Raw genomic sequence first — 56919 nt, forward strand, 5'->3', positions numbered from 1 at the left:
ATCGCCGGCTACTACGCCGAAGCGGGGCTCGCCCGCACCGGCGACTGACTTCCGCCCGTCGCTTCGGCGACGTGCGACTTTGCACACGATACGAAGAGGGTCCCCATGGTCCAGCGACAGCTTCCCAACCCCGCCGAGCTGCTCGAGCTCATGAAATTCAAGAAGCCCGAACTCGACGGTCGCAAGCGCCGGCTCGAGTCGGCTCTCACCATCGCCGATCTGCGGAGGATCGCGAAGCGGCGCACCCCGAAGGCGGCGTTCGATTACACCGATGGTGCGGCGGAGGGGGAGTTGTCGCTGTCGCGGGCGCGGCAGGCGTTCGAGGACATCGAGTTCCATCCCGGGATCCTGCGTCCGGCTCCGGAGGTGGACACGACGGTGGACATCCTTGGCGGTCCGAGCGCGTTGCCGTTCGGGATCGCGCCGACCGGGTTCACCCGGCTGATGCAGACCGAAGGGGAGATCGCGGGGGCGTCCGCGGCCGGGGCGGCGGGGATCCCGTTCACCCTGTCCACCCTGGGGACCACGTCGATCGAGGATGTGAGGGCCGCCAACCCGGGCGGGCGGAACTGGTTCCAGCTGTATGTGATGCGCGACCGGGAGATCTCCTACGAGCTCGCCCGCCGGGCCGCGGCGGCCGGGTTCGACACGCTGCAGTTCACCGTGGACACCCCCGTCGCCGGTGCCCGGCTGCGGGACAAGCGCAACGGGTTCTCCATCCCCCCGCAGCTCACCCTGGGCACCATCGTCAACGCGATCCCGCGCCCGTGGTGGTGGTACGACTTCCTCACCACCCCGAAACTCGAGTTCGCATCGCTGCAGGCCACCGGCGGCACCGTCGGGGAACTGCTCAACGCCGCCATGGACCCCACCATCAGCTACGACGACCTCGCCATCATCCGCGACCTGTGGCCGGGGAAGATCGTCGTCAAGGGCGTCCAGAACGTCGAAGACTCCGTCCGGCTCGTCGACGCCGGCGTGGACGGCATCATCCTGTCCAACCACGGGGGGCGGCAACTGGACCGCGCCCCCATCCCGTTCCACCTCCTCCCCACCGTCGTCCGCGAGGTCGGGAAGGACGCCACGGTGATGATCGACACCGGCATCATGAACGGCGCCGACATCGTCGCCTCCATCGCCCTCGGCGCCAAGTTCACCCTCATCGGCCGCGCCTACCTCTACGGCCTCATGGCCGGCGGCCGCCAGGGCGTCGACCGCACCATCACCATCCTCCGCACCGAGATCGAACGCACCATGAAACTCCTCGGCGTCTCCACCCTCGCCGAACTCCAACCCAGCCACGTCACCCAACTCACCCGACTCATGCCGCTCGCTCCACCGGCGGCCGCCCCGACGCGCACGCCGCGGGCGACCAAGGCGTCAGCAGCGAAGGTCGGAGCGGCCCGAAACGCGAAGGCGAACCCCGCGCCGCCGAACATCGAGGTGAACGGGGCGTGAGGCCCCGTCGTCAGTGCCCGGCGCGCTCGGGGAGAGTCGGGATCAGCGCGTCGAGGAAGTCGGCCGTGTCTTCCCAGCCCTCGACGGCATGGCACGTCACGCCCATCGCGAGGACGGGGTAGTCGTTGCCGTCGGGGTCGAGGCGATCGCCGACGAACAGCATGTCGTCGAGGGAGATGCCCGTCTGCTCTGCGAGCTGTCGCATGCCGTAGGCCTTGTCGATGCCCCGGTGGGTGATGTCGACGGACGTCGATCCGCCGGAGCGGACCTCGAGGTCGGGGATCAGGACGGCGACGGCGGCGCGGAGCGTGTTCTTCTTCTCACCGGTCGGATCCCACGCGGTCTTGGCCGCGAGCGGAGCACGCTGCCCGAGGGCGGAGAACGTGATCTGCGACCCGCGATCCTCGAGGATGTCGCCCCAGGTCTCGGCTTCCCAGAGCCCGAGCCGGCGCGCTTCGCCCTCGACGGCGGCCAGCGCCCGCGACTTCTGGTCGTCGGTCAGGGAGTGCGCGTAGACCGTCACCACACCGTCGGGTGTGAGCCGGTAGTACTGCGTGCCGCATGTCGGCAGCAGGTGCAGGTGCGAGAGCGCGTCGGCCGAGGCATCCGGCAGCCGGTCGACGACCTGTGCGGTGAACTGGGCCAGCTGGCCGCCCGAGATGATGGCGACTTCGACCCGCTCAGCGAGAGCGACCAGGAGGTCGGCGATGCGGGGATCGATCGCACTCTTCGAGGGCGCGAGGGTGTCGTCGAGATCGAAGGCGACGAGGAGTGGGGTTCCGTCGGTCATGTTCGGGTGTCTCCTCGATGATCCTATGGAAGAGGCTCCGCCTTCCGGCGGAGCCTCTGTGGTCGGGGTGACAGGATTTGAACCTGCGGCCTCGTCGTCCCGAACGACGCGCGCTACCAAGCTGCGCCACACCCCGTTTTGCAACCCTCCGAGTCTAACCGATCGCGGAGGGTGCTTCGAACCGTCGCCTCCGCGGGGCGCTGAGGAGTGTCGCGCCCAGCGTCAGCAGCGCGATCCCCGCACCGGCGATCGTCCGCACGACGTGACCGGGAAGCCCTGTCTTCGCCAGGGGAGGCGCGGCGGGAGGGCCGGGCTGCTCGGGTGCGGGTGGTTCGGCAGGGGGAGCCACCGCGGGCGCCGTCGGCGTGGGGCTCGGGCTCGGCTCCGGGGGAGGGGCGTCCAGAACGGTCGAGGTCTCCGCGGCGATTCCGCACACGCCGAGGTGCACGAGGGCACCCTCAGCGTCGACCGCGCGTTCCTGCCAGTAATAGACGCCGGGCTCGTCGACCGGGGGCGAGGTCACCGTGATCTCGCCGGGCACGGTGACGCGTTGGGTCGGAGCGGACCACACCAGGCGATCCTCGACACAGGTGTCGGCGGCGGCCACGCCGGCGGCCGCCCGGTAGAGCGCCGAGGAGACGTCGAGCCCTGCTGGCGGCAGTGGAGCAGCGATGATCACGGTGTCGCTGATCGTGCCGCCCGCCTCGACTGTGGTCTGGGCGCGGGACGAGACGCCGGGCACCATCGTGACCTGCTCGACGACACCGAACCGCTCGGTCCATTCGTACCCCGCGGGGAGCCGGAGGGTGCTCGGGTCGGACTGCGCATCGGCCCGTATCGTCCAGACGGCGGTGTAGTAGCCGGGAGCATCCATCGTCCACGCCGAAGTCACGCGGTGGGCGGCATCGGGACCGACGGCCGGATCCGTCGTGAGCTGCAGGGCTCCGACCGCAACCGCGTGCGCGGGCACGCCGCTCGCGGGGGACGGCTGATCTTCCGTGCGGTAGACGACGGCCGATGCCGTCAGCGGAAGGAACCTCCCGCGATCATCGCGCGGCCACTCCCCTCGATCGACGACCACGGTCACATCGTCGACGAAAGCTCCGCCGCTCGCGTACGCGGACCGAACCTGCGTGGCGATGACCGGCACGAACACGGCCGCCCGGGGCGCGGCATCCTTCCCCGCGATGTCGAACGCGACACCTCCGCCCGGCCCCGCGGTGTCCTGACCGCCCGGGGTCGTGAAATGCCTCACCGCGGCGGCGACGCCGACCGTGAACCTCCCGGTGCCGGACACGGACTGCGCTCGACCGGGGAGACCGGCGGCAGTCTCGATCTCGTACGCCACACCGGGTTTCGCGCCGCTGAGGGTCGAGGTCCCCGACAGGACGAAGGTGGCCCCGGTGAGCGCCAGCGTGCCGGTCGCGCCCGCCGCCGCGGTCTGCGCGGTGACGGTACCCGCTCGATGGTCGGCGGCGTCTGTCGTGAAGACGAGGCTCCCGCTCGGGCGCGGGGGGACGGCGACGCGACGCGCCTCGTCGTAGTAGGCGACCGCGCGGCGCTGGATCTCGGCGTTGTGCGCGGGCGCAAGTGCGGAGAACGTCCAGTTGACCGCGCCGGCGAGGGAGTCGCCCCGGTAGCCGTAGCCTCCGAGTGCGGCATCCCAATCGGCGATCGCCTTGACCGCCCACGAGACCGCAGCAGCCTGAACAGGATCACCCGTCTGGCCGTACTTGGTGACGAGGAGGTTGATCCCGGCGAGCTGCGGGGCGCTGAGACCCGCCACAGAGGTGCGGATGCCTCGGTCCGTCGTCGGGCCGGTCGGTGCCGGCGCGCCGGGCAGGATGCAGTACGTGTGAGTGCCGCCGACGAGCATCGAGCCGTGCCAGCCGTATGCCGACGTGGGCGCCCAGGTGCCGAAGCCCGTTCCCCGCGCGGCCGCGTGCGCAGGCGCGGCCGGCGCCAGCAGGGACCCGAGCAGGACCACCGCCGCGAAGAGCAGCACTGTCCGTTTCGCGTGGCGGTGGCGCGCAGGGGCGAGATCCATGTCGGCTCCTTCGGTGGGGACGACACGATCCTGTGCGACGCCGCTGGCGCGCTCGGCCCCGGACGCCCGGCCGGTGCATCTGCACCACGACCGCCTGCCTGGGGAGGAGGCGCGTCAGGAGACGGCGGTGAGCGTGATGAGCGACGCCTCGGGCCGGCACGCGAAGCGCACCGGCGCGTAGATCGAATGCCCCAGGCCCGCGCTGACGTTCAGAGGCACGGTCCGTCCTCCGCGGGTCCACTCGCTGAGCCCGCGCGCCTGACGGAGCGGGATGTCGCAGTTCGCGACGAGCGCGGACGGCGAACCGGGGATGCGCACCTGGCCGCCATGCGTGTGTCCGGCGAAGATCGCCTCCGCACCCAGGCCCGTGAAGGCGTCGAGCACTCGGCGGTACGGGGCGTGCGTGACGCCGATCGTGAGGGCGGCGGAGTCGTCACCGCGCAGGTTCTCGAGCGCGTCCGGGAGGTCGTCGAGACGGTCCCATCTGCGATGGGCGTCGCTGACCCCGAACGCGTCGATGCGCAGTCCGCCCGCCAGCAGGGAGCCGACCGTGTTGTTGAGGTCCACCCAGCCCAGCTCGTCCGCGAGGTATCCGTCGAGCGCCTGGGTGTCGAGAGGCTCGGACGAGGGCCCCTTCTTCGCCTTGGAGGGTCCCGTGAAGTACTTGAAAGGGTTACGCGGCGACGGCGCAGCGTGGTCGTTCGACCCGTGGACGAAGACTCCGGGCACCCCCCGCAGCGGGTCGAACGCGGTCCGCAGACCGCGGAGACCGTCGGCGTGTCCCATGTTGTCGCCCGTGTTCACGACGAGGTCAGGCCTGAGCTCAGCGAGCCCGGCGATCCACTCCTGCTTGCGATGCTGCCACGGCGCCATGTGGGCGTCCGACAGATGGAGAATCCGCAACGGCGACGAGCCGGACGGCAGGATGGGCACTTCGTGATGGCGCACCGTGAAGAGGTATCGCTCGATCCCGATACCCCACACAGCGGCCGACATGCCGACCGCCCCCACCACGCCGAGCGTCGTGAGGGCGGTCCGAGTGAACCCGGCTGTCACTAGTCGTCGTTTCCGCCACCGCCGCCACCGCAGTCGCGCGCGGTGTAGTTCACGGTGATGGTGGTGTTGCGGTTGACGACGGTTCCCGCCGCGGGGTTCGTCGTCGAGGCTCTGCCCTGTCCGTCGCCGTTCTCATCGGCCGTGCACGCTCCCGGCTGCGCGTTGCCGAATCCGGCCTGCCGGAGCTCGGCGATCGCCCTGTCGAGCGCGCGCCCGGATACGTCGGGAACCTTCAGTCCCTGGCCGTTGCTCGGACTGATCGTGACGGTCGAACCGCCGGCGACCTTGCCGGCGCCCGGGCTCTGGGCCGCGACCAGGTTCGCGCCGAGGTCGGAGTCGACCGGAGCGCCGACGACGACCGAGAATCCGGCGCCCTGGAGCTGTCGCGTCGCCTCGTCCACCAACTTGCCGACGACGTTCGGCAGATCCGTGAGGACGAACTTGGTGAGTTCGCGGTCCGCTTCCGCGAAGCGATCTCCACCGTAGGCCGCGTCCGCGCGGGCCTGCACGGCCCTGGTGATGTCGTACCGGATGTTGGACAGCTTGCGACCCTTGTACCAGGTGTTGAAGACGTCGCCGCCGCCGTCGGCGTTGCCGACCCACGTTGCGGTCGCGACCTTCGTGCTCGACTCCACGAGCCAGGTCTGGATCTCCTCGTGGGTGCCCGTCTTGCCGATGAGCGGCGTGCCGTCGTAGGGGTTGCCCTGCGCGCCTGTGCCGCCGTTCATGACTCCCTGCAGCGCGTAGGCAGCCGTCGCAGCGACGTTGGGCTCCAGCACCTGCGTGCACGTGCGCTCGGGACGCGGAAGGTCGTTGCCGTCGGAATCGGTCACGCGATCGATCACCTGGGGCTGGCAGTACATGCCGTTGTTCGCAACGGTGGCGTACGCGCTCGCCATCGCGAGCGGCGAGACGGCGTTGGTGCCGATGACGGAGTTGAGGTTGGTCATCGACACCTCCTGACCGTCGGCGCGCGTGACGCCCATGCGCGTCGCGACCTTCTTGATGTCGCAGAGGTCGAGCTTCTCGGCCATGGCGAAGAAGCCGGTGTTCGTCGACTGGGCGGTGAAGCGCATCGGCGTCGAGACCATGCCGCCCTGGCCGCCGAAGTTCTTGACGATGACGTTGCCCTCGTTGTACCAGTCGCCCTCGCACGAGTTGGTCATCTTCTTGAAGACGCGCGTCGTGCCGTTGAGGGTCTCGTTCACCGAGTGGCCCTTCTCCAGCCAGTCGATGAGCGTGAAGAGCTTGAACGTCGATCCGGCCGGGAAGCCCCCCGACTTGCCGAACTTCTCGTCGCCCGCGAACACCAGCGAGGAGAAGTTGGGGTCGGACGCCAGCGAGGCGTCCTCGCTGAACTTCGTGTTCTGCGCGATCGCGAGGATGCGGCCGGTGGTGGCTTCGACGCTGACCGAGGTGGAGCCGAAACGTCCCTTGGACGGCACGGTCCGGCCGGTGGGCATGTCGATGGAGGTCGGCGCGTACTCGGCCATGGCGTCGACGGCGGCCTGCTGGATGCGCGCATCGAGCGTCGTGTAGACGTTGAGACCGCCGCGCTGGAGGGTGAGCTGACGCTCCTCCGCGGTCTTGCCGAACGCGGGGTCGTTGAGGATGACGTACTTGACGTACTGACAGAAGTACGCCGATGCGCCCGCGGCGGCGCAGCCGACTCGGGCCGGGGTGATCTTCGGCGTGATGGGCCAGACCGCCGCCTCGACGTACTGCTCGTGGGTGATCTTCTCGTCGTCCAGCATGCGGCTCAGCACATACAGCTGGCGCACCTTGGTGGACGTGTAGCCGTCGGCCGCGGCGAGGCGCTGTTCCTCGGTGATCTCGCCGGACTCGACCAGCCTGTCGAGCACCCCCAGCTTGGCGCCTTCGTCGATGACGCCGTCGGGGGCTTTGTTGAAGGACGTTCCGTCGGCGGCGAAGATCGAGCCGGCCGTCTTGTCGATGCGGAAGTTGTTCGGGTTCTGCACCATGCCCGCGAGCGTGGCCGCCTGGGCGACCGTCAGCTTCGCCGCAGTCGTGCCGAAGTAGTAGCGGGCGGCCGACTCGATCCCGTACGTCGTGCCGCCGAAGTTCGCGATGTTGAAGTAGCCGAGGAGGATCTCCTCCTTCGAGTACTTCTGCTCGAGGGCGATGGCGTAGCGCATCTCCTGGAGCTTGCGCACGTAGCCTTCGTCGTCCTCGGCCGTGGTCGCCGCGACCCAGCAGTCGAGGAGGGCCTGCTCGCGCGTCACCTGGACGACCTCGCCGTTCTCGTCCTCCGCCTCGTGCGCCTCGGCGTTCTGCTCGCACTTCTGGATGAGGACGTTCTTGACGTACTGCTGGCTGATCGTCGAGCCGCCCTGAGTCTCGCCGCCGCCCTGCGCGTTGGAGAGGATGGCGCGCGTCGTGCCGATCAGGTCGACGCCTCCGTGCTGGAAGTAGCGCGGATCCTCGCTGGAGAGGATGGCGTCGTACATGACGGGGGACACCTGGTCGTACGTCACCGGGGTGCGGTCCTGCTCGAGGAACTTCGTGAGCAGCACCGGCTTGCGAGTCTCGGGGTCGGTCGCGTAGAAGTTGCTCGGAAGCATGAGCTTGTCGATCTCGAGGACGCTCGGGAGATTGTCGAACATCGTGATCGCGCTCGTCGCCGCAGCACCGGACAGCGCGATGGCGGGGGTCACCGTTGCGGCGACGAGAACACCCGCGACTGCGCTGAGGCCGACGAGGCCGGTGATCCCACCGAGCACACCGCTAGCCGTTCGATTGGTATCAGGCATAGGGTTGATCGTAAGGGAACTACCTGGGCGATTCCCTGACGGACGTGCGCCCACTGGGCCGTTTCCCAGCCTTCACCAGCCCGATTCCGCTCGCCGACTCGAGGAGCCGCGATGACGACGTGGGAGTATCTCACCACGCCCCTTCTGATCCACAACACCGCCGCGATCCTCAACAACTGGGGCAAGCAGGGATGGGAGCTCGTGCAGGTCGTGCCCGGCCCCGAAGGTGGGCTCGTGGCCTACTTCAAGCGCCCGAGCGGCGGGGGCCAGGCGAACGCCGGGCTGGATGCCGCGGCCCAGGCCGCCCAGCAGTTCCAGGAGGGCTGAGCCGATGACCGTCTCGCACAAGCTCGCCGAACTCGGGATCGCTCTTCCCGATGTCGTCCCCCCGGTCGCCGCCTACGTGCCCGCCAAGGCGCACGGCGACCTCGTCTTCACGGCGGGGCAGCTCCCGATGGTGTCGGGTGCGCTTCCGGCCACGGGCAAGGTCGGCGAGGGCGAGGGGCTCGTCCCACCCGCCGACGCGAAGGGCTACGCGCGCCAGTGCGCGCTGAATGCGATCGCCGCGGCCGCTGCGGCCGTCGGCGGCGTCGACCGCCTCTCCGGCGTCGTGAAGGTCGTCGGGTTCGTGGCATCCGTCCCCGAGTTCACCGGTCAGCCCGGCGTCATCAACGGCGCGAGCGAGGTGCTCGGCGAGATCTTCGGCGACGACGGCCGCCATGCCCGCTCGGCGGTGGGCGTCCCGGTGCTGCCGCTCGACGCTCCGGTCGAGGTCGAGGTCATCTTCTCCGTGGCGTGAGCGAGCGGATGCCGCGCCCGCCGGGCCGCGGCATCCGCTCGTCTGTCACTTGACCTGCGCCGAGATGACGCTCATGACCGCCGTGTCGGCGAGCGTCGTGGTGTCGCCGACCTCGCGGCCCTCGGCGACGTCGCGCAGCAGGCGCCGCATGATCTTGCCCGAGCGGGTCTTGGGCAGCTCGCCCACGATGTAGACGTCGCGAGGACGCGCGATCGGGCCGATCTGCTCGCCCACCCAGCCTCGCAGCGTCTGCGCGAGGCCCTCGGCCGAGTGCGCATCGAGGTAGGACTGCTTGATGATCACGAAGGCGACGACGGCCTGGCCGGTCGTCTCGTCGGATGCCCCGACGACGGCTGCTTCCGCGACCGCCTCGTTGCCGACGAGGGCCGACTCGATCTCGGTGGTCGACAGTCGATGGCCCGACACGTTCATGACGTCGTCGACGCGGCCGAGCAGCCACACGTCGCCGTCGTCGTCCAGCCGGGCGCCGTCCCCGGCGAAGTAGTAGCCCTGCTTCCGGAACTTCTCCCAGTACGTCTCGACGAACCGCTCCGGGTCGCCCCAGATGCCCCGCAGCATGCTCGGCCAGGGTTCGGTGACCACGAGCAGCCCCCCGTTGCCGTTGCCGACGTGCGTGCCGTCCTCGTCGACGACGTCGATCGCGACGCCGGGCAGCGGCACCTGCGCCGAGCCGGGCTTCGTCTCGGTCACTCCCGGAAGTGCGGAGATCATGATCGCGCCGGTCTCGGTCTGCCACCACGTGTCGACGATCGGGGCCGTCTTGCCGCCGATGATCTTGCGGTACCACATCCAGGCCTCGGGGTTGATGGGCTCGCCCACAGAGCCGAGCAGGCGCAGCGACGACAGGTCGAACTGCTTCGGGATGGCGCGGCCGAGCTTCATGAAGGAGCGGATGGCGGTCGGCGCGGTGTAGAGGATCGTGACCCCGTACTTCTGCACGATCTCCCACCAGCGCCCCGGGTGCGGGGCATCCGGCGTGCCCTCGTAGATCACCTGCGTGGCGCCGTTGGCGAGCGGCCCGTACGTGACGTAGCTGTGGCCGGTGATCCAGCCGATGTCGGCCGTGCACCAGTACACGTCGGTCTCGGGGTGGATGTCGTGGACGACCCGGTTCGTGAACGCGGCCTGGGTGAGGTAGCCGCCGGAGGTGTGCAGGATGCCTTTCGGCTTTCCCGTCGTGCCCGACGTGTAGAGGATGAACAGCGGGTTCTCGGCGGGGAACGGCTTCGCCGTGTGATCGGCGGATGCCTCGGGCACGACGTCGTGCCACCACAGGTCCCGCTCCTCGTTCCATTCGACCTCGTTGCCGCCGCGCCGGACGACGAGGACGTGCTCGACCGTCTCCTGGGCGCCGGACCCGCGATCGGCCAGAGCCAGGTCGACGGCGGGCTTGAGCGGCGACACCTTCCCCTTGCGGTAGCCGCCGTCGGCGGTGATGACCAGCCGCGCGCCGGCGTCGTCGATGCGGGCGCGCAGGCTGTCGGCCGAGAATCCGCCGAACACGACGGAGTGGATCGCGCCGATGCGTGCGACGGCGAGCATCGCGGCGACGGCCTCGGGGATCATCGGCATGTAGATCGCGACGCGGTCGCCGTGGCCGATGCCGAGACCCTCGAGCACGTTCGCGAGCCGCTTCACCTCGTCCGTGAGCTCGGCATAGGTCACTCGACGCTCGTCGCCCGGCTCGCCCTCCCACAGCAGCGCGACCCGGTCGCCGTTGCCCGCCTCGACGTGCCGGTCGAGGCAGTTGTACGCGACGTTGATCTCGCCGTCGGCGAACCACTCGGCGAAGGGCGGGTTCGACCAGTCGAGCACCCGGGTGAACGGCGTGTGCCAGTGCAGGTCGCGCGCTTGATCCGCCCAGAAGCCTTCGCGATCGGCTTCCGCACGCTGGTACAGCTCGCTGGTCGCGACGGCGGCGGCGGCGAAGTCGTCCGAGGGTGCGAATCGCCGGTCCTCGTTCAGCAGGTGGTCGATCTGGCTGCTCATTGAGCACGCTCCTTTGCGGCTTGCGGATGCCGGGTCCCCGGCGAGTCTGTCGAGAAATGTAGTTCCGGCGCCGATGGGCCACCACCCCCGTTAGTAGGTGACCGGCAATTGTTGGCCTCGACCGATATATGAGTGAGAAGGCTCTCATGAACTGTTTTGCGAGGACCCCTTCCTCGCATATGCTGTCCAGCGGCCGAACATCGATTCTGGCATTGCGGCACCCCTATCACCCCCCGAAGCGGGGTGTCGCGCGCGGCGGCATCCCATTCCCCCCATGGGATGCCGCCCCTGTTTTCCCCGGCGCGATCCGGTGACCTTCCTCCCCAGGGGCCGCGCTCCGAGCGCGCTCCACCGGTCTCCGCCCGCAGCGCGTCCGGCGGGCGCCTGGCTCCTAGCGTCGAGCCATGACCGAGCCGTTCGTCGCCCTCCCTCGTGGGCCTCTCCCTCGCTCGCGCGACACGGGAGCAGGCGAGCCGACCTCGTTCGACATCGGGGCCGGCGCGGCAGCGCCTTTCGCTGGCGTCGTCGACGACCGGGTCGGCGCCGCGGGCCGGTGGAAGCCGAGCGTTCCCTCCCGCACGGCGGTGAGGCCGAGGCATCCGTCGCTCGAGCCGCTGCGGGCGTACCTCGATGCCGCCGATGTGACGGACATCTTCGTGAACGGATCCGCAGGGCTGTTCGTCGACCGCGGCGAGGGACCGATGCGCGCGCCCGAGTGGCAGGCCGACGAAGAAGAGGTGCGCGACCTCGCGGTCGCCCTCATCGGTCTCGGCGGCCGTCACCTCGACGACGCCAGTCCGACCGTGGACGTGCGGCTCGACGGAGGCGTTCGCGTCCATGCCGTCCTCCCGCCGCTCGCTGCCGACGGCACGGCGATCTCGATCCGGGTTCCGCGGCTCGACCGTCCCAGCCTCGACGACCTGCACGCGTCGGGGATGCTCGACGACGACGCGCGAGCCGGCCTCGCCGCGGCGATCGCCCGCCGCGAGAACCTCCTGGTGACCGGCGCGGCGGGCGCCGGCAAGACCACGCTGCTGGCGAGCCTGCTCAGCGCCGCACCCCCGCACGAGCGCATCGTCACCATCGAGGACGTCGCGGAGCTCGCCGTCGACCACCCCCACCACATCCGGCTCGAGGCCCGCCAGGCGAACCTGGAGGGCGCGGGCGGCATCGGTCTCGCTCGGCTCGTGCGCGAGGCCCTCCGCATGCGGCCGGACCGACTGGTGGTGGGCGAGTGCCGGGGCGACGAGGTGCGCGAGCTCCTCTCGGCGCTGAACACCGGGCACGACGGCGGCGCCGGCACGGTCCACGCGAATGGACTTCACGACGTCCCAGCCCGGCTGGAGGCGCTCGGGGCGCTGGCGGGCCTCGACGACCATGCCGTGGCGAGGCAGGTCGCCAGCGTCATCGGGCTCGTGCTGCACGTCGAGCGCCGCAGCGACGGAGGCAGGCGCCTCGCCGGCGTGGGCCGGCCCGTCGTCGACCCGTCGGGACGCCTCTCGATCGAGGAGGCCGGGTGGCCGCGGTGCTGAGTGCCCGGGCCGTGCCCGAGACCGTCCTTCGGCTCGCGGTCCTCCTGCAGGCCGGCCTCGCCCCCGTTCGGGCGTGGCAGCACCTCGCCGACGCGGGCGACGACGCGGCGGGTCGCATCTCGCGCGCGGTGGGGGACGGGATGCCGCTGGCCGACGCCGTCGGCTCGTGCGGTCCGTCGCCTGCCCCACCGTCGCGGCGCACGCGCGCAGCCCGGGCCGAGGAGTCGGCGGTGTGGGCCGAGGTGGCGGCCGCCTGGCGGGTGGCGACCACCGTCGGCGCCCCGCTCGCCGAGAGCCTGCGCGGGGTGGCCGCGGCACTCCGCGATGCGCAGGAGGCGGCCGACGACGTGCGGGTCGCGCTGGCCGAACCCGCCGGAACGGCGCGGCTCATGGCATGGCTGCCGCTCGTCGCGCTCGGCCTCGGCGCGGCACTCGGGTTCGACACATTCGGCGTGCTGCTGGCCCAGCCGCTCGGCGTCGCATGCCTCGCCGCCGGCGCGGCGCTCATCTTCGCCGCGCGACGCTGGACGACGGGGCTGGTGCGCCGGGCGCGCGCCGAGAGCGGCATCCCCGGTCTCGGGGCCGAGCTGCTCGCGATCGCCCTGAGCAGCGGGGTCTCCATCGAGCGCGCGACCGCCGTCGTCGCGCAGGCGGGGGCCGCGCCGGAGGAGTCGGTCGCGCCCGTCCTGCGCCTCTCCCGCTCGGCGGGCGTCCCCGCCGTCGAGCTGCTGCGGGCCTCCGCGGCGCTGGCGCGGCACCGTGCACGCGTCGACGGGCGACTTCGCGCGGCGCAGCTGTCGTCGCGGCTGCTGCTGCCGCTCGGCACGTGCACCCTCCCGGCCTTCCTCCTCCTCGGCGTCGCGCCGATGCTGCTGAGCGTCATGTCCACGATGCCCACCGGGTTCTGACCAAGACCCGGCCCGACCGTGCCCACCACACCGATCCGACAGGAGCAACCATGTCCCTACCCCTCCTCACCGCACGGCGCGCCGCCAAGCTGTTCGCCGACACGCACGCCGACGACACCGGTGCCGCCACCGCCGAGTACGCGATCGCGACGATGGCGGCCGTCGCCTTCGCGGGACTGCTCGTCGTCATCATGCGCAGCGACGAGGTGCGCGGCATCCTGACCGACCTCGTCCGGCGCGCGCTCACGGTCGCGTGACCGGGCGCCGGCTCGGCGACGACCGCGGCTCGGTCGTCGCCGAGTTCGCGGTCGCGCTCCCCGCGATCGCCGTCGTGATCGTGCTCGGCGTCGGCATGCTGAGCGCCGGCGCCCGCCAGGTTCGCCTGCAGGACGCCGTCGCCGACGCCGCTCGACTCGCGGCACGGGGCGAGTCCGACGTGCGGGTGCACGCCGCCGTCGCCGCGGTCGGCGGCGGCGCGCAGGCGGACGTGCATCCGCGAGGCGACCTCGTCTGCGTCACCGGGTCGGTGAGCGCGGGCCTCCCGATCACCCTCACCGCCACGAGCTGCGCGCTCGCCGGAGGGGTCTGATGCCGGGCACGGCGGTGGTCGCGGGGATCGCCGGTGCGGCGGCCGCTCTCACGATCGGCCTCGCCGCCGTCGCGTCCGCCGCGGTGTTCTCCCAGCGACTCGCGGGCGCCGCCGACGCCGCGGCGCTCGCCGCCGCCGACACGGCGTCGGGCGCGGTCGCCGGGATCCCCTGCGAGCGTGCGGCGGACATCGCGGAGGTCTCGGGACTGACGCTCGAGGCGTGCGAGCTCGACGGGCTCATCGCGACCGTGACCGTCTCGGGGCGCTTCGGAGCGCTCGTGGGTTCGGCGTCGGCACGCGCGGGACCGCCGTCATGAGCGAGGGCTCACAGCGCCCACTCCGGGAACTGGCGTGTATGGTTTGCGTCGAAGAAAGGACGCCCCCGTTGGCAGAAGGCAAGAAGCTCGTCATCGTCGAGTCACCGACGAAGATGAGGTCGATCCAGGGCTATCTCGGCGACGGCTACGAGGTGCTGAGCTCGGTCGGGCACATCCGCGATCTGGCGGACAAGAAGGACATCCCGGCCGACAAGAAGCAGGCGTACGGCAAGTACTCCATCGACATCGACAACGGCTTCGACCCCTATTACGTCGAGAGCGACCGCGGCAAGAAGACCGTTGCGGAGCTCAAGCGCGCGTTGAAGGGGGCCGACGAGCTCCTGCTCGCCACCGATGAGGACCGCGAGGGCGAAGCCATCGCGTGGCACCTTCTCCAGACCCTCAAGCCCAAGGTCCCGGTCAAGCGCATGGTGTTCCACGAGATCACCAAGGACGCGATCCGCGCGGCCGTCGACAACACCCGCGAGCTCGATCTCGCCCTGGTCGACGCGCAGGAGACCCGCCGCATCCTCGACCGCCTGTACGGCTGGGACGTCAGCCCCGTGCTGTGGTTCAAGGTGCAGCAGGGCACGTCGGCCGGCCGTGTCCAGTCCGCCGCGACCCGCATGGTCGTCGAGCGCGAACGCGAGCGCATGGCGTTCGTGTCCGCCTCCTACTGGGACATCGAGACGCTCGCCGTCAAGGGCTCCGAATCCTTCGCCGCCCGCCTCGCGCGGGTCGACGGCGCTTCGCTCGCGCGGGGCACCGACTTCGACGACCGCGGCGAGCTCAAGAAGGCCGTGCTCGTGCTCAGCGAGGACGAGGCGCGCGAACTCGCCGCCGCGATCGAGGCGGCGGCCGAGGCATCCGTCACCGGCGTCGAGGCGAAGCCCGGCACCCGCAGCCCCCGAGCACCCTTCACCACGTCGACCCTGCAGCAGGAAGCGGGCCGCAAGCTCTCGATGAGTGCGAAGCACGCGATGAGCGTCGCGCAGCGCCTCTACGAGAAGGGCTTCATCACCTATATGCGCACCGACTCGACGGCGCTCAGCACGCAGGCCGTGCAGGCCGCGCGCGAGCAGGCCGTCGCCATGTACGGCGAGAAGGCCGTGCCGCTGAACCCCCGGGTATACGCAAGCAAGAGCAAGAACGCACAGGAGGCGCACGAGGCGATCCGGCCGTCGGGCGACACCTTCCGCACGCCCGCGTCGGTCGCCGGCGAGCTCGACCGCGACGAGCAGCGCCTGTACGACCTCATCTGGAAGCGCACCATGGCGAGCCAGATGTCCGACGCGAAGTACGAGACCACCACGGTCACCCTGAGCGCCGGGGCGGGCGGGCGTCGCGCCGAGTTCACGGCGTCCGGCACCGTCTACACGTTCAAGGGATTCCTCGAGGCGTACGAGGAGGGCAAGGACGAGAAGCGCGGCGACGCCGACAAGGCCGACGACCAGTCGCTGCCCGCCCTCGCGGTCGGCGATGTGCTGCGGCTCAAGGACGTCGAGCCCAAGGGGCACGCCACCAGCCCCAAGCCCCGCTACACCGAGGCGAGCCTGGTGAAGGCGCTCGAGGAGAAGGGCATCGGGCGCCCGTCGACGTTCGCGAGCATCATCGACGTCATCCTGAACCGCGGATACGTGAGCAAGCGGGGGCAGGCGCTCATCCCGAGCTGGCTCGCGTTCAGCGTCGTGCGGCTGCTGGAAGAGCACTTCGCCGACCTCGTCGACTACGACTTCACCGCCGCCCTCGAGGACGACCTCGACGCGATCGCGCGTGGCGAGCAGAAGCGCGAGGACTGGCTGAAGGAGTTCTACTTCGGCTCGGACGAGCAGGTGGGCCTCCGCAACATCGTCGACAACCTCGGAGAGATCGACGCCCGGGCGCTCAACTCGACGCCCATCGGCGACGTCGCCACTCTGCGCTTCGGGAAGTACGGCCCCTACCTCGAGGTGCCCAACGCCGAGCAGCCGGAGGGCGAGCCCCGGCGCGTCAACATCCCCGAGGAGCTCGCGCCCGACGAGCTGACGCCCGCGAAGGCGCGCGAACTCATCGACGCTCCCGTGGCCGGCGACCGCGTGCTCGGCGAGAATCCCGTCAACGGCAAGCTCGTCGTCGTGAAGGACGGACGCTTCGGCCCGTACGTGCAGGAGAACGACCCGCCCGCGGCCGAGGAGATCGATGAGGAAACCGGCGAGATCGTCGAGGCCCCCGAGCCCGCGCCGAAGAAGCGCGGCGCGAAGAAGGAGGCCGCGCCCAAGCCCCGCACCGCGTCGCTCTTCAAGTCGATGTCCGTAGACACGATCGACCTCGACACCGCGCTGCGTCTGCTCGACCTGCCGCGCGTCGTGGGCGTCGACCCCGAGTCCGGCTCCGAGATCACCGCGCAGAACGGCCGGTACGGCCCCTACCTCAAGAAGGGCACCGACTCGCGCACCCTGCAGAGCGAGCAGCAGCTCTTCGACATCACTCTCGACGAGGCGCTCGCCGTCTACGCACAGCCCAAGTACGGCGCCCGCGGCGCGAGCAGTGCGCTCAAGGAGTTCGAGAACGACCCGGTCAGCGAGAAGCCGATCAAGGTGAAGGACGGCCGGTTCGGACCGTACGTCACCGACGGCGTGACGAACGTGACGATCCCGCGGGGCCAGACCCCCGATGACATCACGTACGAGATCGCCGTCCAGATGCTCGCCGAAAAGCGCGCGAAGGGCCCCGCCCCCAAGCGGACCACGCGCAAGGCGCCCGCGAAGAAGGCCCCGGCCAAGAAGTGACCCGGGCTCACGGGCACCCCGGACTGTTCATCACGTTCGAGGGCGGCGACGGCGCAGGCAAGACGACGCAGGCCGCTCTGCTCGAGCGATGGCTGACGGATGCCGGCCACGACGTCGTCCGCACGCGCGAGCCCGGGGGCACCGAGGTCGGCAGGCTCGTCCGTGACATCGTGCTTCACCACCGCGGCGAAGTGGCGCCGCGCGCCGAGGCGCTCCTGTACGCCGCGGACCGTGCGCACCACGTCGAGACGGTCGTGCGGCCAGCGCTGGGGCGCGGCGACGTCGTGATCCAGGATCGCTACCTCGACTCGTCGGTGGCCTATCAAGGCGCCGGCCGCGTGCTCGGTCGTGATGAGGTGCGCGACCTCTCGCTGTGGGCGACCGGCGGGCTCCTGCCCGACCTCACCGTGCTGCTGGACCTCGACCCGTCGGTGGCCCGAGGCCGCCTCGACGCCGAGGACAAGCCGTTCGACCGGCTCGAGGCGGAGCGGGAGACGTTCCACGTCCGCGTCCGCGAGGAGTTCCTCGCGCTCGCCGCCGCCGAGCCGGACCGGTTCCTCGTGCTCGACGCGACGCGTCCGGCCGACGACCTCGCGGGCGAAGTGCGCGGCCGGGTCCGCACGGTCCTCCGCTGACGGCCGGCGGAGGTTCGGTCGGTGGCCGCGACTAGGCTGGCAGGCATGGATTCCACGGGGGGCGCGGGCGCGCCGAGCGCCCTCGCCGACCTCCCATGGGGGGCCGTCTGGGGGCAGCGCGACGCGGTCGCGACGCTGCAGGACGCGGCATCCGATCCCGCAGCGCTCACCCACGCGTGGCTCATCACCGGCCCGCCCGGGTCGGGCAGATCGACGCTCGCGTACGCCTTCGCCGCCGCGCTCATCGCCGAGCCGGGAGATGAGGCCGCGATGCGGCAGGTGCTCGCCGGCACCCACCCCGACCTCACGGCGCTGCGCACCGAGGGCGTCATCATCTCGATCAAGGACGCCCGGGCCCTCGTCGAGCGCTCGTACTTCTCGCCGTCGCTCGGCCGGTACCGCGTCATCGTGATGGAAGACGCCGACCGCATGGCCGAGCGCACCTCGAACGTGCTCCTCAAGGCGCTCGAAGAGCCGCCCGAGCGCACGGTGTGGGTGCTGTGCGCGCCGAGCGACGCCGACCTTCTGCCCACGATCCGCTCGCGCGTGCGCACCCTGCGGCTGCGCGAGCCCGATGTCGCCGACGTCGCGCGGCTCATCGTCGAGCGCACCGGCGCCGACCCCGCGACGGCCGAGCAGTCCGCGCGCCACGCGCAGCGCCACATCGGCATGGCCCAGCGCCTCGCGACCGACGCCGCCGCGCGCGCCCGCCGCGACGACACGCTCCGCGCCGTGCTGCGCGTGAGGGGTGTGGGCGACGCCGTCGACGTCGCCGGCCGCATCGTGCAGGCGGCGACCGACGACGCCAAGGCGCTCACCGCCGAGCGCGACGAAGCCGAGCGCAGCACACTGCTCCGCACCCTCGGCATCGCCGAGGGCGCCGCCGTGCCACCGGCCGTGCGCTCGCAGCTGTCGGCGCTCGAAGACGACCAGAAGCGCCGCGCGACGCGCAGCCTGCGCGACGGCATCGACCGGGTGCTCACCGATCTCGAGTCGATGTTCCGCGACGTGCTCATGCTGCAGTTCGGCCGCGACGCCGAGCTCATCAACACCGAGCTCGAACCCGATCTGCGCGCGCTGGCGGCGGCGTGGTCGGTGGATCGCACACTCACCGTCGTCGACCGCATCGGCGTGACGCGCGAGAACGTCGAGCTCAACGCCGCCCCCACCCTCGCCCTCGAGAGCATGCTCGTGACCGTCGCGAGCGGAAGGACCCCGTGAACACTCCTCGTCGTGCCCGACGCGTCGTCGCCGCCCTGGCCGGCCTGGTCGCGGCATCCCTCGCCCTGAGCGGATGCCTGTACGCGATGATCCCCGAAGACACGCCCCGCTCGACCGAGAGCCTCGCCCCGGACACCGACGGGGTATCGGCCGAGCTGCTGCCCTTCTACGAGCAGGAGCTGGACTGGGCGGACTGCGGCGACGGCTTCGACTGCACGACGGTCACGGCCCCGCTCGACTGGGCGGAGCCCGAAGCGGGCGAGATCGAGCTCTCCGTCATCCGCAGCCGCGCCACGAGCGGCGAGGCGATCGGGTCGCTGCTCACGAACCCGGGCGGTCCCGGGGCGAGTGGAGTCGGGCTGGTCCGCGACTCGCTCAAGTACGCCGTCGGCGGGCCGCTCATCGCGCAGTACGACGTGATCGGGTTCGATCCTCGCGGGGTGGGGGAGTCGACCGCGGTGCGCTGCTTCGACGCGGCCGACATGGACGCTTATCTGTTCGACATCCCCGAGAACGAGCGGGGGTCGGATGCCTGGCTCGACGAGCTCGCAGGCCGCCACGCGGAATTCGCCGAGGCGTGCGACGCCAACAGCGACGGCATCCTCGAGCACATCACCACCGAGAACGCGGCCCGCGACCTCGATCTGCTCCGCGCGGTGCTCGGCGACGCCGAGCTGAACTACCTCGGCTACTCCTACGGCACGTTCCTCGGCGCGACGTACGCCAAGCTCTACCCCGACAAGGTCGGACGCCTCGTCCTCGACGGCGCGGTCGACCCGGCCATCTCGAGCTTCGAGCTCGACATCGTGCAGGGCGTCGGCTTCGAGTCCGCCCTGCGCGCGTACATGGCGCACTGTCTCGAGGGCAGCGACTGCCCCTTCCGCGGCTCGGTCGACGACGCGATGGCCGATCTCGGCACGCTCCTGGCCGCGGTCGACCGCGATCCGCTGCCGGCCGCCGACGGACGCGAGATGGGCGCCGATGCGCTCATGACCGGCATCGTGTCGGCGCTCTACTCGCAGGAGAGCTGGGACTATCTGACGATGGCGCTCGACGGTGCGCTCCAGGGCGACCCCGAGACGGCCTTCATCCTCGCCGACTTCTACTTCAACCGCGAGGGCGGCGTCTACCTCGACAACCAGACCGAGGCCTTCCGCACGTACAACTGCATGGACTATCCCGCAGGCGCCACAGCGGAAGAGACGGAGGCGGGTCTCGCGCGGCTGGCCGAAGAGGCGCCGACCGTCGCGCCGTACTGGATCGGCGCGAACCCCTGCGCCGACTGGCCCTTCCCGCCGACGGGAGTGCGTGAGCCGATCGCGGCCGAGGGAGCGGCCCCGATCGTGGTCGTCGGCACCACCAACGATCCGGCCACGCCCTACGAATGGTCGGTGTCGCTGGCGGAGCAGCTGTCGTCGGGCGTGCTCGTCACGCGCGAGGGTGAGGGGCACACGGGCTACAACAAGGGCAACGCCTGCGTCGACGACGCCGTCGAGAAGTACCTGCTCGAGGGCGTGGTACCGCAGGACGGGCTGACGTGCTGATGAGCGGATGCCGCGGGGGCGGCATCCGCTCGGCTAACGCCGCAGCACCCGTCGCGCGAGGGCGTTGCCGAGGAACTGCACGCCCTGCACGATGACGATGATCACGATGACCGCGGCCCACGTGACCCACGGGTTGAACTGCTTGAATCCGTACACGATCGCGAAGTCGCCGAGGCCGCCCGCCGCGACGGCGCCCGCCATCGCGGTCATGTCGACCAGCGCCACCACGATGAACGTGTAGCCGAGGATGAGGGGGCCGAGCGACTCGCGCGGGATGAGACGGAAGAGGATCCTCGAGCGGCTCGCTCCCGCGGCGCGTGCCGCCTCGATCACACCGGGGCGCACGGTGAGCAGGTTCTGCTCGACGATGCGGCTGATCGCGAAGAGCGACGCGATCGAGATCACGAAGACGCCGAAGTTCGTGCCGATCCCCGGCACGCCCACGCCGCGCGCGAGCGGCTGGAGCGCGGTGAGCAGGATCACGAACGGGATCGGCCGCACCGTGTTGACGATGACGTTGAGCGTGCCGAACACGGCGCGGTTCGGGAACAGGCTTCCGGCGCGGGTCGCGTAGAGGGCGACCCCGAGGACCAGGCCGCCGAGCCCGCCGAACACGAGGCTGAACGTCACCATGTAGAGCGTCTCGGCGGTCGCCGTCCAGAGCTCGGGCAGGAGGTCGACGAGCCTATCCACGGATGTCCTCCTCGATCAGGGGCGCGAAGGCCGAGGCGGTCTCGATCGCCCGGTCGACGGCGTCCGCGTCTCCGGTCAGCGACAGGGTGAGGTGGCCGAACACGCGCCCGCGGATGTCGTTGATGCCTCCGTGGATCAGCTCGAAGCGCACACCGTGCGCAGAGAGCGCCGCGAAGACGTCGGCCTGCGTGACGTCGCCGTCGCGCACGGTGAACGTCACGATGCGACCGGGGTGACGGTCGCGGAGCGTGCGGAGCTGATCGCCGGCGGGCACGTCCTCGATGATGCTCGCCACGAACCGGCGGGTGGCGGCGTGATCCGGGGCAGACAGGACGTCGAAAACCTCGCCGCTCTCGATGATGCGTCCGCCCTCCATGACGATGACGCGGTCCGCCAGGGTGCGGATGACGTCCATCTCGTGCGTGATGACGAGGATCGTGATGCCGAGCTCGCGGTTGACCCGCCGCAGCAGCCCGAGGACCTCCTGCGTGGTGTCGGGGTCGAGCGCGCTCGTCGCCTCGTCGGCGAGCAGGATGCGCGGGTTCGTGGCGAGGGCGCGGGCGATGCCGACGCGCTGCTTCTGGCCGCCGGAGAGCTGTTCGGGATAGCTGCGCGCTTTGTCGGCGAGCCCCACGAATCGGAGGAGCTCGTCGACCCGGGAGGTGATCTCCGAGCGTGAGCGGCCCGCGATCTCGAGCGGATACGCGACGTTCTTGGCGACGGTGCGCGATTCGAACAGGTTGAACTGCTGGAAGATCATGCCGATGTCGCCGCGCAGCTCCCGCAGCTCGCGTTCGCGGAGGCGCGTGATGTCACGGCCGTCGATCTCGACGGTCCCGCTCGTGGGCGTCTCGAGGGCGTTGACCAGGCGCAGCACGGTGCTCTTGCCGGCCCCGGAGTAGCCGATGATCCCGCACACCTCCCCGGCGGCGATCTCGAGGTCGACGTCGTCGACGGCGGTGACGGGCGGTGCGTCCTTGGCCGGGGGCGGGAAGGTCTTGGTGACGCTGCGGAGGCGGATGAGGCTCATGGTGGTTCCTGAAGACGTGCCGATGCGGCCCGCTCGCAGGGAGTGGGCCGCATCGGCGACGGGGTCACTGGGTGGCGCGGATGTCTTCCTCGACGTCGGTGAGCGACGCGGCGAGGTCCTCGGCGGCGGTGTCCACGAACACCGCGGTGCCGCCGGACGCCTCCTGCACGCCGTCGAGCACCTCCTGGGTGTTCTGGTAGATCTCGACGAGCTTGAGGTACGTCGGGTTGTCGGCGTCCTCGGCGCGCGCGGCGAAGATGTTGATGTAGGGCAGGGCGTTCGGGTCGGACGGGTCGTCGACCGCGATCGCGTCCTCGAAGCTGAGGCCGGCGTCCTCGACGAAGTCGTTGTTGATGATCGCGGCCGCGACATCGGGCAGCGACGTCGCGGTGAGCGCGGCATCCAGCGCCTCGACCTTGACCTTCGACGACGGCTCGACGTCGGCGACGGTGGAGAAGATCGATCCGCCGTCCTTCAGCTCGATGAGGCCGGCCGACTGCAGCACGAGCAGGCCGCGGGCCTGGTTGCTCTCGTCGTTCGGCACGGCCACCGTGGCGCCCTCGGGGATGTCCTCGACCGACTCGTACTGCGAGGAGTACAGGCCGAGCGGGTAGATCGCCGTGGCGCCGATGGGCTGCAGGTCGTCGGAGCTCGCCACGTTGTAGGTGGCCAGGTAGATGACGTGCTGGAACTGGTTCAGGTCGAGCTCGTCGGCCGAGAGGGCGGGGTTGGGCTGCGTGTACTCGCTGAAGTCCACCAGCTCGATCTCGATGCCCTCGGCCGCTGCCGCCTCCTTATAGGTCTCCCAATACGGGTCGCCGGCGCCCACGACGCCGATGCGGACGACCTCGCCGGAGCCGGCGTCGCCCGACGCGCCGGGATCGGCGCTCGCGCCGGCGCAGCCTGCGAGGAGGAGGGCGAGGGGGAGGGCCGCTGCGGCGGTGATCGTGATCTTCTTGGACATGTGTGCTCCTGTACGTCAGATCCGCGACTGACTGACGGCGAACACGATCACCTCGACCGCGCTCGCTTCGTCGCGGTACCCGTCGACGGTACGTCGCGGCTCGACGGGGTCCGAATCGTTTCGTAACACGTCGACACCGGGCGGTCGGGGGCGTGTTCGCGAGCACTCCCGCGACCCTGTAAGATCGTTGATCGTGCATCGCGCAAGCGAAGCGCGCCACCTTAGCTCAGTCGGCAGAGCGATTCACTCGTAATGAATAGGTCAAGGGTTCGATTCCCTTAGGTGGCTCGACCGAGAAGGCCCGCTTCTGGCGGGCCTCTTTCGTACCCGCCGACATTCGAAGAGGACCGATGGACTCCACGCTCGACGCCATCGCCGAGATCTTCTCGTGGGTCGGCTTCGGGCTGGGCGCCCTCGTGGCCGGGATCGCGCTCGTGATGTACCTCTTCGACGGCACGTGGCTGCCGACGCGCGGGGTCCTCGAAGACGCGGAGCACGGCCGGATCGTGCGCTGGTTCGACGAGGACGGCGGCGTGAACGAGGCGCACCTCTCGCACGAGCAGGAGAAGGCGCTCGCGGGCAAGACGATGGCCGACATCTTCTACCGCCGCGGAGGACGGGGGCGGATGCGGCTCACCCAGGGCTCACCCGCGGTCCGGGCGGTCGCCTTCCTCGCCCTGGGGCTCGTCGCGCTCGGCGCCGTCGCTCTGGTGACCTCGCTCGTGCTGCTCTTCGCCCGGGGCTGAACCGGGCACATCCGGCGTGCGGTTCCACCGGACCCGCACCGATCTCAGCCGAGCGCGAGCATCCCGCCCGCGACCAGAGCGAGCACGAGGCCGAGCCACTGAACCGCGGCCACCCGCTCCCGCAGCACGACCGCCGCGAGCAGTATCGTGCCGGCGGGGTACAGCGCCGTGAGGGCGGACACGACCGAGAGGTCGCCCTCGCGCAGCGCGACGAGCATGAGCGCGTTGGCGGCGGCATCGACGACGCCGCAGGCGGCGGCGAACCACCACGCCGTCGACAGCGACGGCGACGGCGACGCACCCGCCGCGGACGACGCCGCCGCCGCGTGCTCGAGGTCGGCGTGTCCGGTCGGGGTGGCGCCGATCGTCGATCCGGCAGGAATGAGGACGGATGCTGCGCCCTGTCCGCCTCGCACCGCGACGACGGCCAGCACCGCCAGGACGACGAGGGTCACCGCCACGGTCGTGCCCCTGCTCATGACGAGCGGCACCATGCCGCTGTCTTCGGAGGTCTGGTCGACGACGATGAGGAAGCCGCCGATCGCGACTCCGGCGCCGACCGCCATGAGCAGTCCGCGGGCGCTCGGGCGCACCGCCTTCTGGCCCGGGATGAACCCCACGAGCACGACGGCGACGAGGGCGACCCCGAGGCCGGCGTAGGCGATCGGCGAGAGTGTCTCGCCGTCGATCAGCAGCCCCCACAGCATGGGCGCGATCGCGGAGACCACGGCGGTCAGCGGCGACAGGATGCTCATCGGCCCGATGGCGAGGCAGGCGTACAGCAGGGCGACGGCGATGACCCCGAAGATTCCGGCCAGCACGCCCCACGCCATGTCTGCGGGCGCCCAGACGCCGCCGAGCACAGGCTGTGCGACGGCAAGCGCCGCCAGCCCGGACAGAGCCGCGACGGCGGTGACGACGAGGGAGCGCAGGCGCTTGGCCGCGAGGCCGCCCAGGAAGTCTGCGGCCCCGTAGATGAGCGCCCCGGCGAGCGCGAGAGCGGCGGAGATCACGGGTTTCAGCCTAGAGATGTCGCGCAGCACCAATTTCGCTAGATAAACTAGCGATATGGCGACCACCTCTGACCGCACGCACCGTCGACCGACGAGGTGGCTGCGTATCGGCCTCCCATCTCTGCTGGTCCTGATCTGGCTCGTGGTGGGCTCGATCGGCGGCCCGTACTTCGGCAAGGTCGACGAGGTGTCGTCGAACGACCGCTCGTCGTTCCTGCCCGAGAGCGCCGACGCGACGCAGGTGAACGAGCGGCTTCCCGAGTTCCTCGGAGATGACAGCATCCCTGCCGTCGTCGTCGTGACCGGCGAGGGCGACCTCACCGACGAGCAGCTCGCCGATGTGCAGACGCTCGCCGACGACATCGCCGCGATCGACGGCGTGCTCGAGGGCGTGTCCCCGCCGATCGTGTCCGACGACGGCGAGGCCGCGCAGATCTTCGTGCCGATCGACGCCTCGGGCGAGGTGGGTGAGATCGTCGAAGAGGTCCGCGCACTCGTCGAGGATGATCTGCCCAACGGGATGCAGGGCTGGGTCACCGGGCCCGCCGGCTTCACCGCCGACCTCGTCGAGGGCTTCCTCGGCATCGACGGCCTGCTCCTCGCGGTCGCGCTGATCGCGGTCTTCATCATCCTGGTGATCGTCTACCGCTCGCCGCTGCTCCCGGTGCTCGTGCTCCTCACCTCGACCTTCGCGCTGTGCGTGGCCCTCCTCACGGTCTGGTGGCTCGCCAAGGCCGGCATCGTCGTGCTCAACGGCCAGGTCCAGGGCATCCTGTTCATCCTCGTGATCGGCGCGGCGACCGACTACGCCCTGCTCTACGTCGCGCGATTCCGAGAGGCGGTGGCCGAGGGCAGACAGCGGTGGGATGCCACGATCGCGGCGTGGCGTGGGTCGTTCGAGCCGATCCTCGCTTCGGGCGGCACGGTGATCGCGGGCCTGCTGTGCCTGCTGCTGTCCGACCTCGCCACCAACCGCGCGCTGGGCCCCATCGCGTCGATCGGCATCGCGTTCTCGGTGCTGTCGGCCCTGACGTTCCTGCCGGGCCTCCTGGCGCTGTTCGGCCGCTCCGCCTTCTGGCCGTTCATCCCGAAGAAGCCCATCGCGTCGATCCCCGACGACCTCACGCAGCCGGTCAAGGGGTTCTGGCCGCGCCAGGCGCGCTTCGTCGCGCGGCATGCGCGCGCGGTGTGGATCGTGAGCACGATCGTGCTGCTGGTGGGGGCGTTCGGCATCACGCAGCTCAAGGCCGACGGAGTGCCCTCCAGCGACCTCGTGCTCGGGGCATCCGAGGCGCGTGACGGACAGGACGTTCTCGCCCAGCACTTCCCCGCCGGGTCGGGCAGCCCCGTGTACGTCATCGTCCCCGAGGAGGATCTCGGAGGGACGGTGGAGGTGCTCGAAGCGTCCGACGGCATCGAGTCCGTCGCAGTGGCGTCCGAGGACTCGCCGACCGGGCAGGCGGCCGTCGAGCTCGAGGACGGCGAGCCCGTGTTCACCGCCGTCGGGCCGCCCGGAACCCCCGCGCCCGAGCCGACGGTGGCAGACGGCGATGTCCTCGTCATCGGCACGCTGACGGATGCCGCGGACTCCGTCGCCGCGGAGGACACCGTGCGCGAGCTGCGCAGCGACCTCGACGACGCGCTCGGCGCCGGGACGGCCATCGTCGGAGGCGAGACGGCGACCGACATCGACTCGAACGACACGTCGATCCGCGACCGGACGGTCATCATCCCGGTGATCCTCGCCGTGATCCTCCTGATCCTCATGCTGCTGCTGCGGTCGGTGCTCGCGCCGGTCCTGCTGATCGCGACGGTGATCCTCTCGTTCGCCACCGCGCTCGGCGTGAGCGCACTGGTCTTCAACGGGCTGTTCGCTTTCCCGGGCGCCGATCCCGCCGTGCCGCTGTACGGCTTCGTGTTCCTGGTGGCGCTCGGCGTCGACTACAACATCTTCCTGATGTCGCGCGTACGCGAGGAGTCGCTCGTGCACGGCACGAGGCCCGGAATCCTGCGAGGCCTGGTCGCGACGGGCGGGGTGATCACGTCGGCCGGCCTGGTGCTCGCCGCGACGTTCGCCGCCCTCGGCGTGATCCCGATCCTCTTCCTCGCGCAGATCGCCTTCATCGTGGCGTTCGGCGTGCTGCTCGACACGTTCGTCGTGAGGTCCCTCCTCGTCCCCGCCCTGTCGTACGACATCGGGCGCGCGATCTGGTGGCCGTCGAAGCTGTGGCGTCGCGGTCCCGAGGCGGCCGGCGCCGCGGCATCCGTCCACGGCGAATCGGGCACTGACTCCGCCTCGAAGCCCGCGGCCGCCCCCGACACGCCGGACGCCGAGGCCGAGGCGGCTCACCCAGGCGGAGTTGCGGCCCATTCCGACGCCGTCCTGCCCGCCGAGACGGATCCCGACGTGGTCGCCGCCGACGGACACCCGCTGACCCGCGAGGAGTACCGGCGTACGCTCGAACCATGAGCAAGGCACTGTTCATCGTCGACGTCCAGAACGACTTCACCGAGGGAGGAGCCCTCGGGGTGGAGGGCGGTGACGCCGTCGCCGAGCGCATCACCCGTCACCTCGAGGCGCACGCCGACGAGTACGCCGTGATCGTCGCCTCGCGCGACTGGCACGACTCCCACAACGACAACGGCGGGCACTTCCACGCCGAGCCCGACTTCGTCGACACCTGGCCGGTCCACTGCGTGAGCGGCACCGACGGCGCGGAGTACGATCCCGGGCTCGACACGGGCGCGGTCACCCATCACGTCAAGAAGGGTCAGGGCAAGCCGGCCTACTCCCTGTTCGAGGGCGTCACCGACGATGGCGAGACGGTAGCGCATCTCCTCGAGGAGCACGGCGTGGTCGACGTCGACGTCGCCGGCATCGCGACCGACTACTGCGTGCGCGCCTCCGCACTCGACGCGATCGAGCACGGGCGGCACGTGCGCATCCTCACGGACCTCGTCGCCGGGGTCGCCGCCGAGACGAGTGAGGCCGCGCTCGCCGAGCTCGCCCACGCCGGAGCCGAGCTCGCCGAGTCCGGTGTCTGACGCCCACGTCCGCCGTGTCCTCGCGACCGACGGAGAGCGCCTGCGCGCGCTCCGGCTGGAGGCGCTGACCGACCCGGCCGCGGGGATCGCGTTCCTCGAGACCTATGACGAAGCCGCCGCGCGCGGCCGGGACTTCTGGGATGCGCGTGCCATCGGGGCGGCGCTGTCGGGCTCGTCGGCGCAGTTCATCGCCGAGGTCGGTGCCGCATGGGTCGGCACGGTCACGATCCTCGTCCCCGAGCCCGGGACGCCAGACTACTTCGGCCGCGTCCGCGAGGAGGGCACGGCGCTAGCCGTCGCGGTGTACGTCAGCCCCGGCCACCGGGGCCGTGGGATCCTCGAGGAGCTCGTCGCGGCGGGCTCGGAGTGGGCGCGCCACCAGGGCTGCGACCGGCTGCTCCTCGACGTGCATCAGGAGAACGGCCGCGCGCAGGCCGCCTACCGCCGGCTCGGATTCACGCCCACCGGAGGCACGATCGACGGCCAGAACGGCCGCGAGCTCGAGATGTCGCGGGCATTGCCGGGTGGCTGAGCCGACCGCCGCGGGGGATGCTGGGTTCAAGAGATAGCGGTAACCGAAAACTTCGAAAACCATTGCGTTAATCCCCGGCAGCCTGCTTGACTGGCGCCGACTCAGCCTCCGTGATGCTTCCGGGAGCGGAGAGTCTCCGCTGTGACCGAGAGGACGGGCGATGGCGCCTACGACCAGATTGAGGACGGCCGCCGCCGCGGCAGCATGCCTGCTGACCGCGGCGACACTGACATTCGTTCCGGGGAGCGCCTTCGGCGCGCCGGTCCCGGGGAACGAGTCGGACGTCGGGGTGTACACGAACGGGCAGACCGACTCGATGGACATCGGCGACCCCGTCTACGCGAACCTCGCGGAGGTGGAGCAGAAGCTCGTGCCCGGCGTCGACTGGACGGCGGACAGCATGCACGGCGCCATCTTCGAGAAGGACCGGGCGGCGGGCGGCACCGACTACTACCTGGACCGCATCCTCGGCGTGACCGGAACCGCCGAGAACGGCGTGCTCCAGACGCGCGGGCGCTCGCTCTACATGCGGGGCGGCAGCAACTGGAACGTGATGGGGTTCGCCGGATCGGCCTTCGCCGGCGGTCCGAACAACCTCGGCTCGTTCTACACCGTGGCGGTGCCCGGGCAGACGGTCGCCGAGGTCGGAGCCCAGCGCTTCAACGCTCCCAGCCACGCCAAGTCCCGTTACACGATCGGCGCGACCGGGGTCGTGGCGGATCTCAAGAAGTTCATCACGTACGACAACGTGGCCGTCACGACGATCGCCTTCCAGAACCCGGGCGGCGCCGACCAGACGTTCACGGTGCGCGCCGCTTCGGGTCTCGCGACCGCCGCGGGCGCCGAGGCGGACGAGCTCACGGACACCCGCACCATCACGAGCGGATCCAACAACGGCCTCATCGACACGCCGTGGTCGAGTGTCGACATCACGCTGAAGGCCGACGGCTTCACCCGTTCGGGCGCGAACCTCGACCGTCAGGTCACCGTTCCCGCCGGGGGCACCGTCGAGATCTCCGTCGTCGGCGCGCTCACCAGCGATGGGATGCCCGCCGGGCTCGAGGAGGCGCGCGCGTACGCCGAGAGGACGCCGGCGGATGCCTTCCGCACCGCGGTGACGGAGTTCAACGAGCGCTGGGCTCAGGACATCCCCTACATCGACGTGCCGAACGCCGCGATCGAGAAGGCCATCGTCTACCGGTGGTGGGGCGAGCGTTACAACTCGCTCGACACCAACGAGCCGGGCTACGTCTACCAGTACCCGACCACCATCGAGGGCGTGAACCTGTACCAGAACTCGGTCGTGCTCACGCAGCCGATGCATCTGCAGGACACCAAGTGGATCCGCAACCCGTACCTCGCGTACGGCCAGATCCTCAACGTCGGCGAGCTGTCGGGCTCCTCGGCGTTCCTCGACAGCCCCGGGCACACGAGCTGGAACAACCACTACTCCCAGTACCTGGGAACCGCCGGCCTCGAGGCCTACAACGTCCACGGCGGCGGGCCGGAGATCGCCGAGCGCTTCGCGACGTACTTCGAAGGCGACGGCATCGGTCAGCTCGAGCACTACGACGGCAACGACGACGGCCTGATCGCCTATGACACCAACTACATGCCGGGCAACGACTCGGACGCGATCACGTTCGGCTACCCCCGCATCAACGCCGGAGCCCCCGGCGCCCGCACGATCGAGCGCCCCGAGTCTGCGTACGTGTGGGGCGCGTTCGACGCCGCGGCGCAGCTGTACGCGCAGGCGGGCGACGACACCCGCGGCGCGAGCGCGAAGGCGCAGGCCGACGAGATCCAGCAGGCGATCCTCGACCGCCTGTGGAGCGAGGAGATGCGCATGTTCCTCGCGGGGACCTCGCACGGCGCCGAAGCGGCGGCCTCGTCGGGCTCGGGCACCAACCCGCTAAGCGCGGCGGAGCGCGACCTCATCCCCGCGAAGGAGTCGAACCTCTACGACATCTACTCCGAGGGGCTGATCCCGCAGGAGGATGCCGAGACCTACGTCGACGGTTTCCGGTTCCTCCGGTACGGCGACAACTTCCCGATCTTCCCGTTCTACACCGCCAACCAGTACGACCGTGCGAAGTTCGGCGTGGGCGGATCCAACAACTTCTCCAACATCAACTTCACCGTGCAGTACCGCGCGGTGCGGGCGGCCTTGCGGCACTACGACCCGGAGCAGAAGTACATCACGCCGGAGTACGCCGCCCGGCTGCTCGACTGGATGGCGTGGAGCATCTACCCGGCCGGCAACGCGCGCATCGCGAACCAGGCGGAGTACTACTCCAACTGGAACCCGACAGCCAAGACCTACAACCGCAACAACCCGAACCACGTGATGCTCGGCAACATGAACTACATCTACGTGGAGGACATGGGCGGCATCCGGCCGCGGTCCGACGATCTCATCGAGCTGTGGCCGATCGACCTCGGTTACGACAGCTTCATGGTCAACAACCTCCGCTACCACGGCCAGGACCTGACCATCGTGTGGGACGAGGACGGCTCGGAGTACGGACTCGGTGCGGGGTACAGCCTCTTCATCGACGGTGAGCGCAAGGCGACCGCCGACGGGCTGGGCCGCTTCGTGTACGACCCCGCCGCGCACGAGGTGACCGATGCGGACGCCGGTCTCGACGTCGAGGTCGCGGGCGCCGAAGGCGCCGACGTGCCCTCCGCCGTCGACACGCCCATCGAGGACGATCGGGTGGTCTCGTACCTCAAGACCGCGGGCATCGACCTCGAGGAGGACGCCGCGAACCTCGCGCGCGACGCCGAGCTCTCGTCGTCGGCGACGCAGCAGGGGGCGCGCTCGACGCCGTGGCGCAACTTCCACACGCCCGGATGGGGCACCGGCCAGATGAACTTCACGCCGGGCGCGATCAAGGAGACCGAGCGGCCGGTGTCGCTGGATGCCGTCACCGACGGCACCACCGTGAACGAGCCGTATTGGGGCAACCACGGGACGGCGGGCACCGGCGGTTACGTCGAGCTCGACCTCGGCGCGGCGAAGGAGTTCGACAACGTCAAGGTGTGGTTCGTGAGCGACCGCCAGGCGGGCGGGTACCGCGAGCCGCGCGGCTACTCGATCCAGGTCCAGAACGCGGGCGGGGAGTGGGAGACCATCCCCGACACGTTCAAGGCGCCCAAGATCCCCGGCCCGAAGTTCAACGAGGCGCTGTTCGAAGCCGTCACCGCGAGCAAGGTCCGCGTCGCGTTCACGAACACCCCGTCGTACTTCACCGCGATCTCCGAGATCCAGGTGTTCGATTCGGGTCGCGAGGTTCCCGAGGTGGTGAACGACGCCCCGATCGTGACGGCGGTCGCCGATCGCACCAGCGACGGCAACATCTCCACGACGCTCGTGGGCACCGTGAATGACGACGGCATCCCCGAGTCGGGAACGCTGACGCACACATGGTCGACCGTGAGCGCTCCGAGCGGAGCCGAGGTGATCTTCGCCGACCCCAAGGCCCTGCGCACCACCGTCACCGGCACGGTTGCGGGGACGTACGTGTTCCGGCTCACGGCCACGGACGGCGAGAAGTCGACTCAGCAGGACGTCCAGGTCGCGCTGACCGAGAAGGTGACGTCCGAGGAGTACGGCAAGATCGCCACGATCACCACGAGCGGGAGCGCGAGCTGGGAGAACCCCAGCCGCGTGAACGAGGCGACCACGCCGGCGAGCTCCGCGCCCGGAGCCGGCAACGGCTGGGGCACGTGGGGCCAGGCGAACAACGGCACCACGGCTGCCACGGCGGCGTGGATCCGCTACCAGTTCGACGCCCCTCGCCGTATCGGGTCGACCCAGATCTACTGGTACGACGACAACGGCGGAACCCGGATGCCGCGGCCCGACACCTATGTGATCGAGCACTCCACCGACGGAACCACGTGGGCGCCCGTCACGTTGAAGGGCTCGTCGACCTACGCGGGTGCCCTCGTGCGGAACGCCTACAACACGCTCGAGTTCGAGCCCGTCGAGGCGAGCCAGCTGCGCATCCGCATCACGGGAGTGCAGGGATCCGGTGCGGGCACGGGTGTGCTCCGTTGGCGGGTCTTCGGCGAGACGGTCGCATCGGTGGACGCCCCCGTGGTCATCCGCACCGTCGTCGGCGAGATCCCCGAGCTGCCGGAGACCCTCGACGTGGTCTACGCCAGCGGATCGCGGGGGAGCCTGCCGTTCGACTGGCAGGAGATCACCCCCGAGCAGGTGGCCGAGACCAACGTGGAGCCGTTCACCGTGTACGGCACGAACACCGCGTACGGCCTGATCGCCCAGGCGCAGATCTACGTGCGACCCGAGAACTCGCAGGGCGGCATCTCGATCCAGGGCGCTCAGCAGTTCGAGCAGACGGTGGATGTCGGCGAGCTGCCGTGGCTGCCCGAACGGGTCGCCGTGTCGTACAACGACGGGTCGCGCGACAACCAGGCGATCGGGGTGGAGTGGGACTTCGATGAGGACATCGTCGACGTGCCGGGCGTCTACACGATCCGCGGTGACCTCGTGCTCCCTGCCTACGTGAGCACGGCCGGCACCACGACCACCACGCTGACCCTGACCGTCGGAGACGGCGTCTCGCCGGGGCCGCAGATCTCGGCGGCGGCGGAGACCCGGTGCGTCGCGGGCAAGATCCAGCTGCTCACCAAGGTGGTCAACGAGCACAGCGGTGCGGTCACCGTGAAGGTGACGTCGGCCCACGGGACGAAGGAGATTGCGAGTCTCGCCGCCGGCAAGTCCACGACCGTCTCGTTCGCGGTGAGGAGCGCCGCGATCACCGCCGGATCGGTGTCGGTCACCGGCACTGCGGCCGACGGCACCGCTCGCACTGTGGAGGCAGCCTTCGCGGCCCGCTCCTGCGGCTGAACCGACCCGGGTGAGGGCGGCGTCCTGTCCACGCCGCCCTCACCTGTTGGCGCTTGCGATGCAGAACGTGCGGTGGGCCCCGTGGGGCTCGAACCCACGACCCGCGGATTAAAAGTCCGATGCTCTACCGACTGAGCTAGAGGCCCTCAGCCTCCCAGCCTACTTGCCGCGCAGCATCCGTCGACGCGCTCGGACGGGTTCAGCCGTCCTTCTTCCCTTTGCCGTTCCCGTTGTTGTTGCCGGGGCCCTTGTTGCCGTTGCCGCCGCCGTTGTCGTTGCCCGGCCCGCTGTTGTCGGTTTCGTCGTCGGCCGGAGCCGGTTCCTCCTCTTCCGCCGGGGCTTCGCTGGGCGCCTCCGACGGCTCGACCGAGGGCTCGATGACCGAGGGTGTCGTGGGGTCGGGCGTGGGGCTGCCGGCGAGCGAGAGCGACCAGGCGGTCAGGACGATGGCCACGAGCAGGAGCGCCCCGGCGATGACGGCGCCGATGACGACGCGCCGGTGGCGTGTGCGCGCGGCGCGTGACGTGCCCGCCCTGCGCGATTCGGCCGCACCGATCGAGTGCTCGGGCACCGTGACCCCCGCCGCGCCGACCGGAGCCGCGGACGGCCCGGCGTCATGCGCCGCGGCGAAGACGACGGTCGCCGCCTCGGGGGGAAGCGGGGGAAGGGGCGGGGGGAGCACGGCGGTGGGGCGCGTGACGACCGGCGCCGCTTCCGTCGCCTCGTCTCCCGACGTGGCGGCGGCGTCCTCGCTCCCGGCGAGGCGGCGAGCCGTGACGGCGACATCGAGAGCGGTCGGGCGGTCGTCCGGCGGCGTCGCCGTCATGCCCCGCAGCAGGCCCTGCCAGGCCGGGTGCAGCGTGTCGGGGATCGGCGGCGGCGCGGCCAGACGGGCCATGACGGTCCCGATGCCCTCGGCCTCGGCGAACGGGCGGGTGCCGGTGAGCGCCTCGATCAGCATGATGCCCAGCGCGTAGATGTCGGCCGGCGGGGCTGGGGTCTCGCCGCGGGCCTGCTCCGGCGCGATGTAGGCGACCGTGCCGACCGCGATGCCGGGGCTCGTCATGCGGGGCGAGTCCAGCAGATAGGCGATGCCGAAGTCGGCGAGCTTCGCGCGCCATTCCGCCCCCGGGAGCGGCGAGTGCCACAGCAGGACGTTGGACGGCTTGATGTCGCGGTGCACGACGCCCGCCGAGTGCGCGATGTGCAGACCCTCGGCGATGTCGACGGTGATCGACGCGAGCAGTCGTGCGTCGACGGGGCCCTTGGCGATGAGCTCCCGCAGCGTGATGCCCTCGACGTACTCCATCACGAGGTAGCTCGAGTCGTCCGCCGAGACATGAGCGTCGAAGAGAGTGACGAGCGAGTGGTGGTTGAGGGAGGCGAGAAGGGTCGTCTCCGACAGCGCCCGCTCGATCGAGCCGATCTCGTCGACGTGACCGCGCAGCACCTTGATGGCGACGGTGCGCCGCAGCGCGGCATCCTCCGCACGGAAGACGCGTGCCATCCCGCCCTCGCCGATGCGCGCCTCGAGACGGTACCGCCCGTCGAGTATCGCGCCCGTCGAGAGCTCGCCGGCTTCCCGAAGGTCTGTCATGGTCCTCCCGCGCAGACGTCGCGCCCCTCCGGCACGCCCCAGCGCTTGCACCCAGGGTACGCGCGCGGGCGCGTCGACCGAGGCCCCCTTGACGCGGCATGACGCGTGGTGCAAGGGCACGACGATGCCGCCGGTGCCACCTCGCAGGCACCGGCGGCACGCCGCCCCCCGGATCGCCGGCCGAAGCCGGCGGTCGGTCACTGAGCCGGAGGCATCAGGACCGCGTCGATGAGGTAGACCGTGGCGTTCGCGGTCTGGACTCCGCCGCAGATGACGTTGGCGTCGTTGACCATCAGCGCGTCGCCGCTGCCGCTGACCTCGACGTCGCCGCCCTGCACCGTCGCGTGGGTTCCGACGATGTCGTCAGGAGCGACCTGGCCGGGGACCACGTGGTACGTGAGGATCGACGTGAGGGTCTCGGTGTCGGTCTTGAGGGCCTCGATCGTCGCCGGGTCGATGGCCGCGAATGCGTCGTCGACGGGAGCGAAGACGGTGAACTCGTCACCGTTCAGCGTGTCGACGAGGTCGACCTCGGGGTTGAGCTGGCCGCTCACCGCCGCCACGAGCGTCGTGAGCAGCGGGTTGTTCGAGGCCGCGGTCGCGACCGGGTCGGCGGCCATGCCCTCGACCGAGCCGGCGCCGTCCGGAACGGCCTCGGCGTAGTCGGCGCAGCCCGGGCCGACGAGGTTCGCCGCCGGGTCCATCTCCATGGGCTCTTCGGTCTCTTCGGCCGCGGGCGTCGAGGGCTCCTCGGACGGCTCGGTGGTGCCGCCGCTGCTCATCGAGCAGGCCGACAGGGCGAACGTGGCGGCGAAGGCGAGTGCCAGGCCTGCCGAGACGCGCTTCCTGGTGATCCGTGACATGACTTCCTCCTCTGTGAGGTCCGACTGGACCGTGATCTGCAGGTCCCCGATGTGGGGGGCGAGCCGCAGGAGCGGCTACACGGGCTCTTCGTAGGACCTGCGCGAAACGGATTGGAAGTGAGGGAGATCGGATGCCGCGGCCCGTCGTGGCCGCGGCATCCCGCCCCCTGTCGCCGACCCGGACCAATCCGAAACGGTGCGCGGCGCGAACAACTCGTGGGCGCGGCCCGCGCGGTGTGCGGGAGGGGAGTAGGGCATGCTGGTGGACATGGTGATCGACGGGATCGACGTGCCCGAGGACGGCGCCGAGCCCATCGACCACGTGGGGGAGCTGATCCAGCGCGTCGCGGGCGGCGACCAGGGAGCCTTCGCCCGCCTCTACGACATGCTCTCGCCGCGCGTCTTCGGTCTGATCCTGCGCGTGCTCGTCGACCGGTCCCAGAGCGAAGAGGTCCTGCAGGAGGTCTTCCTGGAGGTGTGGCAATCCGCTGCGCGGTTCGCTCCGAACAGAGGCCAGGGAAGATCCTGGGTCCTCACCATCGCCCACAGGCGAGCCGTGGATCGCGTGCGATCGTCGCAGGCGAGCTCCGACCGCGATGTGCGCGTGGGGTTCCGAGATCTCGAGGTCGCGCACGACGGCGTGGCCGAGCAGGTGGAGCTGAGGATCGAGGGGGAGCGGGTCGCCGCTGCGCTCTCCGTCCTTCCCGAGGTGCAGAAAGAGGCGCTGACCCTCGCCTATTACGGCGGTTACAGTCAGAGCGAGATCGCGGCACTGGTGGGCGCGCCGCTGGGGACGATCAAGACGAGGATGCGGGACGGCTTGTCCCGCCTGAGAGCAGAGATGGGGGTGATCGCGTGAACGAGCAGGAGTTCGCCGAACTGTCGGCCGGCTATGCGCTCCACGCGCTCTCGCCCGGCGACCTGGCCGCCTTCGAGGCGGCGCGCGCCGAGCACCCCGAGTGGGAGCATCTCGTCGATGCGGATGCCGAGACCGCGGCGACCCTCGCGGACGGCGTCGCCGATGCGGCACCGCCCCTGACGCTGCGCTCCACGCTGCTGTCGAGGATCGCCGCCCCGCCCGCGCCGCCCGTGCCCGAGCTCGACCCGGCCGAAGCCGCGTCCGCGGAGCCCGGAACGGTGCGAGGCGACCCCGACCCCGGCGTCGCGACCGACCCCGCACCGACCACGACGACCATGCAGGCGATCTCGCGCCGCAACTGGACGCGCGGACTGCTGACCCTCGCGGCCTCGATGGTCATCCTGGTCGTGCTCGGGTTCGGCGCCGTCACGATCAACCAGTACGTGAACCGGCCGCCGGCGGTGTCGGCGCTCGCCGAGATCGAGGCGGCGCCCGACTCGCAGTCGGCGACGGCCGAGTTGACGGATGGCGGCACCGCGACCGCCCACTGGTCGGAGTCGGTGGGCAAGGCCGTGCTCGTGTCGAACGGCCTTCCGCAGATCGCGTCCGATGAGAGCTTCGAGCTGTGGTTCGTGCGCGACGGCACGCCCGTCTCCGCCGGGACGTTCGACTCGACCGCAGACGGCGACACCACGGCGCTGCTCGACGGCGCGATGGAGCCGGGCGACGTCATCGCGGTGACGGTCGAGCCGCAGGGCGGGTCTCCCACGGGCGAGCCCTCGAGCGAGCCGATCGTCGCCATCCCGACGGCCTGAGCGCCGGGTCCGAGCGCCGGGGCGCCGGGCGGGAGTAGCGTGAGGGGGTGCCCTCGGCCTCGCAGACTCCGCAGACGCTCGCGCACCTCCGCCGTGCGCGCGACCTGATGGACCGCGACTACGCCGAGCCGCTGGACGTCCCGACGATGGCGGCCAAGGCTCTCATGTCGCCCGCGCACTTCTCGCGCGAGTTCAAGGCGGCCTACGGCGAGACGCCTTACTCCTACCTCATGACCCGGCGCATCGAGCGGGCCATGGCGCTCCTGCGCAACGGCGCATCGGTGACGGATGCCTGCACCGCGGTCGGCGCGACCTCGCTCGGCTCGTTCAGCTCGACCTTCACCGAGATCGTGGGCGAGACTCCCAGCTCGTACCGCAGCCGGCCTCACGCCGCCGCCGAGGTGATGCCGCTGTGCGTCGCGAAGATCCTCACGCGCCCCACGCGGTACGCGTGAGCTGAACCTGCCGGGTGAGCAGGATCGGAGAAGCGCGGCCCGCCGCGCGTGGCTAGCGTGGCATCCATGACCACCACCGCACTCGCCTACTGCCCGATCACCGTCGACGACGTCGAGGCCGCGATCCCGTTCTATCGCGACGGCCTCGGCCTCGAGATCGTCAACGACGTCTCGTACGAGGACACCCGCTGGCTCAGCTTCGGCTTCTCCGGACAGGAGGGCCTCGCCGTCGTGCTGTCCAACCCCGCGGCCGGCCGGTCGCCCGAGGATGCGGAAGCACTTCAGCGCCTCGTCGTGAAGGGCTCGGGCCCCGGGCCCTACGTGTTCACCACCGACGACATCGACGCCACGTTCGAGCGGCTGCGTGCCGCGGGCGCCGAAGTGCTGCAGGAGCCCATCCAGCAGGCGTGGGGGCCGCGCGACTGCGCGTTCCGCGACCCGGCGGGCAACCACATCCGCATCAACCAGGCCTGAGCGCGGGGCTCGCCATGTGCCTGCCCTGGGAGGCCGCCGCCCGTCGGGCCGTACGGACCGGAGACGACATCGCAGAGGTCCGGGAAGCGGATGCCCCGTCCCCGGCCGCCGAGCATCTGGCGAGCCGCAGGCAGCCGACCCCCGTCGGGGGACCTGCGCCTTCACCGCGGCCGGTACCCTGGACCGGGTGAGCGACGAGTCCAGGGACTTCCACAAGCCCGTCAGGCGCCCCGCCGAGCTCTTCGACCGGCTGTTCGCCGCCGAGGATCCCGCCGAGGTGTCCCGCGTCGCCCACTCCACCGCGCACGCACTCCTGGCGCGGGTGCGGGACGACCCCGACGGGCAGGTCGTCGACCGGCTGGTCGCGTTCACCGACGAGCACGGCATCGACGACATCGCCGAGCTCTGGTCGCGATCGCCCGCCAAGTCGCTCCCGGGAGCGCTGTGGCGGCTGTATCTGCTTCAGCTCATGATCCACGACGACGCGCGGACGGCAGCGCTGCTCTACGAGCGCGGCCGTGCCGAGCTGGCCTCGGCAGACGAAGTGGTCGCCGGCGCCCCGACCCCCGCCGGGCCGGACGAACTGGTGGCTCTCATCGACCAGATCCTGCGCGGTGTGTTCGAGGGGGACTTCGCCGTCGCGCTCGACCGCGCGTCGGCCTTCTGCCGCGTGCAGGCATCGGGTGCGACCCATCTCGCCGACGACTACGAGCCGACCGAGCCCGATCGCGCCTCGTCGTTCACGACTCGCGCGCTGCGGCTGTCGGACTATGCGGCCGACCTCGCCGCATGTGCGGCGCTGTGGCGGCGCGAAGCGCTGACCTGAGACCGCGGACACTCTCGGGCAGAGAAGTGCCGGGCCGCAGAACGCCTCTCGGCGCAAGGCCGCTCGCGGCGGCAGAAGATGGAGCCCGGGGTTACTGCGGCCCGGCTGATCCAGTGTAACCGAGGTGAGGCGGCGGGCATTCCCGAGCGCCTAGGCTCGGTGCCATGGCCTGGCGTTTCGCGCTCGTGATCGACCCTGCGGCATCGGACGATCCCCGCACCGACTTCGTCGACACGTTCCGCGTGATCGACCCGTCGGCCCCCGCTCTGAGCGTCGGCGAGCTGAGCACGCAGCGCGGCGACGGCATCTTCGAGTCGGTCGGCGTCGTCGACCGGCATCCGCAGGAGCTGACCGCGCATCTCGAGCGTCTCGCGCACTCCGCCTCGCTGTGCGACCTCCCGGCGCCTCAGCTCGAGCAGTGGCGGCAGGCCGTGGTCGCCGCCGCCGCGCACTGCCCCTCCGGGGGCGAGGGCGTGATCAAGCTGATCCTCAGCCGCGGCGTCGAGCACGGCCCCAGCCCCACCGCGTGGGTGACGGCGGCGGCCGCCGCCGACAACACCGCCGTGCGCGAGCGCGGCATCCGGGTCGTGACCCTCGACCGCGGCTACGACCTGGATGCCCCCGCCCGCGCCCCGTGGCTGCTGCTGGGCGCGAAGACCCTCTCCTACGCCGTGAACATGGCCGCCATCCGCGAGGCGAAGCGCCGCGGCGCCGACGACGCGGTGTTCGTGTCGTCCGACGGCTTCATGCTCGAGGCGCCCACGGCCTCGCTCGTGCTGCGCATCGGCGGTCGCTTCCTCACGCCCGCGCCGAACGGGGGCATCCTCCACGGCACCACGCAGCTGAGCCTCTTCGAGCACCTGGCCGAGCAGGGCGCTCGGACCGAGTACGCGACGATCCCCGTCGCGGATCTCGCGGGAGCGGATGCCGCGTGGCTCCTGTCCAGCGTCCGTCTGGCCGCTCCCATCACGGCCATCGACGGCGTGGACGTGCCGGTCGACCACGAGCTGACGGCATCGTTCAACGCCTATCTGCTGAGCCCGCGCGACTGATCAGCGAGTCACTCCGGACAGCTCTCTGCGGGCGCGTGCGATCATCCCGCGCATGAGGAGAACAAGCGAGATCCGCACCGGCAGCGACCGGAGTCGTCCGCCCCGGCCCTTGACGCGCATGGCGGTGACGACGCGCACGAGCGCGCGCTCCTCGTCGACGCCGACGCCCACCCGTAGATCGACCGTGCGGGCGTCCACGGTCACGAGCGCCTCCTCGCCCTCGACGCGCCGCACCGCGAACGCCTCGCATCGCCGCGACCGAGGGCCCACGAGCGATCGCAGCGCGATCACGCCGGCGAGCCATCGGGGGAGCGCCGCGCTCGAGAAGAGGTTGCGCGCCCACGCCGCGGGGTCGGCGGTGGCGTGCGCGGGCAGCACGTCGACCCACACGTGGGTGTAATCGGGATCGGTGATGTCCGCAAGGGCGAGCGACCAGAACGCCGGCTGTCTCATCCGTGCCTCCCCAGTGAAGCCATACGCCGCCGTATGGATGATGCTGCGAGACTATACGGTACGGTACGGACATGGCAAGGCTCACGCGCGACGACTGGGTCGACGCCGCCTACGAGAGCTTCAGCGCAGACGGCATCGGCGCCGTCGCCGTGGAGCCGGTGGCACGCTCCCTGGGCGCCACGAAGGGCTCGTTCTACTGGCACTTCACCGACCGACGGGCTCTCGTCGACGCGGTGCTCGAGCGCTGGCGCGATCTCGAGACCGAGCAGCTCATCGCGCAGGTCGAGCAGATCGAGCCCGCCGGTGACCGGCTCGGGGGGCTCCTCGAGATCATCGCCCACCGCACGGGGCAGCGCTCGGGCGAGCGGACCCTCTACGCGGAGGCGACCACCGAGCCCGCGCGCACCGCCGTCGCCGCCGTCACCGAGCGCAGGGTGTCGTACCTCGCGTCGTTGCTGGCCGCCGCCGGCGTTCCCGCCGACGAGGCTCGGCGCCGCGCCGTCGTCGTCGTGTCCGCCGTCATCGGCTACCAGCAGCTGTCTTCGAGCGGATGGGATGCGGCATCCGATCCCCGCTCTCTCGTCGCCACCCTGCGTGCGCTCGCCGTCGGAACGACGAAGGCCGCCGCCCCGGAGGAGCGACGGCGTTCGTGAGAGGAGATCTCAGCCGTGTCTCGATACGCGCTGGCGCGCTACTCGACAACAGGCTTCGGGTGTCCGACTTCGGCGGTCAGCCGAAGCGGCCCGAGACGTAGTCCTCGGTGGCCTGCACGGACGGGGTCGTGAAGATCGACTTCGTCTCGTCGTACTCGATGAGCTTGCCGGGCTTGCCGGTGCCGGCGATGTTGAAGAACGCCGTCTTGTCGCTGACGCGCGACGCCTGCTGCATGTTGTGCGTGACGATGACGACCGTGTAGTCGTTCTTGAGGTCGCCGATCAGCTCCTCGATGGCGTACGTCGAGATCGGGTCGAGCGCCGAGCAGGGCTCGTCCATGAGGATGACCTCAGGCGAGACCGCGATCGCGCGCGCGATGCACAGACGCTGCTGCTGGCCGCCCGAGAGGCCCGAGCCGGGCTTGTCGAGGCGGTCCTTGACTTCGTTCCACAGGTTCGCACCCTTGAGGGACTTCTCCACCAGCGCGTCCGCGTCGGACTTGGAGATGCGCTTGTTGTTGAGCTTCACGCCCGCCAGCACGTTCTCCTTGATCGACATGGTCGGGAACGGGTTCGGGCGCTGGAAGACCATGCCCACCTGCCGGCGCACGAGCACCGGGTCGACGTTCGCGCCGTAGAGGTCGTCGCCGTCGAGCAGGACCTCACCCTCGACGCGCGCGCCGGGGATGACCTCGTGCATGCGGTTGAGGGTGCGCAGGAAGGTGGACTTTCCGCAGCCGGACGGGCCGATGAAGGCCGTCACGCTGCGCGGCTCGATCTCGAGCGAGACGCCCTCGACGGCCAGGAAGTCGCCGTAGTAGACGTTGAGATCGTTGACTTCGATGCTCTTGGACACGATTCCTCGGATTTCGATTCGGGTTCGGGAGGCCGGGTCAGCGGCCGAGCTTGGGGGAGAAGATCTTCGCGACGAGGCGCGCGATCAGGTTGAGCACCATCACGATGACGATGAGCACGAGCGCGGCCGCCCACGCCCGGTCGTGATAGGCCTGCACCGGGATGCCGGCGTACATGTACTGCGTGTACGCGAACACGGGCAGCGTCATCATGCGGCCCTCGAACAGGTTGTAGTTCATCGAGGTGGCCACGCCCGCGGTGAGCAGCAGGGGCGCCGTCTCGCCGATGACGCGCGAGATCGACAGCATGACGCCGGTCGTGATGCCCGCGATCGACGTGGGGAGGACGACCTTCGAGATCGTGAGCCACTTGGGCACGCCGAGTGCATACGAGGCTTCGCGCAGCTCGTTGGGCACCAGGCGCAGCATCTCCTCGCTCGAGCGCACCACGACCGGGATCATCAGCACCGACAGCGCGATGGCCCCCATGATGCCCATGCGGATGCCGGGACCGAGGAAGAGCGCGAAGAGCGCGTAGGCGAACAGGCCGGCGACGATCGACGGGATGCCGGTCATCACGTCCACGAGGAAGGTGATGCCCTGCGCGAGGCGCTTGCCGGCGCCGTACTCGACGAGGTAGATCGCGGTGAAGATGCCGATCGGGATGGAGATCACGGCGGCCGCGAGCGTGATGAGGAGCGTGCCGACGATGGCGTGGAGTCCGCCGCCGCCCTCGCCGACGACGTTGCGCATCGAGCTCGAGAAGAACTCGGCGTTGAGGCCGGCGATGCCGTTGACCAGAACGGTCCATGCGACCGAGACGAGCGGAACCATGGCGATGGCGAACGCGGCGGTGACGACGCCGGTGACGAGGCGGTCGACCCCCTTGCGCCGGCCCTCGACGAGGCTCGAGATGGCGGTGATGAGCACCAGGTACACCAGCGCCGAGACGACGGCCCAGCCGGCGATGTTGAACTCCGCCTCGGCGGCCATGCTGAGCACGCCGAAGACCAGGGCCGTGATGACGGCACTGGCGCCGAGGATGCCCCAGGGCGCCCACGTCGGAAGGTGGCCGCTGGTCAGGCGCTGGTGCTCGCGCACCGGCGCGGGGGCCGGCGCCTGCGGGGGAGCGGTAACGGTGGTCATGTCAGTTGGCTCCCGAGAATTCCTTGCGCCGGCTGACGATCCAACGGGCGATCGCGTTCACGGCGAAGGTGACGATGAAGAGGATGAGGCCCGTCGCGATGAGCACGTTGATGTTCGTGCCGTACGCCTCGGGGAAGGTCAGCGCGATGTTGGCGGGGATCGTGCTGGGGTTCTCGGAGGTGAAGAGCTGGAAGGTGATGACGCCGGTCGCCGAGAGCACCATCGCGACAGCCATGGTCTCTCCCAGCGCGCGGCCGAGGCCCAGCATCGAGGCCGAGACGATGCCGCTGCGACCGAACGGGAAGACGGCCATCCTGACCATCTCCCAGCGCGTGGCGCCGAGGGCGAGCGCGGCCTCCTCGTGGAGGACCGGCGTCTGCAGGAAGATCTCGCGGCAGATGGCGGTGATGATCGGGACGATCATGACGGCGAGGACGATCGCGGCCGTGAAGATCGTGCGGCCGGTGGCCGACACCGTGCCGCCGAAGAGGGGGAACCAGCCCATGTTCGCGTTGAGCCACGCGTAGACGGGCTGCACGGCCGGGGCGAGGACGATGATGCCCCACAGGCCGAAGACGACGGAAGGGACGGCGGCGAGCAGATCGACGACGTACCCGAGCGCCTGTGCCAGGCGGCGCGGCGCGTAGTGCGAGATGAAGAGGGCGACCGACACGGCCAGCGGCACGGCCATCAGCAGCGCGAGGAACGACGCCCAGACGGTGCCGAAGGCCAGCGGCCAGACGTAGTCCCAGAAGTTCGTCGACAGGAGCGACGCCGTCTCGCCCGTGGCGGTGAGGCCCGGGATCGACTGGACGATGAGGAAGATCGCGACCGCGGCGAGGGTCACGAGGATCATGGACCCCGCGGCGAGCGCGGTGCCCGAGAACCAGCGGTCGCCAGGCCGCTGCTTGACCTTGCCCGCGGCGGGGGCGGTCGTCGTGGTCATGGTGTCCTTCTGGTTCGGGTGATCTCAGGGTGAGACCCGGCCCGGCAGTGAGCCGGGCCGGGTCTGACGGGTCTTACTCCGTGACGATCGTGTCGATCGCGGCGTTGATCTGCTCGGCGAGCGCCTCCGAGATCGGCGCGCTGCCGGCGGCGGCCGCAGCGGCGTCCTGACCCTCGGGGCTGGCGACGTACTGCAGGTAGCCCTTGACGATCGGGGCGGCAGCGGTGTCGACGTACTCCTGGCACGCGATCATGTAGCTGACCAGGACGATCGGGTAGACGCCGGCCTCTTCCGAGGTGCGGTCCAGGGCGATGGCGAGGTCGGTCGCGGCGCGGCCCTCCTCGAGCGGCGACGCGTCGACGATCGCGGCGGCGGCCTCCGGCGAGTACGAGACGAACTCGTCGCCGACCTGGACCGAAGCGGTCGACAGCCCCTCCTCCGCGGCGCGCGACGCGTCGGCGTAGCCGATCGTGCCGTTGCCGCCGGCGACGGCGGAGACGACGCCCGAGGTGCCCTGGGCGGCCTCGCCGCTGTCGAGCGGCCACACGCCGTCGGGCTCCGAGGTCCACGCGTCGGGCGCGGCCTGGAACAGGTAGTCGGTGAAGTTCTCGGTCGTGCCCGAGTCATCGGCGCGGTGCACCGGCGTCACGGCCAGGTCGGGGAGGTCGACGCCCTCGTTGAGGGCGGCGATCGCCTCGTCGTTCCAGTTGGCGATCTCGCCCGAGAACAGGCCGGCGATCGTCGCGGCGTCGAGGTTGAGCGTGTCGACGCCCTCGACGTTGAAGATGACCGCGATCGGCGAGATGTAGGTCGGCAGCTCGAGGATGTCGGTGCCCTCGACGCAGCCGTCGAACGGGCCGGCCTCGATCTCTTCGATCTTGAAGGCACGGTCCGAGCCCGCGAACGGGAAGGCGCCGGCCTGGAACGACTCGCGGCCCGCGCCGGAGCCGGCGGGGTCGTAGGTCACGTCGACCTCGGGGTTGGCGGTCTGGAAGCCGGCGGTCCACGCCGCGACGGCGACCTCCTGCGACGAGGCGCCGCCACCGGCGATCGCGCCGGAGAGGTCGGAGACGGGGGCTTCGCCTGTCGAGTCGGCGGCGGGGGTCTCGTTTGCGGCGCAGCCGGCGAGGGCGAGGGCCGCGACTGCGGCGACAGCGCCCACCTGGGCGATGCGGGAGATCTTCACTGTGTGAATCCTTCACGTGTCAGGGAATGGAGGCCCGGGAGGGCTTCGGGTGATGGGCCCGGTGCAGGGCTCGCACTGAAACGTAGGCGCGGACTCTTAAGAGAGTGCGCTGGGATGGTGAACGGAAGGTGAACGGGATGCCGCCATCCATGCGTCCGGATGGATGTCCGTTCACCTTCGCCGCGGCGCGGAGGGGCGCTCAGACCTTGGGGATGTGGGTCTCGATGGCGACGATGCCCGAGCCGGGGTTCTCGACGGACAAGTGCACCACGGAGAATGCCGCCGGCTCCAGCGCCGACGCGCTGCCGAGGTAGGAGCCGCGCAGCGTGCCGGTCGCCAGCGCGAGCTCGGTGAGGATCTCGGGGAGCACCGGCCCGTGGCTGCACAGCACCGCGGCCTTGCGCGCCCGCACGCGCTGGCCGACGATCGTGCGTGCGTCGGAGGCGCCTTCCTCCCACGCATCCTGGCTGATGAGCTCGGTCTTCTCGATCTTGCGCCCGAGTGCCGCCGAGAGCGGCGCGACGGTCTTCACGCAACGGGTCGCGGGACTCGAGATGAGCTTGCGCGCACCGAAGGCGAGCAACGGGCCGACGATCGAGTTGGCCTGCTTGCGTCCTCGCGGCGCGAGAGGGCGCGCGGCATCCTTGCCGTCCCATTCCTCGCGGCCGAGCGCCTTGGCGTGCCGCAGCACGATGAGGGGGAAGGTGCGCAGCACGCCTTCGTCGACCAGGCGCAGGAAGTGCTCGAGGATCTCGACGTCGACGGGGTAGCTGAGGCGCGCCATCGCCTTCTTCGGCGTGACCCACTCGAGCGCCGCGATCTCCTTGTTCGGGACGAACGCGGACGCGCGGATCGCGGCATCCGTCGCCTCGGCGGCCCAGTAGTGCACGATCTTCTGGCGCTTGCTGGGCAGCCGGTACCGCGAGATGCCGACCGGCACTCCGAGCGCGACACGGATGCCGGTCTCCTCGTAGATCTCGCGCGCAGCCGTCTCGGCGAGCATCTCGCCCGGATCGACCTTGCCCTTGGGCAGCGTGACGTCGCGGTACTTCGTCCGGTGGATCAGCAGCACCCGCAGCTTGTCGTCGACGATCCGCCAGACGACACCGCCCGCGGCATAGACCGCGGTGTCGGTCATCGCACCGCGCGTGCCCGCCGACGGCGCTGCACGTTGGTCATGGTCCGCTCCTGGACGTCGACGAGCAGCTTGCCGTCGTCGCCCTCGTTGTGACGGGTCCACTCGCCGTCGGGGCCGAGGTGCCACGACGTCGAGGCGTCGCTCATCGCGAGGTCGAAGAAGTCGCCGAGCTCCTTGATGTGGGCCGGGGCGACCACGCGCACCAGGGCCTCGACGCGGCGGTCGAGGTTGCGGTGCATCATGTCGGCGCTGCCGATGTAGACCTGCGGCTCGCCGTCGTTGTGGAAGGCGAAGATGCGCGAGTGCTCGAGATAGCGGCCCAGGATGCTGCGAACCGTGATGTTCTCGCTCATCCCCTCGACGCCGGGCTTGAGCGAGCAGATGCCGCGCACCCACACCTCGACCTTCACGCCGGCCTGGCTGGCGCGGTAGAGGGCGTCGATGATCTGCTCGTCGACCATCGAGTTCACCTTGATGCGCACGCTCGCGGGCTTGCCGGCGAGCGCGTTGCGGCGCTCCTTGTCGATGTGGCGCAGGAGCCCCTTGCGCAGGTGCAGAGGGGCGACGAGGAGGCGCTTGAACTTCTTCTCGATGGCGTACCCGCTCAGTTCGTTGAACAGGCGCGTGAGGTCGCGGCCGACCTGGTCGTCGGCGGTGAAGAGGCCGAAGTCCTCGTAGATGCGACTGGTCTTCGGGTTGTAGTTGCCCGTCCCGACGTGGCTGTAGCTGCGCAGCACCCCGCCCTCCTCGCGTATGACGAGGGCCAGCTTGCAGTGCGTCTTCAGCCCGACGAGTCCGTAGACGACGTGGACGCCCGCCTTCTCGAGCTTGCGCGCCCACAGGATGTTGTTGGCCTCGTCGAAGCGCGCCTTGATCTCGACCAGCGCGAGCACCTGCTTGCCCGCCTCGGCGGCGTCGATCAGCGCCTCGACGATGGGGCTGTCGCCCGACGTGCGGTAGAGCGTCTGCTTGATGGCGAGGACGTGCGGATCCTTCGCCGCCTGCTCGAGGAACGCCTGCACGCTCGTCGCGAAGGACTCGTAGGGATGGTGCACCAGCACGTCGCCCTTGCGGATCGACGCGAAGATGTCGGGTCGCTCGTTGTTGTCGCCGGGCTGGAACGCCATCGCGGTCGTGGGCACGTGCGGCTTGAAGCGCAGGTCGGGCCGATCGATGCGCAGGTCGAAGAGGCCGCGCAGGTCGAGCGGACCGGGGAGGCGGTAGACCTCCTGCGCGGTGATGTCGAGCTCGCGGATGAGCAGCTCGAGGGTCACTTCGTCCATGTCGTCGGTGATCTCGAGGCGGATCGGGGGGCCGAAGCGGCGGCGGAGCAGTTCGGCCTCGAGCGCCTGGATCAGGTTCTCCGACTCGTCCTCCTCGATCGCGACGTCCTCGTTGCGGGTGAGGCGGAACGCGTGGTGGTCGAGCACCTCCATGCCGGGGAAGAGGTCGTCGAGGTGGTTCGAGATGAGGTCCTCGAGCGGGAGGTAGCGCACCGAGCCCTCGGACGCCGGCACCTCGACGAACCGGGGCAGCATCGGCGGCACCTTGAGGCGCGCGAACTCCTGCCGGCCAGTCCGGGCGTTGCGGATGCGGATCGCGAGGTTGAGCGAGAGCCCCGAGATGTAGGGGAACGGGTGGGCCGGGTCGACCGCGAGCGGCATGAGGACCGGGAACACCTGCGCCTGGAAGTAGTCGTACAGCGCGGCGCGGTCCTCGGAGCCGAGGGACTCGTACGAAACGAGGTCGATCCCGGCGTCCGCGAGGGCGGGCTTCACGAGTGTCATCCACGCGTCGGCATGGCGCAGCTGCAGGCGGTGCGCCTCGGTCGAGATGTCGGCGAGCACCTCGGCGGGTGCGCGGCCGACGTTGGTCGGCACCGCGAGGCCGGTGACGATGCGGCGCTTGAGGCCGGCGACGCGGACCATGAAGAACTCGTCGAGGTTGCTCGCGAAGATCGCCAGGAAGTTGGCGCGCTCGAGCACGGGAAGGTTCGGGTCTTCGGCGAGTTCGAGCACGCGCTGGTTGAACGCGAGCCAGCTCAGCTCGCGGTCGAGGTACCGGTGCTCGGGCAGCTGCGCGTCGAGCTCTTCGTCCAGGTCGAAGTCGTCGTCGTCCGCATCGCCGAGCCCGGCGTCGAGCACCTCGTGTTCGATCATCCCTTCATCATTGCAGGCACAGGTGACGAGAGTGTGAACAGGGTGCGGGTCAGGCCTCTGTGCGCTCGCGGGGCGCGGGGATCTGGTCGTCCTCGTAGACGTTGAAGCGGTAGCCCACGTTGCGCACTGTGCCGATCAGCTGCTCGAGGTCGCCGAGCTTGGCGCGCAGGCGCCGCACGTGCACGTCGACGGTGCGGGTGCCGCCGAAGTAGTCGTAGCCCCAGACCTCGCTCAGCAGCTGCTCGCGCGTGAACACGCGCGACGGATGCGTGGCGAAGAAGTGGAGGAGCTGGAACTCCTTGTAGGTGAGGTCGAGCGGCTTGCCGTGGACCTTCGCGGAGTAGGACGACTCGTCGATCGTGATGCCCGACGTCTGGATGCGTGTCGAGACCTGCTCCTTGGTCATGCGTCCGATCGCCAGGCGGATGCGCGCGTCGACCTCGGCCGGTCCGGCCGTCACGAGGATCACGTCGTCGACGCCCCAGTCGGTCGACACGGCGGTGAGGCCGCCCTCGGTCACGACGAGCAGCAGGGGCGCGTCGAGCCCCGTCGTGTTGAGGATCTTGCACAGCGACTTGGCGCCGACGAGGTCGACGCGCGCGTCGACGAAGATGATGTCGGCGCTGGGGGCGTTGACGAGATGGGCCGGCTCGGCCGGGATCTGGCGCACCCGGTGGCTCAGTAGTTCGAGCGACGGCAGGACGGGACCGCCTCCGTGCGTGGAGCTGAGAACCAGGAGCTGTGCCAAAGCAACGCCTTCCCAGCGCGTGGGGACGCGCCGTGACCCCAGTGTAGAGCGTGAGGGAGAGCCCCTTCGGCCCCGAGACGTGGGCGCTACGGTCACGATCCGTGCACGACGGGCCGCGGTGGGGGAGAATGAGCGCGTGGCCGTTCCTGAGCTCGCTCCCCGCCGGACGATCGGCGGCATCGTCGCCGTCTGGGTCGTCGCGGCCGTCGTCGGCGTCGTCGTAGGCCTGTTCGCGGCGGACGAGTGGCGCGCCCAGTGGCTCGCGGTCGGACTGGGCGGATGCCTCATCCTGGCCTTCGCGGTGCAGCTCTGGTCGGGCCGTTCCCAGGGCTTCACCGAGCGTGTGGCCGCGAGCTGTCTCGGCGCGCTCGTCGTGATGGGCGTCATCAGCCTCGGCTTCGGTCTCGCCGCGATCGTCCCCGGCTGACGCATCCCGGCGCCACGGGCGCTCGGCGGTTTAGGCTAGGACCATGGATCTCTTCGCGCTCGAGCTCTTCTTCGTGGGTCTCCTCGGTCTGGCGACGCTCGCGATCGCCTTCGTGTCCGTCGTCGTCCTGAAGAACCTGTACCGCGGCCAGCGCTGAGCCGCGTGATGTTCGATCTGCCGACCGACCTCCCGGCCGACCTCGCGCCGCTCTCCTGGCTGATCGGCGTGTGGGAGGGCACGGGCGTGATCGACTACGCCGACCACGCCTACACCGGGGAGTTCACGCACCGCGTGAGCTTCAGCCATGACGGCGGCGACTACCTCAACTACTCGGCCAGCGCGTGGCTCCACGGCGAGGACGAGACCCGCGTCCCCCTCGTCGCCGAGATGGGCTACTGGCGGCTGTCCCGTCCGGCCACCCCCGCCGACGCCGGGCCCGGCCTCCTTCCCGCGCTCGACGACGCCCCGGCCCGGACGGCCGACGACGTCGAGCTCCTCCGCAACGGCGAGGGCGGCTTCGACATCGAGGTGGTCATCGTGCATGCCGACGGGGTGAGCGAGCTCTACCTCGGGCAGATCCGCGGACCCCGCATCGACATCGCCACCGACGCCGTCGTACGCCCCGCCGGCGCGAAGACCTACTCCGCCGCGACCCGCATGTACGGGCTCGTCGACGGCCACCTGCTGTGGGCGTGGGACATGGCCGCTCTCGGCGAAGAGCTCGGCGCCCACGCGTCGGCCCGACTCGCGCGGGCGGAATGATGTCCTCCCTCTTCTCGTCTCTGCCCGGCGCCGTCGTCGATGACGCCGGACTCCAGCACGTGGGAAACCCGCTCATCGAGCAGCGTGCGCTCGCCGCCGGCGAGGCCGTGGTCCCGCTGGACGATCGGGCCGTCCTCGCCGTGCCGGGCGAGGACCGGCTCTCATGGCTGGACTCCCTCACCTCGCAGGCGCTCGCCGCGCTGACGCCGGGCATCAGCACCGAGCTGCTGGTGCTCGACCCCCAGGGCCACATCGAGCACGCGGCATCCGTCCTCGACGACGGCGAGACGACGTGGCTCATCGTCGACCGCGCCGACGCGGAAGGGCTGCTGTCGTGGCTGCGCCGCATGCGGTTCCGCCTGCGCGTCGACCCGCGCGACGCGAGCGCCGAGTATGCGGTGTTCGGGGGCACCGCGGCGGGGCTGTCGAGCGTCTCGCCGGCCCGGCCCGGGGCCGTCCCGCTCGTGTGGACCGATCCGTGGCCGCACGTGTCGGTCGGCGGCTGGGGCTACGCGGCCGTCGATCCGCACCCGGGCGCCGATCGCGACTGGGCCGAGGCCCTCGTGACGCGCGACGAGGAGCGCAGGATCGCGGATGCCGCGACCGCGGGCGACATCGCCGTCGCGGGTCTCGCCGCCGCCGACGCCCTCCGGGTCGCGGCATGGCGCCCGCGCTGGTCGGCCGACGTCGACGAGCGCGTCCTGCCGCACGAGCTGGACTGGCTGCGCACCGCGGTGCACCTGAGCAAGGGCTGCTACCGCGGTCAGGAGACGGTCGCCAAGGTGCACAACCTGGGTCACCCGCCGCGCCGCCTGGTGGCACTGCAGCTCGACGGCAGCGGGAGCGTGCTGCCCGCGCGCGGGGCTGCGGTCCGCGTCGGGGACGACGCCGTCGGACACGTCACCTCGACCGCGCTGCACTACGAGGAGGGTCCGATCGCGCTCGCCGTCGTGCGGCGGTCGACCCCCGTCGACGCGACGCTCCTCGTCGACGGCGAGGACGGTGCGATCGCCGCCGCGCAGGAGGTCGTCGTGCCGCCCGAAGCGGGCGCCACCGCCAACGTGCCCCGGCTCACGAGGCTCTCACGCCGAGCGCCGGCGAAGTGACCCGTGCCGGGTGAGCGAAGCGAGCCGGTGAGCGGTCCGCCCACTACCACCGCCGTGCCCACGGGCTGGCGGGCGCGGGTCGATCCGCGCCCCGCGTTCGTGCGCCTGCGCGACTCGGGCATCCCCATCGTGCAGATCGTGGTCGCGGCGACGGGCTCCTACGCCTTCGCGCACTACGGTCTGGGGCATCCCGCGCCGCTGCTGGCGGCGACCGTCACGGTGGGCAGCCTCGGACTCGTGCGCGACGCGCGACCCCGGCGCGTGCTCGAGACCGTGCTCGGCATGCTCGTGGGCATCCTGGTCGCCGAGCTCCTCCTCATCCTCACCGGCACGGGCTGGTGGCAGCTGGCGCTCGCGCTGGGCGCCACGCTCGTCGTCGCCCGCCTCCTGTCCGCGCAGCCCGGCTTCGCGATCGCCGCGGCGATCCAGTCCCTGATCGTGATGGTGATCCCCGCCACTGCGCCGTTCCTGCGTCTCGTCGACGGGATCATCGGCGGCGTCGCCGCGCTGCTGGTCACCGCGCTCATCCCGCGCAATCCGCTGCGCGACGCCCTCCGCGAGGGCCGTGCCCTGTTCGCGGCTGTCGACAGCGCGTCGGGCGCCCTCATCCAGGCGCTGCGGCGCGGAGACCGGCTCCGCGCGGAGCGCGGCCTCGAGAAGGCGCGTGCGCTGCAGCCGCTCCTCGACGAATGGCGCGCGTCGCTCGAGTCCGGCCTCGCCATCGCGAAGATCTCGCCCTTCCTGCGCCGGCAGCGGTTCGAGCTCGCCCGGCAGGACCGCATCCGCGAGGCGACGGACCTCGCGACCCGCAACCTCCGCGTCGTCGCGCGCCGGGTCGTCTACCTGTGCGACGACGGCGTGAGCCGCCCGGTGTCGGCCGACGTGCTGGCAGAGATCTCCCGTGCGGCCTCGTTCGTGTCGGACTCGCTCGACGACCTGTCGTTCGAGCCGCCGGCTCGCGCGGCGCTCGTCGCGGTCGCCGGACGCCTCGATCCGGCGGAGCTGCTGCCCGGGGCATCCCTCGGCGATCAGAACCTCATCGCGGCGATGCGCCCGCTCGTCGTCGATCTTCTGACGGCGACCGGGATGCCGGCGGCCGACGCGCGGGCGGCCGTTCCGCGCATCTGAGCCCGCGGCCGCGCCCCGGCAGGCTCACGCGCCCGGCGCCACGGCCTCCCACGGCACGGTGAGCTCGCCCAGGCGCCACCGCGACCGCTCCCGCAGCGGCCATCCCGCGGCCTCGAGCGCGCCGAGCGCCGTGCGCCAGCGCTCGACCGGCCCGAAGGGCGAGACGGCGGCGGCGCGGTCCCACTCGGCGTCCAGGTCGCGGAGAAGGGCGTGGATGCGCTCGCCCGCGACATTGCGGTGGATGAGCGCCTTGGGCAGCCGCTCGGCCGCGATCGACGGATGCTCGAGCCCGGTCAGGCGCAGGGACACGGTGAAGCTCTGCGGCGCGCCGTCGTCGCCGAGGGCGACCCACGATGCGATGCGGCCCAGTTCGTCGCACGTGCCCTCGACCACGAGACCGCCGGGCGCCAGCCGCGAGGCCATCGACGCCCACGCGGCGCCGACCTCGTGCTCGTCGTACTGGCGCAGCACGTTGAACGCCCGGATGACGGCGGGGCGGCGCCCGCCGGGCACGGGCACCTCGAAACCGCCGAGCGAGAACGACACGGCGGCCTCGCGCGCGAACGACGTGGCGCCCGCGCGCACGTCGGCGAGCTGAGCGGTCGCGCGGGCGACGCGGTCCGGGTCGATCTCGAGGCCGAGCACCTCGACGTCGGGGCGTGCGCGCGTCAGACGGGCGTGCAGCTCCAGCGCCGTGACGCCGCTCGCGCCGTAGCCGAGGTCGACGACGAGCGGGTCGTCCGCACGGCGCAGGGCGGGATGACGCGCGATCCAGCGGTCGATGCGCCGGAGGCGGTTCGTCCCGGTCGTGCCCCGCGTGATCCGCCCGACCCGCTTCGCCGATGCGGCAGGGGAGCGGGCGGCGCGCATCACCCCATGATGCCAGCCGTCACGCGCCCGCGACGGGTCTCCGCCCGCCGATATCATGGGGCGCATGACCGCGCCCTACACGCTGATCCTCCTCCGCCACGGCCAGAGCGAGTGGAACAAGACCAACCAGTTCACGGGATGGGTCGACGTCCGCCTCACCGAGCAGGGCAAGGCCGAGGCCGCGCGCGGTGGCGAGCTGCTCGCCGAGTCCGGGATCCTGCCCGATGTCCTGCACACCTCGGTGCTGAGCCGCGCCATCCAGACGGCGAACATCGCCCTCGACTCGGCCGACCGCCTCTGGATCCCGGTGAAGCGCACGTGGCGCCTCAACGAGCGCCACTACGGCGCCCTGCAGGGCAAGGACAAGGCGCAGACCCTCGAGGAGTTCGGCAACGAGCAGTTCATGCTGTGGCGCCGCTCGTTCGACGTGCCGCCGCCGCCCCTCCCCGCCGACGACCAGTACAGCCAGGTCGGCGACCCCCGCTACGTCGGGATCGACGGCGACGTGCCCGACACCGAGTCGCTCAAGATCGTCATCGACCGGATGCTCCCGTACTGGCACAGCGACATCGTCCCCGATCTGCAGGCAGGCAAGACGGTGCTCGTCACGGCGCACGGCAACTCGCTCCGCGGACTCGTGAAGCACCTCGACGGCATCAGCGACGCCGACATCGCCGAGCTCAACATCCCGACCGGCATCCCGCTGGTGTACCGCCTCGACGAAGACCTGAAGCCCATCGGCGCGGGGGAGTACCTCGACCCCGAGGCCGCCGCCGCCGGCGCCGCCGCTGTCGCGAACCAGGGGAAGAAGTAACGCCAGACTCGCACGAACGAAGAAAGGGACCGGATGCCTCCCCCCGAGGCATCCGGTCCCTTCGTCTTTCCGCTGGCTCAGCCCTGCGTGATGATGTCCAGCGCGTCCGTGGACGGCGTCCAGTCGCCGGTCGACAGGTACGCGACCTTCTTCGCGACGGAGACCGCGTGGTCGGCGAAGCGCTCGTGATAGCGGCTCGCGAGCGTGGCGTCGACGGTGGCGGATGCCTCGCCCTGCCAGCTGTCGCTGAGCACCTTCTCGAACACCGAGACGTGGAGGTCGTCGATCTCGTCGTCGGCGTTGCGGATGCGGTCGGTGAGCGTGAGGTCCTGGGTGCGCAGCAGCTCGGTGAGCTGGCGCGCGACCTCGACGTCGAGCTCGCCCATCTTGGTGAACGTGGACTTGAGGCCCTTGGGGATCGCCCGCTCGGGGAATCGCATGCGCGTGAGCTGCGCGATGTGCTCGGCGATGTCGCCCATGCGCTCGAGCGAGGCGCTCATGCGCAGCGCGCTCACGACGATGCGCAGGTCGCGGGCGACGGGCTGCTGCCGGGCGAGGATCTCGATCGCGAGCTCGTCGAGCGCGACCGCCTTGTCGTCGATGACGGCATCCGCCTCGATGACCTCCTCGGCCAGCGCGACGTCGCTCGTGCTGAACGCCCGTGTCGCCTTGTCGATCGCCACCGTGACGAGCTCGGCGATCTCGACCAGACGACCCTGGACGTCCTCGAGGGACTGGTGGAAGACTTCGCGCATTCCGACGCACCTTTCCTGAATCCGGGCAGGCATCCGCCTCCGCGACCCTGGCGATTGTCGCCAGCGAAGGTTAACGGACGGTGCCGCCGCGGTGAATAGTACCCGCGGGTCCCGCCGTACGCGGGGCCCGCGTCGATGACCGCCCACTCGCCCCCTCTACGCTGTTGCCATGGACACGACGCAGCTCGCGCTGCTCGCCCTCCTCGCCGGAATCGTCATCGGGGGCTCGATCTCCGCCGTCATCGTCACCTCGCTGCGTGCGCGGGAGCGTGCGCGCGCGGAGACGTCGCTCGCCATCCCCGAGGGAGTGCGCGAGGTGCTGCACGGCATGGACGACGCGGCCGTCGTCGTCGACGCCTCGTTCACCGTTCTCGCGGCCTCCGCCGCGGCGGCGCCGTTCGGCTTCGTCGAGGGCAGGTCCGTGCCCGACGACCAGCTGCGCGCCATCGCCCGCACCGCACGGTCAGGGGACGCCCCCGCCACCGAGACGATCCGTCTGCGTCGCGGCGCTCCGCCCGCCGAGCCCCGGCTCGTCGCGGTCCGCGCGACGCGCATCTCGCCCCGGCTCACCCTCCTCGTGCTGCGCGACATCACCGAGCGCGAGCGGGTCGAGCAGATGCGCCGCGACTTCGTGGCCAACACGAGCCATGAGCTCAAGACGCCGGTCGGCGCGGTGAGCCTGCTCGCCGAGGCCATCGAGTCGGCCGCCGACGACCCGCCCCAGGTGCGCATCTTCACCGCGCGCCTCATGGCCGAGGCCAATCGCCTGGCCCTGCTGACATCGCGCATCATGAACCTCTCGCGACTGCAGGCGACGGACGAGCTCACCGAGCAGCGCGACGTCTCGGTCGACGAGGTCGTCGCCGCCGCGCTCGACGCGCACGTGATCCAGGCCGACTCCGCCGGCGTCGACGTGGTGCGGGGCGGCAAGCGCGGCCTCTACGTCCGCGGCGACGCGCAGATCCTCAGTGAGGCCGTCGGCAACCTCATCGCCAACGCCATCGCGTACTCGCCGCAGGGATCGAGCGTCGGTGTGGGCGTGAAGCTCGTCGACGGCGTCGTGGAGATCGCGGTGACCGACCGGGGCATCGGCATCGCCGAGGGCGAGCAGGACCGCGTGTTCGAGCGGTTCTACCGGGCCGACCCCGCCCGGGCCCGCAGGACCGGGGGCAGCGGGCTGGGCCTCTCCATCGTCAAGCACGCCGTCCAGCGCCACGGTGGCGAAGTGCGCCTGTGGTCGCGCCCCGGTCGCGGCTCGACCTTCACCATCCGCCTGCCCGAGATCCCCGCGCCCGCCGAGGAGCACACGCCCAAGCGCGGCCGGAAGAAGAAGCGCGCGACGGCCGAGGCATCCCGTCCCCTCCCTACGAACGGAGAACCCGTATGACCCGCGTCCTGATCGTCGAGGACGAGCCAGACCTCGCCGACCCGCTCGCCTACCTTCTGCGCCGCGAGGGCCACGAGGTCGAGATCGCCGAGGACGGCCCCG

At 70.7% G+C, this 56919-nt stretch carries 53 protein-coding genes and 3 tRNA genes (2 of these 56 only partly in view); 33 read left to right on the top strand and 23 right to left on the bottom strand.

Annotated elements, in window-relative coordinates; genetic code table 11:
- Positions 1-48, top strand: the 3' portion of a protein-coding gene (locus tag OB08_RS05775; protein ID WP_461473048.1) for a FadR/GntR family transcriptional regulator. Its footprint begins 660 nt before the window's first position; only the last 48 of its 708 coding nucleotides appear in the window; its start codon lies off the left edge, out of view; it ends in the stop codon at positions 46-48.
- A 57-nt stretch (positions 49-105) separates the two neighbouring features.
- Positions 106-1458, top strand: coding sequence for an alpha-hydroxy acid oxidase (locus OB08_RS05780; protein WP_461473050.1), 1353 nt, complete (start codon positions 106-108; stop codon positions 1456-1458).
- 10 nt (positions 1459-1468) lie between these two features.
- Here the strand turns inward: OB08_RS05780 and OB08_RS05785 are convergent, their stop codons facing one another.
- From OB08_RS05785 to OB08_RS05805, 5 genes are all read right to left on the bottom strand, one after another.
- Entirely contained in the window at positions 1469-2248 is a 780-nt protein-coding gene (locus OB08_RS05785; RefSeq protein WP_461473052.1) for an HAD-IIB family hydrolase, read from the bottom strand.
- A 59-nt stretch (positions 2249-2307) separates the two neighbouring features.
- Positions 2308-2384, bottom strand: a tRNA-Pro gene (locus tag OB08_RS05790).
- An 18-nt stretch (positions 2385-2402) separates the two neighbouring features.
- Positions 2403-4295 carry a hypothetical protein gene (locus tag OB08_RS05795; protein ID WP_461473054.1) on the bottom strand — a complete coding sequence of 631 codons (1893 nt, stop codon included), beginning with the start codon at positions 4293-4295 and terminating at the stop codon, positions 2403-2405.
- 114 nt (positions 4296-4409) lie between these two features.
- Positions 4410-5291 (bottom strand): metallophosphoesterase, encoded by an 882-nt coding sequence (locus OB08_RS05800; protein ID WP_461473294.1) that lies wholly within the window; start codon positions 5289-5291, stop codon positions 4410-4412.
- A gap of 59 nt (positions 5292-5350) precedes the next feature.
- Positions 5351-8122 (bottom strand): transglycosylase domain-containing protein, encoded by a 2772-nt coding sequence (locus OB08_RS05805; protein WP_461473056.1) that lies wholly within the window; start codon positions 8120-8122, stop codon positions 5351-5353.
- Positions 8123-8233: 111 nt separating this feature from the next.
- On the opposite strand from OB08_RS05805, the gene OB08_RS05810 reads away from it, so the two are divergent.
- Positions 8234-8449, top strand: a complete 216-nt coding sequence (locus OB08_RS05810) for a DUF4177 domain-containing protein (RefSeq protein ID WP_461473058.1) — start codon at positions 8234-8236, stop codon at positions 8447-8449.
- A 4-nt stretch (positions 8450-8453) separates the two neighbouring features.
- A complete protein-coding gene (locus OB08_RS05815) occupies positions 8454-8921 on the top strand; it encodes a RidA family protein (RefSeq protein ID WP_461473060.1) in 468 nt (155 codons plus the stop codon).
- Between the two features lie 45 nt (positions 8922-8966).
- On the opposite strand, the gene acs is transcribed toward OB08_RS05815, so the two are convergent.
- The gene (gene acs, locus OB08_RS05820) at positions 8967-10931 is read right to left on the bottom strand and encodes an acetate--CoA ligase (protein WP_461473062.1); all 1965 of its coding nucleotides are present in this window, start codon (positions 10929-10931) and stop codon (positions 8967-8969) included.
- A 404-nt stretch (positions 10932-11335) separates the two neighbouring features.
- Between acs and OB08_RS05825 the strand changes: the two genes are divergently transcribed.
- The 9 genes from OB08_RS05825 (at position 11336) to OB08_RS05865 (ending at position 20445) form a co-directional block, all read left to right on the top strand.
- Positions 11336-12463 (top strand): TadA family conjugal transfer-associated ATPase, encoded by a 1128-nt coding sequence (locus OB08_RS05825; RefSeq protein WP_461473064.1) that lies wholly within the window; start codon positions 11336-11338, stop codon positions 12461-12463.
- Positions 12448-13371, top strand: a complete 924-nt coding sequence (locus tag OB08_RS05830) for a type II secretion system F family protein (protein ID WP_461473066.1) — start codon at positions 12448-12450, stop codon at positions 13369-13371. Before OB08_RS05825 ends, OB08_RS05830 begins: the two co-directional genes overlap by 16 nt.
- Before the next feature lie 50 nt (positions 13372-13421).
- Entirely contained in the window at positions 13422-13628 is a 207-nt protein-coding gene (locus OB08_RS05835; protein ID WP_461473068.1) for a DUF4244 domain-containing protein, read from the top strand.
- Positions 13625-13960, top strand: coding sequence for a TadE family type IV pilus minor pilin (locus tag OB08_RS05840; protein ID WP_461473070.1), 336 nt, complete (start codon positions 13625-13627; stop codon positions 13958-13960). Before OB08_RS05835 ends, OB08_RS05840 begins: the two co-directional genes overlap by 4 nt.
- A complete protein-coding gene (locus tag OB08_RS05845; protein WP_461473072.1) occupies positions 13960-14277 on the top strand; it encodes a helicase in 318 nt (105 codons plus the stop codon). Before OB08_RS05840 ends, OB08_RS05845 begins: the two co-directional genes overlap by 1 nt.
- A gap of 68 nt (positions 14278-14345) precedes the next feature.
- Positions 14346-17045, top strand: a complete 2700-nt coding sequence (gene topA, locus OB08_RS05850; protein WP_461473074.1) for a type I DNA topoisomerase — start codon at positions 14346-14348, stop codon at positions 17043-17045.
- The gene (gene tmk, locus OB08_RS05855; RefSeq protein WP_461473076.1) at positions 17042-17680 is read left to right on the top strand and encodes a dTMP kinase; all 639 of its coding nucleotides are present in this window, start codon (positions 17042-17044) and stop codon (positions 17678-17680) included. The genes topA and tmk overlap by 4 nt, the downstream gene beginning before the upstream one ends.
- Positions 17681-17725: 45 nt before the next feature.
- Positions 17726-18901, top strand: coding sequence for a DNA polymerase III subunit delta' (locus tag OB08_RS05860; protein ID WP_461473078.1), 1176 nt, complete (start codon positions 17726-17728; stop codon positions 18899-18901).
- Entirely contained in the window at positions 18898-20445 is a 1548-nt protein-coding gene (locus tag OB08_RS05865) for an alpha/beta hydrolase (protein ID WP_461473080.1), read from the top strand. The genes OB08_RS05860 and OB08_RS05865 overlap by 4 nt, the downstream gene beginning before the upstream one ends.
- Positions 20446-20478: 33 nt before the next feature.
- On the opposite strand, the gene OB08_RS05870 is transcribed toward OB08_RS05865, so the two are convergent.
- From OB08_RS05870 to OB08_RS05880, 3 genes are all read right to left on the bottom strand, one after another.
- A complete protein-coding gene (locus tag OB08_RS05870) occupies positions 20479-21138 on the bottom strand; it encodes an ABC transporter permease subunit (RefSeq protein WP_461473081.1) in 660 nt (219 codons plus the stop codon).
- Positions 21131-22168: a methionine ABC transporter ATP-binding protein gene (locus tag OB08_RS05875; RefSeq protein ID WP_461473083.1), complete on the bottom strand. Its 1038-nt coding sequence runs from the start codon at positions 22166-22168 to the stop codon at positions 21131-21133. Before OB08_RS05875 ends, OB08_RS05870 begins: the two co-directional genes overlap by 8 nt.
- 64 nt (positions 22169-22232) lie before the next feature.
- On the bottom strand, positions 22233-23132 hold the full coding sequence (locus OB08_RS05880; RefSeq protein ID WP_461473085.1) for a MetQ/NlpA family ABC transporter substrate-binding protein: 900 nt from the start codon (positions 23130-23132) through the stop codon (positions 22233-22235).
- A 215-nt stretch (positions 23133-23347) separates the two neighbouring features.
- On the opposite strand from OB08_RS05880, the gene OB08_RS05885 reads away from it, so the two are divergent.
- Positions 23348-23420, top strand: a tRNA-Thr gene (locus tag OB08_RS05885).
- A 62-nt stretch (positions 23421-23482) separates the two neighbouring features.
- Complete coding sequence (locus OB08_RS05890) at positions 23483-23878, top strand: hypothetical protein (protein ID WP_461473087.1); 396 nt, start codon at positions 23483-23485, stop codon at positions 23876-23878.
- Positions 23879-23922: 44 nt separating this feature from the next.
- On the opposite strand, the gene OB08_RS05895 is transcribed toward OB08_RS05890, so the two are convergent.
- Positions 23923-24891 (bottom strand): EamA family transporter, encoded by a 969-nt coding sequence (locus OB08_RS05895; protein WP_461473089.1) that lies wholly within the window; start codon positions 24889-24891, stop codon positions 23923-23925.
- Positions 24892-24946: 55 nt separating this feature from the next.
- Between OB08_RS05895 and OB08_RS05900 the strand changes: the two genes are divergently transcribed.
- From OB08_RS05900 to OB08_RS05915, 4 genes are all read left to right on the top strand, one after another.
- On the top strand, positions 24947-27361 hold the full coding sequence (locus OB08_RS05900; RefSeq protein WP_461473091.1) for an MMPL family transporter: 2415 nt from the start codon (positions 24947-24949) through the stop codon (positions 27359-27361).
- A complete protein-coding gene (locus tag OB08_RS05905; protein ID WP_461473093.1) occupies positions 27358-27936 on the top strand; it encodes an isochorismatase family protein in 579 nt (192 codons plus the stop codon). Before OB08_RS05900 ends, OB08_RS05905 begins: the two co-directional genes overlap by 4 nt.
- Positions 27929-28468 carry a GNAT family N-acetyltransferase gene (locus OB08_RS05910; protein ID WP_461473095.1) on the top strand — a complete coding sequence of 180 codons (540 nt, stop codon included), beginning with the start codon at positions 27929-27931 and terminating at the stop codon, positions 28466-28468. Before OB08_RS05905 ends, OB08_RS05910 begins: the two co-directional genes overlap by 8 nt.
- A 160-nt stretch (positions 28469-28628) precedes the next feature.
- Complete coding sequence (locus tag OB08_RS05915; protein WP_461473097.1) at positions 28629-33344, top strand: galactose-binding domain-containing protein; 4716 nt, start codon at positions 28629-28631, stop codon at positions 33342-33344.
- A gap of 73 nt (positions 33345-33417) precedes the next feature.
- Here OB08_RS05915 and OB08_RS05920 read toward each other — a convergent pair.
- The 3 genes from OB08_RS05920 to OB08_RS05930 all read right to left on the bottom strand — a co-directional run bounded on the left by OB08_RS05920 (position 33418) and on the right by OB08_RS05930 (position 35804).
- A tRNA-Lys gene (locus OB08_RS05920) sits at positions 33418-33490 on the bottom strand.
- A 53-nt stretch (positions 33491-33543) separates the two neighbouring features.
- Complete coding sequence (locus OB08_RS05925; protein ID WP_461473099.1) at positions 33544-34941, bottom strand: serine/threonine-protein kinase; 1398 nt, start codon at positions 34939-34941, stop codon at positions 33544-33546.
- 197 nt (positions 34942-35138) lie between these two features.
- Positions 35139-35804 (bottom strand): fasciclin domain-containing protein, encoded by a 666-nt coding sequence (locus OB08_RS05930; protein WP_461473101.1) that lies wholly within the window; start codon positions 35802-35804, stop codon positions 35139-35141.
- Between the two features lie 256 nt (positions 35805-36060).
- Between OB08_RS05930 and sigK the strand changes: the two genes are divergently transcribed.
- The 6 genes from sigK (at position 36061) to OB08_RS05960 (ending at position 40285) form a co-directional block, all read left to right on the top strand.
- Positions 36061-36663 (top strand): ECF RNA polymerase sigma factor SigK, encoded by a 603-nt coding sequence (gene sigK, locus OB08_RS05935; RefSeq protein WP_461473103.1) that lies wholly within the window; start codon positions 36061-36063, stop codon positions 36661-36663.
- A complete protein-coding gene (locus OB08_RS05940) occupies positions 36660-37478 on the top strand; it encodes an anti-sigma factor (protein WP_461473105.1) in 819 nt (272 codons plus the stop codon). Before sigK ends, OB08_RS05940 begins: the two co-directional genes overlap by 4 nt.
- 107 nt (positions 37479-37585) lie before the next feature.
- Entirely contained in the window at positions 37586-37933 is a 348-nt protein-coding gene (locus OB08_RS05945; RefSeq protein WP_461473296.1) for a helix-turn-helix transcriptional regulator, read from the top strand.
- Positions 37934-37999: 66 nt separating this feature from the next.
- Positions 38000-38407: a VOC family protein gene (locus OB08_RS05950; protein WP_461473107.1), complete on the top strand. Its 408-nt coding sequence runs from the start codon at positions 38000-38002 to the stop codon at positions 38405-38407.
- Positions 38408-38594: 187 nt separating this feature from the next.
- Positions 38595-39233 carry a DNA-directed RNA polymerase subunit beta gene (locus OB08_RS05955; RefSeq protein ID WP_461473109.1) on the top strand — a complete coding sequence of 213 codons (639 nt, stop codon included), beginning with the start codon at positions 38595-38597 and terminating at the stop codon, positions 39231-39233.
- A gap of 164 nt (positions 39234-39397) precedes the next feature.
- A complete protein-coding gene (locus OB08_RS05960; RefSeq protein WP_461473111.1) occupies positions 39398-40285 on the top strand; it encodes an aminodeoxychorismate lyase in 888 nt (295 codons plus the stop codon).
- On the opposite strand, the gene OB08_RS05965 is transcribed toward OB08_RS05960, so the two are convergent.
- Positions 40286-40738, bottom strand: coding sequence for a DUF2867 domain-containing protein (locus tag OB08_RS05965; protein WP_461473113.1), 453 nt, complete (start codon positions 40736-40738; stop codon positions 40286-40288). It lies immediately after the preceding gene.
- A 71-nt stretch (positions 40739-40809) separates the two neighbouring features.
- On the opposite strand from OB08_RS05965, the gene OB08_RS05970 reads away from it, so the two are divergent.
- The gene (locus OB08_RS05970; RefSeq protein ID WP_461473115.1) at positions 40810-41391 is read left to right on the top strand and encodes a TetR/AcrR family transcriptional regulator; all 582 of its coding nucleotides are present in this window, start codon (positions 40810-40812) and stop codon (positions 41389-41391) included.
- Positions 41392-41467: 76 nt separating this feature from the next.
- On the opposite strand, the gene pstB is transcribed toward OB08_RS05970, so the two are convergent.
- The 7 genes from pstB to OB08_RS06005 form a co-directional block, all read right to left on the bottom strand.
- Entirely contained in the window at positions 41468-42247 is a 780-nt protein-coding gene (gene pstB / locus OB08_RS05975; RefSeq protein WP_461473117.1) for a phosphate ABC transporter ATP-binding protein PstB, read from the bottom strand.
- A gap of 37 nt (positions 42248-42284) precedes the next feature.
- Positions 42285-43391 carry a phosphate ABC transporter permease PstA gene (gene pstA, locus OB08_RS05980; RefSeq protein ID WP_461473119.1) on the bottom strand — a complete coding sequence of 369 codons (1107 nt, stop codon included), beginning with the start codon at positions 43389-43391 and terminating at the stop codon, positions 42285-42287.
- Between the two features lies 1 nt (position 43392).
- Entirely contained in the window at positions 43393-44337 is a 945-nt protein-coding gene (gene pstC / locus OB08_RS05985; RefSeq protein WP_461473121.1) for a phosphate ABC transporter permease subunit PstC, read from the bottom strand.
- Positions 44338-44410: 73 nt separating this feature from the next.
- Entirely contained in the window at positions 44411-45523 is a 1113-nt protein-coding gene (locus OB08_RS05990) for a phosphate ABC transporter substrate-binding protein PstS (protein WP_461473123.1), read from the bottom strand.
- A gap of 199 nt (positions 45524-45722) precedes the next feature.
- Positions 45723-46661: an NUDIX hydrolase gene (locus OB08_RS05995; protein ID WP_461473125.1), complete on the bottom strand. Its 939-nt coding sequence runs from the start codon at positions 46659-46661 to the stop codon at positions 45723-45725.
- Positions 46658-48820 carry an RNA degradosome polyphosphate kinase gene (locus tag OB08_RS06000; protein ID WP_461473127.1) on the bottom strand — a complete coding sequence of 721 codons (2163 nt, stop codon included), beginning with the start codon at positions 48818-48820 and terminating at the stop codon, positions 46658-46660. The genes OB08_RS05995 and OB08_RS06000 overlap by 4 nt, the downstream gene beginning before the upstream one ends.
- A gap of 49 nt (positions 48821-48869) precedes the next feature.
- Entirely contained in the window at positions 48870-49568 is a 699-nt protein-coding gene (locus OB08_RS06005; RefSeq protein WP_461473129.1) for a winged helix-turn-helix domain-containing protein, read from the bottom strand.
- Positions 49569-49704: 136 nt separating this feature from the next.
- Between OB08_RS06005 and OB08_RS06010 the strand changes: the two genes are divergently transcribed.
- The 4 genes from OB08_RS06010 to OB08_RS06025 all read left to right on the top strand — a co-directional run bounded on the left by OB08_RS06010 (position 49705) and on the right by OB08_RS06025 (position 52991).
- Complete coding sequence (locus OB08_RS06010; protein WP_461473131.1) at positions 49705-49995, top strand: hypothetical protein; 291 nt, start codon at positions 49705-49707, stop codon at positions 49993-49995.
- Between the two features lie 165 nt (positions 49996-50160).
- Complete coding sequence (locus OB08_RS06015) at positions 50161-50757, top strand: nitrobindin family protein (protein WP_461473133.1); 597 nt, start codon at positions 50161-50163, stop codon at positions 50755-50757.
- Complete coding sequence (gene ygfZ / locus OB08_RS06020) at positions 50754-51863, top strand: CAF17-like 4Fe-4S cluster assembly/insertion protein YgfZ (protein WP_461473135.1); 1110 nt, start codon at positions 50754-50756, stop codon at positions 51861-51863. Before OB08_RS06015 ends, ygfZ begins: the two co-directional genes overlap by 4 nt.
- Positions 51864-51890: 27 nt before the next feature.
- Positions 51891-52991 carry an FUSC family protein gene (locus tag OB08_RS06025; protein ID WP_461473137.1) on the top strand — a complete coding sequence of 367 codons (1101 nt, stop codon included), beginning with the start codon at positions 51891-51893 and terminating at the stop codon, positions 52989-52991.
- A 24-nt stretch (positions 52992-53015) separates the two neighbouring features.
- On the opposite strand, the gene OB08_RS06030 is transcribed toward OB08_RS06025, so the two are convergent.
- Positions 53016-53861, bottom strand: a complete 846-nt coding sequence (locus tag OB08_RS06030) for a methyltransferase domain-containing protein (protein ID WP_461473139.1) — start codon at positions 53859-53861, stop codon at positions 53016-53018.
- Positions 53862-53925: 64 nt separating this feature from the next.
- Between OB08_RS06030 and OB08_RS06035 the strand changes: the two genes are divergently transcribed.
- The gene (locus OB08_RS06035) at positions 53926-54675 is read left to right on the top strand and encodes a phosphoglyceromutase (protein WP_461473141.1); all 750 of its coding nucleotides are present in this window, start codon (positions 53926-53928) and stop codon (positions 54673-54675) included.
- A gap of 77 nt (positions 54676-54752) precedes the next feature.
- Here the strand turns inward: OB08_RS06035 and phoU are convergent, their stop codons facing one another.
- Positions 54753-55430 carry a phosphate signaling complex protein PhoU gene (phoU, locus tag OB08_RS06040; RefSeq protein ID WP_461473143.1) on the bottom strand — a complete coding sequence of 226 codons (678 nt, stop codon included), beginning with the start codon at positions 55428-55430 and terminating at the stop codon, positions 54753-54755.
- Positions 55431-55599: 169 nt separating this feature from the next.
- On the opposite strand from phoU, the gene OB08_RS06045 reads away from it, so the two are divergent.
- Together OB08_RS06045 and OB08_RS06050 are read left to right on the top strand one after the other, a co-directional pair.
- The gene (locus tag OB08_RS06045) at positions 55600-56817 is read left to right on the top strand and encodes a sensor histidine kinase (RefSeq protein ID WP_461473145.1); all 1218 of its coding nucleotides are present in this window, start codon (positions 55600-55602) and stop codon (positions 56815-56817) included.
- On the top strand, positions 56814-56919 hold the 5' end (the start) of the coding sequence (locus OB08_RS06050; protein WP_461473147.1) for a response regulator. Its footprint extends 578 nt past the window's final position; the window shows 106 of its 684 coding nt (coding positions 1-106); it begins with the start codon at positions 56814-56816; the stop codon falls past the right edge of the window. Before OB08_RS06045 ends, OB08_RS06050 begins: the two co-directional genes overlap by 4 nt.

It is taken from the genome of Microbacterium sp. HJ5 (assembly GCF_054824025.1).

Coding starts and splice junctions, on each gene's coding strand:
- OB08_RS05780 (WP_461473050.1), top strand. CDS start 106: ATGGTCCAGCGACAGCTTCCCAACCCCGCCGAGCTGCTCGAGCTCATG.
- OB08_RS05785 (WP_461473052.1), bottom strand. CDS start 2,248: ATGACCGACGGAACCCCACTCCTCGTCGCCTTCGATCTCGACGACACC.
- OB08_RS05795 (WP_461473054.1), bottom strand. CDS start 4,295: ATGGATCTCGCCCCTGCGCGCCACCGCCACGCGAAACGGACAGTGCTG.
- OB08_RS05800 (WP_461473294.1), bottom strand. CDS start 5,291: ATGTCGGCCGCTGTGTGGGGTATCGGGATCGAGCGATACCTCTTCACG.
- OB08_RS05805 (WP_461473056.1), bottom strand. CDS start 8,122: ATGCCTGATACCAATCGAACGGCTAGCGGTGTGCTCGGTGGGATCACC.
- OB08_RS05810 (WP_461473058.1), top strand. CDS start 8,234: ATGACGACGTGGGAGTATCTCACCACGCCCCTTCTGATCCACAACACC.
- OB08_RS05815 (WP_461473060.1), top strand. CDS start 8,454: ATGACCGTCTCGCACAAGCTCGCCGAACTCGGGATCGCTCTTCCCGAT.
- acs (WP_461473062.1), bottom strand. CDS start 10,931: ATGAGCAGCCAGATCGACCACCTGCTGAACGAGGACCGGCGATTCGCA.
- OB08_RS05825 (WP_461473064.1), top strand. CDS start 11,336: ATGACCGAGCCGTTCGTCGCCCTCCCTCGTGGGCCTCTCCCTCGCTCG.
- OB08_RS05835 (WP_461473068.1), top strand. CDS start 13,422: ATGTCCCTACCCCTCCTCACCGCACGGCGCGCCGCCAAGCTGTTCGCC.
- OB08_RS05845 (WP_461473072.1), top strand. CDS start 13,960: ATGCCGGGCACGGCGGTGGTCGCGGGGATCGCCGGTGCGGCGGCCGCT.
- OB08_RS05860 (WP_461473078.1), top strand. CDS start 17,726: ATGGATTCCACGGGGGGCGCGGGCGCGCCGAGCGCCCTCGCCGACCTC.
- OB08_RS05875 (WP_461473083.1), bottom strand. CDS start 22,168: ATGAGCCTCATCCGCCTCCGCAGCGTCACCAAGACCTTCCCGCCCCCG.
- OB08_RS05880 (WP_461473085.1), bottom strand. CDS start 23,132: ATGTCCAAGAAGATCACGATCACCGCCGCAGCGGCCCTCCCCCTCGCC.
- OB08_RS05890 (WP_461473087.1), top strand. CDS start 23,483: ATGGACTCCACGCTCGACGCCATCGCCGAGATCTTCTCGTGGGTCGGC.
- OB08_RS05900 (WP_461473091.1), top strand. CDS start 24,947: ATGGCGACCACCTCTGACCGCACGCACCGTCGACCGACGAGGTGGCTG.
- OB08_RS05905 (WP_461473093.1), top strand. CDS start 27,358: ATGAGCAAGGCACTGTTCATCGTCGACGTCCAGAACGACTTCACCGAG.
- OB08_RS05915 (WP_461473097.1), top strand. CDS start 28,629: ATGGCGCCTACGACCAGATTGAGGACGGCCGCCGCCGCGGCAGCATGC.
- OB08_RS05925 (WP_461473099.1), bottom strand. CDS start 34,941: ATGACAGACCTTCGGGAAGCCGGCGAGCTCTCGACGGGCGCGATACTC.
- OB08_RS05930 (WP_461473101.1), bottom strand. CDS start 35,804: ATGTCACGGATCACCAGGAAGCGCGTCTCGGCAGGCCTGGCACTCGCC.
- sigK (WP_461473103.1), top strand. CDS start 36,061: ATGCTGGTGGACATGGTGATCGACGGGATCGACGTGCCCGAGGACGGC.
- OB08_RS05945 (WP_461473296.1), top strand. CDS start 37,586: ATGGACCGCGACTACGCCGAGCCGCTGGACGTCCCGACGATGGCGGCC.
- OB08_RS05950 (WP_461473107.1), top strand. CDS start 38,000: ATGACCACCACCGCACTCGCCTACTGCCCGATCACCGTCGACGACGTC.
- OB08_RS05960 (WP_461473111.1), top strand. CDS start 39,398: ATGGCCTGGCGTTTCGCGCTCGTGATCGACCCTGCGGCATCGGACGAT.
- OB08_RS05965 (WP_461473113.1), bottom strand. CDS start 40,738: ATGAGACAGCCGGCGTTCTGGTCGCTCGCCCTTGCGGACATCACCGAT.
- OB08_RS05970 (WP_461473115.1), top strand. CDS start 40,810: ATGGCAAGGCTCACGCGCGACGACTGGGTCGACGCCGCCTACGAGAGC.
- pstA (WP_461473119.1), bottom strand. CDS start 43,391: ATGACCACCGTTACCGCTCCCCCGCAGGCGCCGGCCCCCGCGCCGGTG.
- pstC (WP_461473121.1), bottom strand. CDS start 44,337: ATGACCACGACGACCGCCCCCGCCGCGGGCAAGGTCAAGCAGCGGCCT.
- OB08_RS05995 (WP_461473125.1), bottom strand. CDS start 46,661: ATGACCGACACCGCGGTCTATGCCGCGGGCGGTGTCGTCTGGCGGATC.
- OB08_RS06000 (WP_461473127.1), bottom strand. CDS start 48,820: ATGATCGAACACGAGGTGCTCGACGCCGGGCTCGGCGATGCGGACGAC.
- OB08_RS06015 (WP_461473133.1), top strand. CDS start 50,161: ATGTTCGATCTGCCGACCGACCTCCCGGCCGACCTCGCGCCGCTCTCC.
- ygfZ (WP_461473135.1), top strand. CDS start 50,754: ATGATGTCCTCCCTCTTCTCGTCTCTGCCCGGCGCCGTCGTCGATGAC.
- OB08_RS06030 (WP_461473139.1), bottom strand. CDS start 53,861: ATGCGCGCCGCCCGCTCCCCTGCCGCATCGGCGAAGCGGGTCGGGCGG.
- OB08_RS06035 (WP_461473141.1), top strand. CDS start 53,926: ATGACCGCGCCCTACACGCTGATCCTCCTCCGCCACGGCCAGAGCGAG.
- phoU (WP_461473143.1), bottom strand. CDS start 55,430: ATGCGCGAAGTCTTCCACCAGTCCCTCGAGGACGTCCAGGGTCGTCTG.
- OB08_RS06045 (WP_461473145.1), top strand. CDS start 55,600: ATGGACACGACGCAGCTCGCGCTGCTCGCCCTCCTCGCCGGAATCGTC.